Genomic DNA, 57173 nt, shown 5'->3' with positions numbered 1-57173 from the left:
GTTAAAACAACCTGCAGAAATCGGCTTGTTAGAAACGCATCAAGTTGTAACCGAGGCCGAAGCAAAAATGATGATGGAAACAAACACAATCATTCAAGGTGCTGTAGTAGACCAACTACACAAATTACAAATTCCTGTTTCCGCTTTAACTTATATGGGCAGTTTAACAACTGAAAGAGCTGAAACATTATTTGAAGGCGGAACGCTTGTCTTTGATCATAGTTTCTATTACAATCACGATGATTATGAAATTGAATATGAAGTGCAAGACGAAGAAACAGGAAAAGCTGCATTTATTCATTTGTTAACACAGCATAACGTACCAGTTCGCCATACAAATAACAAAGTAAAACGCTTTTTCCTTGCCAAACAAAACAAAGCACGCTAAAGTGAAAATTCCACTAGTGAATCCGTTCTACTAGTGGATACATCTCACTTCTTAAAAAGTAAAAGGTTCATTTACACCTGTAGAAGAAGCAAAGAATGTTAGGAAGGCTGTTTATTTGCCCTCTCGAACATTCCATTGCTACAATAGATATACATTTCATGGAAAAAGGAGTTTATAAAGGATGAGCAAGCAACCGATGACACCATTTGAAGCAATTGGCGGTGAACAATGCATTGCAATATTAGTAGACACATTTTATTCCTATGTCAGTAAACACCCTGACTTATCTCCCATCTTCCCGGATGATTTAACAGAAACAGCTAGGAAGCAAAAACAATTTTTAACACAATATTTAGGTGGTCCTAATTTGTACACTGAAGAACATGGTCATCCTATGTTAAGAGCACGCCATCTTCCGTTTGAGATTACGCCAAAACGAGCAGAGGCTTGGCTATCATGTATGGAGCAAGCAATGGATGACACAGGAGTACACGGTCATATAAGAGAGTTCGTTTTTGAACGTTTAGCATTAACTGCTCAGCATATGGTTAATACTCCAAACGAAACAGGTGAAATATAATGGATAAACAGGAAGCAAAGCATATCAATATGCCATCTCCTTCCGCATGTGAGCATAAGTCTGTAGAAGCATATTTATTTATTGATCCACTTTGTAAAGATTGCTGGGAAATTGAACCCTTTATTATTAAACTATGGCTTGAATACGGGAAATACTTCTCTATTCGTCATATTGTAACTGGAAAAGTGGACGGAACGAACGCTTCCTCACACAAATGGAATAAACCTGCTAATATTCGATTTGTGTGGGAAAAGACGACAAGTTTACAAGGTTTTTCATGTGATGGAAAAGTACATATGCAAGAGGCATCATCAACACCATATTTAGTTTCGATGGCAATTAAAGCAGCGGAGTTACAAGGCCGAAAAGCAGGTTCGAAGTTTTTGCGAAAACTCCAAGAATACATTTTCCTTGAAAATGTATCAAACCCTGACTGCGAATTATTGCTTGCATGTGCAAAAGATAGCAATATTGATGTAGAAGAATTTAAAAAAGATCTACATTCCGCCAGCGCAAAAAAAGCTTTCCAATGTGACTTAAAATTCACAAATGAAATGCATATTACAGAAATACCTTCCCTCGTCTTTTTTCATGCGAACTCAGATGAAGAAGGCATTAAAATCGCTGGAACTTATTCCTATGATGTATACGTACAATTATTAAAAGAGCTCGTAAAATGTGAAATCGAGCCAGAACCATTACCGCCTTTAGAAATGTTACTAGAAGCAACGCAATTTATATCTTCAAAAGAAGTAGCATTTATATATGACTGCTCGCAACAAGAGATCGAGCGCGAACTAAAAAAATTACAACTGAAACGCAAAGTACAAATGATTGACGTAAAATGTGAGCGTTATTGGAAATGGATAGCAATAGAAAAAGACCTGGTGTAAACACCAGGTCTTTTTCTTTACGGCTTATAAAAATATTAAAGGGGATGGGAGAAATTTTCACGTTCAAACAAAGGGGTATATGTTTGTATGTGAATTCGTTCACGCTTATTATATTACAAGATTCGACGTCAGATGACAACCCCTTTTGTCGAATTTCACACTTTTGTCACATTCTAAACGTTTTCATTTTTGAATAAGCTATATAAAAGCCCTTTAGGAGGTGTTTTTCATAAAGAAATCCTATATTTTACTAATTTTTTCATGTGTCCTTGTTTCTTTTTTCTTGTACATTCTCTCTCTATTACAAGCTTTTCCTAAAATTATCGCCTTTCCTCTTTTATTCGGAGTCATCGTCATCGCTCTCTCTTATTTCAACCATAGAAAACGATTTAAAGGATTTTGAATTCAAAAATTAACTATAAAACTGTCTTCAAATTTAGAAATAGTAAGGAAAACCGATTTTCATTTCGACAAATATCGACAAATTGTATTTTTAAACAAAAAAGACGAGGATAAAATCCCTCGTCTTTTCTCATTACTTTTCTTCAAATAATAACGCTTCTAATTCATTTAATTTCTCTTCAAATACTTGTAGTGCCTCTTTCACTGGTTCAGGAGATGCCATATCAACTCCTGCTTTTTTCAGCACTTCAATTGGATAATCAGAGCTTCCTGCTTTTAAGAATTCATTAATGTAACGTTCTACCGCTGGTTGCCCTTCTTCTAAAATCTGTTTAGATAGAGCCGTTGCTGCACTAAATCCTGTTGCGTATTGATATACGTAATAGTTGTAGTAGAAGTGCGGAATGCGAGACCATTCTAACCCAATTTCTTCGTCGATTACTAAAGCGTCACCGAAATATTTCTTATTTAAATCGTAGTAGATCTCCGTTAACATATCCGGCGTAACAGCATGTCCTTCTTGTACTTTCTTATGAATAATATGCTCAAACTCTGCGAACATCGTTTGACGGAATACAGTACCACGGAATCCTTCTAAATAATGATTTAATAAATATAGGCGCTCTTTTTTATCTTCTGTCGTTTTTAATAAATAATCATTTAGAAGCGCTTCATTACAAGTTGACGCTACCTCTGCAACGAAGATTGAATAATCACCGTATACGTGCGGCTGTGTCTTTCTTGTGTAATAACTATGCACAGAATGACCAAACTCATGAGCAAGTGTAAATAAATTATTTACATTATCATGCCAGTTCATTAAAATATAAGGATTTGTTCCGTATGCACCAGATGAATATGCTCCGCTTCGTTTTCCTTTATTCTCATACACATCTACCCAGCGATTTTCATATGCTTCTTTCAAAATTTCAACATACTCATCACCAAGTACGTTTAAAGATTTTAATAACATGTCTTGTGCTTCTTCATATTTCACATTCATTTTCACTTCTTGTACAAGTGGTGTATATAAATCGTACATATGAAGTTCATCAAGTCCTAGCGCACGCTTTCGAATATCGATGTAACGGTGCAATAAATGTAAGTGATCATTTACCGTTTCAACGAGTTGATCGTAAACTGCTTCAGGAATATTATTATTGCTCAATGCAGCTTGGCGAGCAGAGTCATATTTACGAATACGTGCATTGAAATTATTACGTTTCACCGCTCCGCTTAACGTACTTGCAAATGTGTTCTTAAATTTCCCATACGTTTCAAATACAGCTTTGAATGCATCTTCGCGAACACGACGATCATCACTTTCTAAAAACTGAATGTAACGACCATGCGTAATTTCTATTTCTTCTCCGTCCTCGCCTTTAATAGACGGGAATTTCAAATCCGCATTATTCAACATACCAAATGTATTACTTGATGAACTCATTACTTCAGATGCTTCCGCTAATAAAGCTTCCTCAGCCTCAGATAATACGTGTGGACGTTGACGTGTAATTTCTTCTAATGCATGTTCATATACACTTAAGTCTCTATTTTCTTTTAAAAATGCTTGTAGTGTATCTTCTGAAATAGATAAAATTTCAGGTACGATATACGCTGTGCTACTAGATACTTGTGAATATAAATTCGTCGCACGATCATTTAAAGCTTGATACACAGAGTTTGTTGTATCTTGATCGTAACGCATATGAGCATATGTATATAGCTTACCTAGTCGCATTGAAATTTCATCTTCATATTGCAGTGCCTCAAGTAAGTTGTTCGCAGAGTCACCAAGCTTCCCTTTAAATTCAGTTAACTGCGGTAGTAACTCTTTAATCGCTTGAAATTCTTTTTCCCATTCTGCATCTGTTTGGAAAATATCTTCTAATCGCCACGTACTTGCTTCTTCAATCTCATTGCGATCTGGTAATGTTTTTGCTTTATTTTGTTCAGACATTCTGTAAGCCCTCCTTTAAATATCTCTACTTAAGTACAATTCTGTTTTTCTTATGTAATTCCTTCACGTTCATTCTTTATTATATCCCCTTTTTCTTCTCCCATGTTGAACTTTGTCTCAAATAGAGATAGCGCATAAGTTAGGCAAATCTCATCATATTTCCTAACTTCCTCCTCCGTCTGTAACATAACTATATTCCTCATTTTTCGGTACGTATAAGTTCCTACTTTACGCAACACGCCTACAAAACATAAAAAAGTCATATATTCAGTAACCGCTACTTTCCATATATGTTGTGAAAAGTACGGAAGTAAGCGCCTTTTCGTATATTTTTTTACATAACTACACACATATTGAAGGGAAATACAATTCCCTACCGCAAGCTTTTCTATACACTTCATGTATAGAAATGCTTGCCATGTAAATGGATTTGTTTGAAAAGCAAATGAAGACGGGAGTGGCACACCAATTTCAGAAGGAAAGCTCGCTGGAGTACATTTAAATTGATATAAGAGGCGTAATAGTGACTTATGATTATAATTCCAAATAGACAGGGCATTTTGCCGAAAGTAGTCCTTTCGCTTCTTCCATTCCTGTCCTAATATTTCTTTCCGGAAAGGAACAGGGGAAAAGAGTAATTCAAAAGTAGTTGTATCGTTTGGTAAATACATAATATGTGAGAAAGAGACGTTTGTAGAAAACGGAGTGATAAAGGCACATTTCATAAATGATTTTTGTTTCGGACAGAAGAAAATAAGAAATGGCTGAGGATAAGATTGTAAGGAGAAAGCCAGAAGTGAGGAAAATTTCATCCAATATGCAGCTTGCTTTTTTAATTGATTTCCACCAATGATCCAGATGACCTGAATGCCCGCTTGCCAATACGAGTATGTTCGTTTAGAAAGTTGTTCTATGGAGAGATTGGCGCATTGATATTCAATCGCAATTTCCCTACCTGCTCTCTCTACGAAAATATCTGGTCTTTGCTGGATTTTTGGAAGGTAACGCTCTATATCCACATGGAAATTTTGACGTTTCAACCATCTATATAGCAATTCTTTACCGTGCATATGATATATAGATTCTGCTTCATAAAAAGCAAGGCATGACTCCACTTTCTTATGAGCAAAATGCCAACTTTTTTGTTTCCCTAATTTCATTTGCACTTCCTTTCCACAAGCTATACAAAAGAAACGCTCCCTTTTACGCATACGTTGTAAAAGCTCTTCATTTCGATTATAGAGTAGATGAATTTTCTCTCCGTTTTCTCTTTTAGCGATAAACATTATAATCACACCCTTTCAGCTCCTTATATTCTACAATTTATTACAAATCCCTTTTAAAAAAGAGATGTCCCAATTTCGGACATCTCTTTTTATAATAAAGGTGATAATAATCGATATGTCGATTCAACAATTCGTCTATGAAGACGTCTTTTATGAAAACGATCGACATGAATTTCACTTGATTCTTCTAAATCATCTTTAAAGTCTTGAACGAGTTTTCGAATGCTATCTGTATCATATAAAAAGGCATTCACTTCAAAGTTCAAATGAAAACTTCTCATATCCATATTTGCTGTCCCAATTGAAGCTAAATCAGAATCAACGATGACAACTTTACTATGAAGAAAACCTTTTTCGTATTCATATATCTTTACTCCTGCATCTAAAAGCTCAGGGAAATATGATCTTGATGCATAAAAGACAGTGCGCTTATCAGGCTTACTCGGCATTAATAAACGAACATCAATACCAGCAAGTGCCGCTACCTTTAATGCAGATAAAATATCATCATCCGGAATGAAATACGGTGTTGCAATCCAAATAGATTTCCGAGCAGAAGAGATCATTGCAAAATATAAATGTTTAATCGTTTCCCATTTATTATCTGGTCCACCTGCAATTAGCTGAACTCCGCCCCAATGATCACCTTCAACTGCTTTTGCCTGTAAATATTCTGGAGCCAGCACTGCCTCACCAGTCATATAAAACCAATCTTGAAGGAAAATAAGCTGTAAACTTTGAACAGCCTCACCACGCAAATATAAATGTGTGTCTCGCCAAAAACCGAAATATTTATCCTTCCCTAAATATTCATCTCCAATATTTAACCCACCTACAAACCCTTCATTTCCATCAATAACAACGATTTTCCGGTGGTTTCGATAATTAATCTTATCGTTTAAAATTGGAAAGCGCACAGGAAAGAACGGAATCATTTCGACACCTGCGTCATTTAATTCTTCAATATACGAATTCGATAACCTAAAACTTCCAACCGCATCATATAAAAACCGAACGACTACGCCTTCTTTTGATTTTTGTATTAAAATATCTTTAATTTCTGTTCCAAGCTTATCATCACGCACAATGTAATATTCCATATGAATGTGGTGTTTCGCTCGTTTTAATCCATCTAAAATGGCCTGAAACGTTTCATCCCCATTTGTTAATGTTCTCGTTTCCGTTTGAAATGAAATATTTAAAGCACCTAAGCGGTCCGCTAAACGAAATAACAGCTCTTGATGCTTATGATTACGTAACATCCGTTCTTCATAATCTTCATGCCCCTTATATTGTAAAAACGCCTGTTCATCCAGTAACGCCTTCTTTTGGAACATTCTCTTTCTCCGAAAGTTTTGTCCAAATAATAAATAAGCGAAGAATCCAAATACCGGAAAAATACCTAACACAATGAGCCATGTAAGTGTTTTAGACGGGTGACGGTTTTCTAAGAAAATAACGCAGCCAATTAAAAATGCAGATACCGTAAATAAAATACTAATAATACCTAAAATCGAAACATCTTTTATCCCAATTACATCCGAATAAAATGCTACATCAATAAACATACGTAACGAAACAAATAATGCGAACAATAGTAGAACAAAGAAAATCAACTTTAACGTATTTTTCATCTCTTACCTCCTTACTAAGAAAGCTTTCCTATTCTTCATATAAAAAGCCGATTTCATACTACAGAAATCGGCCTACGTTTTAGCAGGAAAATTATTGCGAATTGTTTCAAGCGCACGCTCTTTCACAATTTGTTTCCCATACTCACTCACACGATGAATTGTTAAAGTTGATTCTTCTCCATATTCTAAAATAATACTTAAAATACGATCAATTTCTTCTTCATCATGTAGCACTTCATCGAATTCCACATATACATAATAGCGGTCATCAAATGAATACAGCTCATCTTTTATATCTTCAAAGATAAGACGATGACTTAATGAAATAACATCTTCAAAATCATTAAACTTAATTAAAAAGCCAAACGTACCATCTTCATTAAAGTTTGTTCCTGTTTGTTCTTCTACCTCTTCCACTAATTCTTGCTGGAATAATGACTCGATACCCTCATCTAAAGGAATGTCTATAATTTTGTCTACACCTATCGGTAGCTCTAGCTTTTGTCCATCCTTTGAGAGCTCGGCTTTCGTGACAAGTACTTCAATCCCTTTATCGACTGCTTGCACTTGAATCCATAACGGTCCATCAATAAAGAAGTCATCATGATCACGAGCTTCGTCCATCATCTCCCAAAAGAGCTCTTCACTACGTTCGCGGTCATACCAAATTTCTTCACGATTAAACCCTCTGTCCTCTATATCAATGTACGTAATAAAAAACTTCATCGTATGATCGTTAATTCTTTCAATTTCCAAAATACAACTCTCCCTTCCTGTTTAGAATTGTTATGAAGGGATCCCCCACTCATATGACAAATCAATAGATTCTTGTACTCTCATTTTATGATAAGATTCTCCAGAAGGGAAATAAAATCGATTTATTTTACAAAAATAGTTATATGCCTATCTTTATTCGATTGTCTACATAAATATATCATTATGACAATTCTTTACACACGAAAAATTTGGACATACATTTCTATATTCCCCCGTACACTGTAATAAAGTGAAACTTCTATTAGAGGAGATTATTTAGTTCCCACTTTCTTCATCACATACATATATTTCGCTTATTAAAACATCATAAATGGAGGCAGACGAATGGACTTAGAGTTTTTAACATCTGTACTAATGATTGTCGGTATTGATGTTGTATTAGGTGGTGACAATGCAATTGTCATTGCATTAGCTAGCCGGAATTTACCTGAAGCAAAACGAAATAAAGCCATTTTGATCGGTACTCTTTTAGCAATTGTGCTACGAATTCTTCTTACAATAATAGCTGTCTACTTACTCGACATTCCATTTTTACAGCTTATCGGCGGCGTTTTACTTACATTCATTGCAGTAAATTTATTAACTGATAATAGCAACGATCTTTCTTCTATTCAAGGGAAAACAACTTTATTCCAAGCTGTGCGTACAATTGTATTCGCGGATCTCGTTATGGGGTTTGACAATGTCATCGCTATTGCAGGTGCGGCTCACGGAAGATTATTACTCGTCATAATCGGGTTACTCATTTCTATTCCGATTATTATTTGGGGCAGCAAACTTATTTTAATCCTTATGGAACGCTTTCCACTTCTCATTTATTGCGGAGCAGCGATACTCGCCTATACAGCTGGAAAGATGATTACACACGAAGACAGACTTGCAACCTTTTTTCATAACAACCCAAGTTTCACTACAAGCATTCCTTTCTTGTTCATTTTCACTGTTCTATGCATCGGTATTATCGTTCAACAAGTTCGCATACGAAATGTGAAACAATAAAAAAAACCTTCTACTATATAATAGGTAGAAGGTTTTCATATTATTATAATTAATTTACAAGACGTTGTGCTTCACGTAATTGGAACGTTCTTACTGTACGTGGTAAGAAACGACGGATTTCATCTTCATTGTAACCTACTTGAAGACGCTTCTCGTCAATCATAATTGGACGACGTAAAATCCCTGGATAGTCACGAATCATCTTATATAAATCTTGAAGTGGTAAAGACTCTAAGTTTACATTTAATTCTTGGAAAACTTTCGAACGAGTAGAAATAATCTCATCTGTTCCGCTTTCTGTCATACGTAAAATCTCTTTAATTTCCTCAATCGTTAATGGATCTGAGAAAATATTACGTTCTGTATAAGGAATATGATTTTCCTCTAGCCATAATTTCGCCTTTCTACAAGACGTACAGCTTGGAGAACTATATAATGTTACCATACAAAGCTCACTCTCCTTAAAGAGTACAAATTCTGTACTAATTACAGTTTAAAATTCTAACTTCAGCAATTTTTCGCGATAACTTGTCTTATAACAAAGTACAAAAATCGCATTTCATGTAAGCAACAACTTATAATAAACAACAATTACTTTTAATAAGTAACTTCTATAATCATTATACAATAGATTTTGCAAGAAATATACAGTAAATTTCCTACTAGTTGAGAAAACTCTTCCGCGTATTCCACTGCTATGTAACATTATTATGCTCACTTTAGCTGTACTTTAACAATGACCTTCAAACCTTTTAATACTCACTTCCCATTGATTTTTCATATAATATATAGTTATTTATCTATAATTTTCCCTAAAAAAAGAGAACGTTTTCTTACTTTTTCTTGATAAATCAATTAAGAAATGTAAGACTATATAAATGAGAATCGAAAGGAACGTTTGTTCTTATTTTAACAAACATTCTCCCTCCTGTCTACACGATTTCTAAAGTAAACCAAATATTTTTCTGACATTTCTTTCTTTTTTATCTTTTATCTCATACAATAAAAATACAGACAGGCAAAGGGGGAATTTGCAAATGATTGCTTTTTTTATTGATTTTGTTACTGTTGCTGCCCTCATCATCGGAATCACAGCATTGATTGGTGTCATTTCAAATAGCATCGGTGAAAAACTCTTTGGCGGAAAAGAAAAAATGAAGTTTGTTAACAAAAGTTTGGATGTACAATCCGGATGGAACCAAGTTGGTGGGAAAGGTATTTATAAGAAACGTACGTATTAAAAAAAAGCAGGTAATCACCTGCTTTTTTCTTATTTCTCTACTGACGCCCATTTAAAGCTTAAATCGCCACCATATTTATGGTTGTACATATTTTTAATTGAATCTCTTTGTAAGTATGCTCTACCACGTTGATATACTGGAACAATCGCAGCATCATCAAGTAACATTTTCTCTGCTTCTAGTAAGTTTTTCCAACGAGCATTTACATCGCTTCCATCTTTCTTCGCTTTCATGATAATCTCATCATATTTCGGATTAGAATATTTCATTTTATTTTGTGATCCGTCCGTTACAAACATATCAAGGTATGTAACTGGATCTGGGAAGTCTGCACTCCATCCAGAGAATGACATGACGTAATCGCCCGCATCTTCTAATTTTAGTTTTTGTGCAAATGGTTGTTGTTTAATTTTCACTGTTAAACCTGGTAAATTCTTTTCTAACTCACCTTTTAAATATTCACCAGTTTTCTTCGATAATTCAACGTCTTCATTTAATAGCTCTAATTCGATTTCATTTTTACCAAGCTCTTTTTTACCAGCTTCCCAATACTTCTTCGCTTCTTTCACGTTTGGTTTTACAATATCTCCATTTACAGCACGGAAGTCCTTTTTATCCGGTCCTTTAATGAAGTTATCAGGAATTAATCCTGTCGCTGGCTTAGAACCGTTATTTAATAGCGTGTCAACAAACGGCTTACGTTCAAAAGCAAGAGAAATTGCTTTACGAATATTTTTATTTGCTAACGCTGGATCTTTTTGATTTAAACGAAGGAAGAATACAGATGTATCTTCTACTGTTTGGAAATCTGGTTTTCCTTTATATTTATCGATGAACTCTGCTAATAACGTCGCTCGATCGACTGCGTTTGTTTCATATAAATTGATTGGCGTAGACGTATCTTTTACAATATTAAAGTTTACTTCCTCAATCTTCACTTCTTTATTTTCCCAATAAGATGGGCTCTTTGTCATTTTAAAGCTACGTTCATGTTGCCAATCACTTAGTGTAAACGGTCCATTATATAGTGTTGTATTTGCTTCTAAACCAAACTTCGTCCCCTGCTCTTTTACAAACTTTTCATTCACAGGATAGAAGATTGGATATACCATTAAATCTACAAGATATGGAATTGAATTGTCTAATTCCACTTCTAATGTATAGTCATCAATTGCTTTTACGCCTAATTGGTCTGGACTCATCTCTTTTTTATTAATTTTCTCTGCATTTTTTATATCATACATAATGTACGCTGATTTCGCAGCTGTGTCTGGGTTAATCGCTCTTTGCCATGCGTACACGAAATCTTTCGCCGTCACAGGCTCACCATTTGACCATTTTGCGTCTTCACGTAATTTAAATGTATATTTTTTACCGTCTTCTGACTTTTTGAATTCCTTCGCTACACCTGGAACTAGCTTATCATCTTTTCCTAAACTGTATAAGCCTTCCATCGTATTAGTCATTACTCTTGAAGAAACTGCATCAGCTGATAATGCTGGATCCATCGTTGGAATTTCTTGCGTTTCAATTAAGTTAATAACTTGCTTCGCACCGCTCTTCCCGCTATCCCCTTTTGCGTTCGCTTGCGATTGTTCATCTTTTTGATAACTACATGCCCCTAAAATCATGCTCATTGCTACCGTTGATAATACAAAAACCGGCATCTTTTTTTTCATATTTCCACCCTCCATAAAAATGTTAGCCCTTTCATTTTCAAACAAAAAGAAATATATATATGTTCTAATAATTCATATTATACACACAAATATATTTTTTGTATATTTATATTTCTATCTTATTAAAATTTCCTGTGAAAAAATAAATCTTTGAAAACGTTTCACATTACCAGTTTACCCGACTGAAGTGTCGGAAATAACAAATTTTAAACTTTTCTAAATTATCAGAGAAAAACAAATTTTATATTTTATAATATTTTTTGTATAATTATCCTTCTCTTTTTAGCATAAAATAAAGGTCTCTTCATATTAAAAATATGTAGGTTAAAATGAGTGCAAAGGATAAGAAAGTATGTTACGATACACTTTGCTAAAAATAGATATCGGTAAAGAGGGGACGGACATGACAGCAATTCACTCAAAAAACGGGCCGACAGAAAAATTAAGTTTATTCTTATTAACATGGCCTATTTTTCTAGAAGTTTTTCTTTTTATGTTGATGGGGATCGCTGATACTTTCATGTTAAGTGCATTATCAGACGATGCTGTATCTGGGGTTGGTGCAGCGAATCAATATCTTCATATCGCTATTTTGGTACTAGAAGTAATCGGGAATGGCGCTGCGATCGTCGTATCTCAATACCTCGGTTCCAAACGTTTTATGGAAGCATCTAAAATATCAGCATTAGCCGTCACATTAAATTTAGTGGTCGGACTCGTTATAAGTGCTGGTTTTCTTTTATTTTCAAAACATATGATGATGGCAATGAATTTACAAGGCGATGTACTAACGTATGCACAAAGCTATTTATCCATCGTCGGAGGAGCCATTTTCCTTCAAGCTATTATTAACTCGTTAGCCGCAATTATTCGCGTTCACGGCTTTACAAAGCAAGCAATGTTTGTTTCGCTTGGAATGAATATTATTCATATCGCCGGAAACTACGTACTTATTTTCGGGAAGTTCGGTTTCCCTGAACTTGGTGTACAAGGGGCCGCGATTTCTTCCGCTGTCAGTCGACTACTGGCACTGATTGTGTTCTTCTGGTTACTATACCGCGTTATGGAATACCGTGTAAAATTACAATATTACTTCACCTTATCAAAAGAATACGTGGGGAAAATTTTAAAAATTGGCATTCCATCTGCTTTTGAACAAGTCATGTATCAAGCTTGCCAAATTGTCTTCCTGTACTACGCAACTTACTTAGGAACAGAATCGTTAGCTGCTAGACAATATGCTACTAACATTTCCATGTTTACTTATTTATTCGCAATTGCAATCGGTATGGGAACAGCTATTATCGTGGGACGCCTAGTTGGCGGAAATGAAAAAGATGAAGCATACACACGTGTATGGAAAAGTGTACAATGGGCAATTGGTGTGACTTTATTTATGGTCGCTCTCGTTATTACATTCCGCACACAATTAATGGGGGTATTTACTGATAATCCTCATATTATCGCTCTAGGGGCAAGCGTTCTTTTACTAAGTGTACTACTCGAAACAGGACGTACGATGAACATCGTCATCATTAATTCCCTTCGTGCAGCCGGTGATGCAAAATATCCAGTTTTAATTGGTGCGTTCTCTATGGTGTTAATGAGTTTGCCACTCGGTTACTTTTTCGCCTTCCATTTAGATATGGGACTCGTTGGTATTTGGCTAGCGATTGCTATCGATGAATGGACGCGGGCAATTATTATGTTCTTCCGCTGGAGAAGTAGAGCATGGGAAAGTTACGCACTTGTTAAACCGAATGAGCAAGAAGAGAATGTTTCTGTTCAGGCGCAGTAGCACTTCTTTGATTAAGGTGCATTTATTGATAAATACACTTTATATCGGTGATTCTTTAAATATATCGACTTATCGACAAATATAGTAAAAAAGGTCATTCTTCCGTAACGGAAGAATGACCTTTTTTTATTGATAAATCTCTTTATATTTCTTGTACTCTGCTTCAGAACATAATACGAAATGTCCTGGGCGAATTTCACGCATTGTTGGTGCTTCATTACCATAATCATGCTGCGATGGATCGTATACGATACGTTTACGATTGCGCTCATAATCTGGATCTGGAAGCGGAATCGCTGATAATAGTGATTTTGTATATGGATGAATTGGATTCGCATATAACTCATCACTTGTTGTTAGCTCAACGATTTGACCACGATACATTACGCCGATGCGGTCACTAATGTATTTTACCATTGATAAATCATGGGCAATGAATAAGTATGTTAAACCTTTTTCTTTTTGTAACTGTTTCAGTAAGTTTACAACTTGCGCCTGGATCGATACGTCAAGTGCTGAGATTGGCTCATCGGCAATGATAAATTCAGGTTCTACAGCAAGCGCACGAGCGATACCGATACGTTGACGTTGTCCACCCGAGAATTCGTGCGGGAAACGGTTTGCGTGTTCTTTATTTAAACCAACTGTGTTTAACAGTTCATGAACACGGTCCATACGTTCTTTTTTACTTTTTGCTAATCCGTGAATATCAATACCTTCTGCAATAATATCCCCTACTGTCATACGAGGGTTTAATGATGCATATGGATCTTGGAAAATCATTTGCATTTTACGGTTGAACTTCTTCAGTTCTGCGCGTGATTTCTTACCATGTACGTTTTCACCATCGAACAACACTTCACCAGCAGTTGCATCATATAAACGAATAATCGTTCTTCCAGTTGTTGATTTACCACAACCAGATTCTCCTACAAGCCCGAATGTTTCTCCGCGGAAAATATCAAATGAAATATCATTAACCGCTTTGACAACACCACCACTCACGTCGAAGTGTTGTTTTACATTTTTTACTTCAATTAATTTCTCACGTTGTTTAGTCATGTTGTTCACCTGCTTTCATTTGAAGAATACGTTTTTCAACAACTGCCGGCGGTTTTACTTCTGGTGCTTGCTCGTGAAGTAACCAAGTTGCCGCATAGTGTGTATCACTTACTTTAAATAAAGGCGGTTCCATTTCAAAATCAATTTTCAGCGCCTGTGGGTTACGTGGTGCAAAAGCATCACCCTTTGGCGGTTTTAATAAGTCAGGAGGCGTTCCTGGAATCGCATATAGCTCTTCCTCTGATCCATCTAAACTTGGCATAGATGCGATTAAGCCCCATGTGTACGGATGTTTTGGGTTGTAGAAAATTTCATCTACAGTTCCAATTTCAACAACTTTACCAGCATACATAACCGCAACTCGGTCAGCAACGTTTGCTACTACACCTAAGTCATGCGTAATGAAAATGATTGCTGCTTCTGTCTTTTGCTGAATGTCTTTCATAAGCTCTAAAATTTGCGCCTGAATCGTAACGTCTAGCGCTGTTGTCGGCTCATCGGCAATTAATAATTTCGGGTTACAAGCTAACGCCATCGCAATAACTACACGCTGTCTCATACCACCTGAGAATTGGTGAGGATATTGTTTTAAACGTGCTTCTGGATTTGGAATACCTACAAGGTCGATTAATTCTAACGCAACTTTACGTGCGTCTCCTCTACTCATCCCTTGGTGTTTAATAAGACCTTCCATAATTTGATTCCCAATTGTCATCGTTGGATTTAATGATGTCATTGGATCTTGGAAAATCATTGCGATATCTTTACCACGAACTTGCTGCATTTCTTTTTCCGTTAATTTCGTTAAATCACGACCGTCAAATATAATCTCTCCATTTTTAATACGGCCTGGAGGATTTGGGATTAACCCCATTAGCGCTTTAGAAGTAACTGATTTCCCAGAACCAGACTCTCCTACAATCGCTAATGTTTCCCCTTTTTTCAAATCAAAAGTAACTCCGCGCACTGCTTGTACTTCACCTGCATGTGTATCAAAGGAGACTTGTAAATCTTTTACCTCTAACAATGTTTTCATTTTTACTTCTCCCTCCTCGTTTACTTACGCATTTTTGGATCTAACGCATCGCGTAATCCATCTGCCATTAAGTTGAATGCTAGAATTAACATACTGATGACAACCGCAGGGATGAACATCATGTGTGGATACGTTTGAATAGATTTATAACCATCATTTACAAGAGAACCAAGTGACGCGAATGGTGGCTGAATTCCTAAACCAATGAAACTTAAGAACGCTTCACCAAACACCGCTGATGGAATTGTAAACATTGTCATTACGATAATAGGTCCCATTACGTTTGGAATTAAGTGTTTTACAATTAATTGCGTGTTCGTTGCACCTAATGTACGAGATGCTAATACATATTCTTGGTTTTTTAACTTTAAGATTTGTCCACGAACAATCCGCGACATCCCTATCCAACCTGTAATCGCCATCGCGAGTGTAATCGACCAAATACCAGATCCCATAATGATTACCATTAAAATAACGATGATTAAGTATGGAATACCGTTAATAATCTCCATAATACGTTGCATAATATTATCTACTCTACCACCGTAGAATGCTGAAATACCTCCGTATGCAACCCCAATTACTAAGTCAATTGCTGCTGCTAAAAGAGCGATATATAATGATACGCGTGTACCTTCCCATGTTCTTGTCCATAAGTCACGGCCAAGATCATCTGTACCAAACCAGAAGTACTCTTTAATATCACGTTTTTCATATTGGTCAACACCATATTGATCTGTACCGTCAAATGGTAACCAATGAACATTTTCAATAACTGGAATTTTTGGTGGTAATTTCGCACGACCTAAATCTTGCTCTTTATACGAGTGTTTACTTACCATCGGTCCAAAAATCGCTAATAGCGCAATGATTACTAATAATACAAGGCCAAGCATCGCACCTTTATGTTGGAACAAACGTCTTCTTACATCTTGCCAAAACGTTAAGCTTGGACGGGCAATGACTTCATTATCAACATTATTTTGATTGGCTTGTTGAAATAAATCTGGAGATAATTTTTGTACATCTTTCATCATTTTTTCCCTCCCGCTAAACGAATACGAGGATCAATAATTCCGTATAAAATATCGACAATGAAAATAACTAAAATGAAGATTGCACTATAGAAAATCGTAGTTCCCATAATAACTGTATAGTCATTTAAAGTAATCGATTTAACGAATTGTTCCCCAAGTCCTGGTACAGCATAAATTTGCTCGATAACAAGTGTTCCTGTAATTAATGCCGCAACCATTGGTCCTAAAATTGTTACAACTGGAATTAACGCGTTACGAAGTGCGTGTTTTACAATGATAACGCCTTGACTAATTCCTTTTGCTTTCGCTGTTAAAATATAGTCTGACTGCATAACTTCAATTAATTCTGCACGAGAGAAACGTGCGATTGTTGCGATAACTCCCATCGATAATGCAATTGTAGGCATTACAGTAAACTCTGGTCCTTTCCAGAATGCTACCGGGAACCAACCAAGTTTTACCCCTACGAAATATTGTAGTAATGCGGCGAATACGAATGATGGTACCGACATTCCGAGTACCGAAATAACTGTTGCACTATAATCCACCCACGTATTATTACGAAGTGCGGCAACAATACCTAAAATTAAACCGATAAATGTCCCTAATATAATCGCTTGTAAACCTAATTGGGCTGATGGTCCAATACGATCCACAATCATGTCTGTTACTGGGCGGTTATCATATTGGAACGATACCCCTAAATCACCTTTTGCTAAGTTACCTAAGTAACGTGCGTATTGAACTGGTACCGGATCATTTAATCCGTATTTTTCAAGAATGATTTCTTTTTGTGCCGGTGATAGCTTCTCCTGGTTTTTAAGCGGAGAACCCGGAAGTAATTTCATCAAAAAGAAAGTCAGTGTAGTAATTAAAAATAATGTCAAAGCCATGTACACGAAACGTTTTAATACATAACGTCCCATAGTCAAGCACCTCCCCGTTTTTCTCAAAAGCAATAAGATAGTTTAAAATATTCTTACTTTTATTTTTTTAAAATAAGAGCATATGCCCATCATAGGCATATACCCTTGTAAACGATGGAAAAAAAAGATTATTTTTGTTCAACAGATGCCCATTTGTAAGTTAATTTACCACCATAGTTAATTGGGATAATATCTTTTACGGCACCTTTTACTACATACGCTGAACCTTTTTGGAAGATTGGAGTGATAACTGCATCCTCTTTAATTAACATCTTCTCTACTTCTAGAAGGTTGTTCCAGCGAGCTTGTAAATCTTTTGTATCTGTTTTAGCTTTTAGGATTAACTCATCATACTTCTGATTAGAATACCCTGTTTTATTTTGAGAACCATTCGTAACAAACATATCTAAATATGAGATTGGATCTGGGAAATCTGGTCCCCAAATACCAAACGCAATATCATATTGCTGAGAATCTTCTAATTTATTTTTTTGTGCGAATGGTTGCTGTTTAATTTTAATTGATAAACCTGGTAAGTTCTTTTCTATCTCACCTTTTAAGAATTCACCAACTTTTTTAGCATCTTCATTATCAAAGTTTAAGAATTCTAGTTCGATTTTATCAGTTCCAAGCTCTTTCTTCGCTGTTTCCCAAAGCTTTTTCGCTTCTTTTGGATTTGTTTCAACTAGCTTTCCATTTTCAGCTCGGAAATCTTTTTTATTCGGACCTTCAGCGAAATCTTTTCCAACAAATCCGTAAGCTCCAATTGCACCGTTATTTAAAATAACTTTCGCAATGTTATCACGGTCAAAGGACATTGAAATTGCTTTTCTTAAGTTTTTATTACTTAAGTACTGATTACTTTGATTAAATCTTAAGTAAGCAACCCCTGCTTCTTTTCTTGTTTGGAACTCTGGGCTTTGTCTAAACTTATCAACAAATTCAGACGTTAAAGCCGCACGATCAATCGCGTTTGTCTCATATAAATTTACATCAGTTGCTGTATTTTTTACAATATTAAAGTTGATTTCTTCGATTTTAACCGTTTTATTATCCCAATATGAAGGATTCTTCTTGAATTGGAAACTTTGTTCATGTTTCCAATCACTCATAACGAATGGACCGTTATATAATGTTGTATTTGCCTCTAAACCAAACTTATCACCTTGTGCTTTTACAAAGTTTTCATTTAGCGGGTAAAATACTGGATAAACTGTTAAATCGATAAAGTAAGGAACGGGATTGTCTAATTCCACTTCTAATGTATAATCATCAATCGCTTTTACACCTAATTGGTCAGCAGGTAATTCTTTTTTATGAATTTTCTCTGCATTTTTAATATCGAACATAATGTACGAATACGTTGCTTTTGTATCTGGATTTACGGCTCTTTTCCATGAATACACAAAGTCTTTAGCGGTTACAGGTTCCCCATTTGACCATTTCGCATCTTTTCTTAATTTAAATATGTATTTCTTCCCATCATCTAGCTTTTCGACATCTTCTGCAACGCCAGGCATTCTCTTTTGATCTTTGCCAATACGATATAAACCTTCCATCGTATTATTTAATGCTGTAGAAGATGAAGAGTCAGATGCTAATGATGCATCCATTGACGGAATTTCAGATAACTCTGTTAAATTAAGAATCTGTTTTCCGTTACTACTACTCGTAGCGTTCTCTTTCCCTTTTGCTTTTGCGTCATCTTTTTGGTAGCTACACGCGCCAAGCAACATACTTGCAGTTAAAGTTGATGCAAGTAATAACGGTATCTTTTTCTTCATGTTGTGTTGCCTCCCCTAATTGCACTTCCTGTACCCTCACTTGTTAAAAAGTAGAATTGAAAGAATAATCTCCAAGTTTCTACAATTTTCATTATACATATAATACGACGATTGTGAATATAGTTTTTTGTTTTTTTGTTAAAATTTTTAATAAAATGTTTATATTTTTAATTTTTCGTAAAGGGATACGTTAACATTGCTACCATCATCTTAAAATCAGACCTTTAATTGCGTATAATTTTCAAAAAATTATTTCTAGTACTTATTATAGCTTTTATAGTATAATAATTCTAGTAATATTTTGACGGAGGGGAATATTTTGAATAAAGTTTTTTTTCATACTTGTATACTAATTTTTATAGCGATGATTGCTTCTAGTATTGGTGCATTCCTCATTTCATCTCAATTTTTGTTGAACTTTGTCAACATCTCGTTTTATATCGCGCTATTTTTTATTCTGATAGGTGGTTTTTTATTCATATTTCAAAATGGATTTTTCAATGTAACTCTTTACGCTTTCCAGAGAGTATTTGGCACGAACAAAAAAATAGACTCGTTAATTGAAGAATCCGAGGAACCGGTGAATAAGAAAGAACGTATTTATAAAACATATTCATTCAAATGGACATATCCTATTTGTATTACAGGTATCATACTCGGAGCGTTCTCGACTCTCATTAGCTTTACTATTTTGATGTAGTTTGCAAACACTATCCCATATGATATAATTATCAGCAAAACATTTTGTTATAAAACTTTAGTTCTTTCATATTAAAAGAGCTCAGTTAACAATAAATAAATTTATATGTATGCGATGATAAAGAAGAGTACATATTGAAACAATTTCAGAGAGCTTGTGGCTGGTGTGAACAAGTAATTGTACAATGTGGAATGGGCTTTTGAGCACCAAACCGAACCGAAAGTAGTAGGCCTTGGCGTTATATCCAGACGTTACTATGGATTAGAGAGATTTCACAGTAGTGAAATAATTAGGGTGGTACCGCGGTCCATTCGTCCCTATAGTTTTTTGGGATGAATGGGCTTTTTTGTTTGCCTTCTCTTCCCTATCACGCATTCAAATTTAGGAGGAAATAATTATGTCAGTTATCTTTTCTGGTATTCAGCCAAGCGGAACGATTACACTTGGAAACTATTTAGGGGCTATGAAGCAATTTACAGAGCTTCAAAACGAACACGATTGCTATTTCTGTATTGTAAACCAACATGCCATTACAGTACCTCAAGATCCTATACAACTTCGCAAAAACATTCGTAGTCTTGCTGCACTTTATGTAGCATGCGGCATCGATCCTGAAAAAGCTACTTTATTTGTACAATCAGAAGTACCTGCACACGCTCAACTAGGATGGATCATGCAATCTGTTGCTTACGTTGGAGAATTAGAGCGTATGACGCAATATAAAGATAAAGCTTCAGGTAGAGATTCAGTTCCAGCTGGATTACTTACGTATCCACCATTAATGGCTGCTGATATTTTACTTTATAACACAGAAATCGTACCTGTTGGTGATGACCAAAAACAACATATGGAATTAACACGTGATCTAGCAGAGCGTTTCAACAAACGCTTCCGTGAAGTGTTCATAGTTCCTGAAATTCGTATTCCAAAAGTAGGAGCTCGCGTTATGTCATTAACAGAACCTACGAAAAAAATGAGTAAATCTGATCCGAATCCAAAATCAATGATCAGTATGCTTGATGAACCAAAAACAATTGAAAAGAAAATTAAAAGTGCTGTAACAGATTCAGAAGGTATCGTGAAATTCGATAAAGAAAATAAACCTGGAATCTCTAACCTATTAACAATTTACTCTTCATTCTCAGGAAAAACAGTTGAAGAAATAGAAGCAATGTATGAAGGAAAAGGATACGGCGACTTCAAAGGCGACTTAGCACAAGTAGTCGTAGAAGCAATTCGCCCAATCCAAGACAAATATAACGAACTAATCAGCTCCCCAGAACTAGACGAAATTCTAGACAAAGGTGCCGAAAAAGCAAACCGCGTTGCATTCAAACAACTACGCAAAGTAGAAAACGCAATGGGACTAAGCAGAAAGCGTAGATAATATATAAAGCGGAGGCGACTGTTTATCCCTGACGGCTAAGGTTCTTTCCCACAGAAGGTGCTTTTTACCTTCTAGTGGGGAAGGTTCTTAGACGCGAAGGGCTAGGAGCCGGAGCTGGATTTCTATATAAAGCGGAAGCGGCTCGTTTAGAATGTGAGGGGGATGGAGCTCCTGACGTAGAGGCGCTTTTTGCCTCGCAGGAAGGCGCGAAGCCACCGAACATTCTTGCCGCTGAAGCTAGATTTCACCAAATTAAAAAACCGCCAATTGGCGGTTTTTTAATTTACCTTTTGCTCATTTTCCATTTCCCATAACTTTTCAAAAAACGGCTGTCCTTTTACAAGGCGCTCGCATAATTGTTCGTGCTTCTCAGACCAGCCTGATTTCGCTTCATCATATAGTCTTGCCCAAATATCTTCAAATTCCATATGTTGGACCGTTCCATATGCTGACGGATCCCATTCTGTGTACCAATAGCGAATTTCCGCTGTGTTTTTCGTTGTATGTAATTGATCTAACGCCATAAATAATAATTGTTTTAGCTGTCTCTCTTTACGAGTTAAGCCATTCATAATGAAAGGCGATGGTGATAAAATATGATGTTCCTTTTCTGTTTCCTCTACTTGGAACTCATACTTTTCTGCTTGTACGTTTTCCACCATCTCATATACCATCTGCTCTTGGCGAGGTATAAGTCTACTTTTTCTAATTGGTACATTGTAACCAATTGTATCAATCGCAATAATTCCTTTTCCATCTGTAACAACAAAGCAATACTCTTGCTGCAAACGTTCATGATTTTTACGAATATAAGCCTTATGATGTACGTCTTCCAACAACTTTTGCGGAAGCTCTAACAATTCGTTCTCGATGTAATGATATAATGTGGCATCTACTTTTAATAATGGCACTTGATCTAATAGTTCAATCGTATCATCTTTCCGCCATTCGTAAAAATGACAAACGTTATACCCATTTTCTTCACCTTCAAACCAATTTACCCATACATCATGTAGATATAACATTCTCTATCCCTCACTTCACTACTGTTTGTACCAATCATTATGTTCATTTTCGCTTAACTTTATTCCACTTAAGGAAATATATTCTAATTATTATTTTTCCTTCTATAATATCTAAAAAAACAGGAGATAGACCTCCTGTTTTTCATGGAATACGAAATGTATTTGCTTTACTCAATATTTCTTTCGCATCTATAGGTAATAAAGACAGTGTATCTTCCCCTTCAAACGCTACACAATCTTTTACAATGTGAAATCCAAGCGCATAACCAAGCATTTTCGGATAAGAATGAAGTCCGTTTAATAATACGTCATGCTCCCTCGTTCCTCGTTTTATACTTATTCTTTCTTGAACAACGTTTTGCCAATAATAAATCGCCTCTTCTTTTGAAAGATATTTCGTCCACGGTGCATTATTTTTTTCTGTATATCTTTCCGTTACTGCTTGCTCAGCTAACCCTTCCATAATCATCGTATCAAGTAACGTATACTCTGTTTCTTTCGTCTCAATTTGATGTAACCTGCATATGTGGTGATATTCATGTGCCAATAACACTTTTAATTCTTCCACCGAATTCCGTCCACATACGAATAAGAAAATAACGTGACGCATAGATAATCCAGCTTTTCCGTTATACTCTTCTTGTACAGTTCGATTATACGAATCTGATAATAAAATAAAGATAGGGACATCCGGACCTTTTAACCAATTTTTCAATTTATCATACTCCATACGTAACTCTTTCCAAATTTCTTTTTTCTCTAATTCTTTAATTTCACGTTCTCCTCGCATTACTGGGCGATACATACCTTTAGAAATTAAAAAACGATACAACCTTTCTTTTGGTAGTGGAATATACTTCGTAAATTTCTCACAAAGCTTTTCTGGCCGTCCATAATATAGATGTAACCACTCGGCTGTTTCAACAACCCCCATCTTTATCCCCCCTTTTTCTTATGTATATGCAAAAGAAGAAAAAGGCGTAAAAATAAATAAGGTGTTTTTTCGTAGTTTATTACGAAAAAACACCTTATTTCATCTATTATTTATACGATTTAAATACTAATACTGCGTTATGACCACCGAACCCTAGTGAGTTACTTAATACAGCTTTTACTTCTTGCTGTCTCGCTTTATTCGGTACGTAATCTAAATCACATTCTGGATCTGGTGTTTCATAGTTAATTGTTGGAGGAATTACTCCGTCCGTAATTGATTTAATAGAGAAGATCGCTTCAACAGCACCAGCTGCACCTAGTAAGTGACCTGTCATAGATTTCGTTGAGCTAATGGCTACTTTATATGCATGCTCACCGAAAGTTTCTTTAATTGCCATCGTTTCGTATTTTTCATTTGCATCTGTACTTGTACCATGTGCATTAATGTAATCGATATCTTCTGGCTCTAGACCTGCATCCGCTAAAGCTTGACGCATTGCACGCACTCCGCCTTCACCGCCAGGAGCAGGCATTGTAATATGGAATGCATCTCCAGTTGCGCCATAACCAGCGATTTCCGCATAAATGTGAGCACCACGTGCTAATGCATGCTCTAATTCTTCAAGAATTAGAATCCCTGAACCTTCACCCATTACGAAACCGCTACGGTTTTTATCAAATGGGCGGCAAGCAGTTGCTGGATCTTCATTAAATGTTAATGCTTTCGCTGAACTAAATCCTGCGAATGCCATACTTGTTAACGGTGCTTCTGCTCCACCTGTAATCATTGCATCCGCATCACCGCGCTGAATTGCTTTAAATGCATCACCAATTGAGTTTGCACCAGATGCACAAGCCGTTACAGAACAAGTGTTAATTCCTTTCGCTCCAGTCGCAATAGATACTTGACCTGCTGCCATGTCTGGAATCATCATCGGTACGAAGAATGGACTCACGCGGCGTGGACCTTTCTCAGTAAAAATCTTAAATTGTTCTTCGTATGTTTCCATACCACCAATACCAGAACCAATCCATACACCAATTCGAGGTCCGTTTTCTTCTGTAATTTCAAGCTTTGCATCCGCAACTGCCATTTTCGCTGCTGCTACTGCATATTGTGTAAAGCGATCCATACGGCGCGCTTCTTTTTTATCAATATATTTCTCGACTTCAAAGTCGTTAATTTCTGCTGCTACTTTTGCTGGAAATAGTTCCGGATCAATTCTTGTAAGTCGCCCGATTCCAGATACACCCTTTTTTATGTTTTCCCAAGCTGTTTCAACATCTGTTCCGATCGGTGTAACAGCTCCTAGTCCTGTAATTACGACCCTCTTTTTTTCCATACAAAATACACTCCTTTTTTCTCTCAATCCTTATTTACCCCAACGAAGAGCTACTGCTCCCCATGTTAATCCACCGCCGAAACCAACAAGTATAATTAAATCACCGTCTTGAATACGTCCATTTTGCAATTCCTCTACCATTGCAATTGGAATGGAAGAAGCTGATGTATTACCGAACTTTTCAATTGTCATACTCATTTTTTCTTGTGGTAAATTTAATCTCTCTCTCGCAGATTCCATAATACGAATATTCGCTTGATGTGGTACTAAGAAATCCACATCCTCTTTCGTAAGACCAGCTTTATCTAACACACGAAGACAAGAATCTCCAAGTTGACGAACAGCAAATTTAAAGACTTCTCTGCCATTCATCATAACATACTCGTCTTGATAAAGATGCTTGCCGCCACTTCCGTCTGCTCCTAATTCGAAAGATAAAACGCCTCTTCCTTCTGAAACAGCTCCCATTACGATAGCGCCAGCTCCGTCTCCAAATAGTACTGCTGTGTTTCGATCATTCCAGTCTACAATTTTAGATAGTTTATCACTACCAACTACTAATACATTTTTATAAGTTCCAGTTTGAATAAATTGCTGTGCTGTAATCATTCCGTACATAAAACCAGCACACGCTGCACTTAAATCCATTGCCGCTGCGTGTTTCGCTCCAATTGCCTCTTGAATCACACAAGCTACTGCTGGAAAAGCACGATCTGGCGTTACTGTTGCCACTAAAATAAGATCGATATCCTCTCCGCTAATCCCTGCATCTTCAAGTGCTTTTTTAGAAGCCTCTACGGCCATATATGAAGTATCTATTGTCTCATCGGCAATGCGTCTCTCTGCAATTCCCGTTCTCGTACGAATCCATTCATCGGATGTATCCATTACTTTCTCTAAATCGTGATTTGTGACTACTTTTTCTGGCACATATCTTCCGATCCCTAAAATGCCCACGTTCACATCGCAGCCCTCCGTTTTATATCAATTATTATGACTTGGTACTAATTTTAAAACATAAATTTACTTTTGTCTAGAATATATTTCAGCTAAAACAGAAAGCTAGCGTTTTATTCTCTTTATTTTTCAGTAAAAACAACGAAAACATACCTTCCCCTATTCTTCCCCTTACTTCGCTCGAAATATAAAAAGACCCGAACCGCTTCTACTCACGGTTCGAGCCTCTCTCCCCTCAAAAAGAAGGGTTTTATTCTTTGTCTGCTTTCCCAAGCTCATATGCTTCATTCATAACTTTCATTAATAACTCTAACACTGGTTGTGCCTTCTCCATATCAAGCTCAATTCCATTCGAATCTAAAATTGCCTTTGCTTCTGGTAAATGCTTCATTGCGATTTGTAAAAATTGCATGCTTTTTTCGTTCATATTATACTCTTCCTCTCCATTAAAACTTTCAATTCATAATCCATACAATAGTGTAACACGTGCACTATCCTTCGTATAACTCTTTATATTTTTTCATATGTGCCAATTGTTTATTTAAACCGTATTCTAACGGGGTATTTCTTTTTATCGGAATATCCTCGGCCGCTTCATCTCTTTCTTCCTTATTATTTTTATTCACTTTATCATCTGCACGTAAAAGATTCATCCCTTTTTCCCATAACGACCGTTTACCACTAAGTAAATTGTATATACCGAGATGCTCTCCGTTCGTTCCATTTCCCCATAAGTATTCGCATACATCTTCAATGTAAAGTAAATCGCTTCCTTTTTCCTCACTCGTACAACGGCACTCTTTCTCATCCAGTTCTGATAAAATGAGCTGATGATACATCATAAAGGATGGTTGCCACGGACCATATAATGTAGGAACTCGAAATACACTATATTGTAATTCCCCTTTTTTTAACCCTTCTTCTACTTTCGAAAATAGGCGTTTATTTTCGGAGCCCCCTGTGCATCCTACCTCAATAGAAGAAATCAGATTTAGCTTTACTTTATTTTCTTCACACATTTTTATAATCCGCTTTAAATATTGTAATATGACTCTTTCATTCCGAAAGCCACTTTGCTGGTTTGGTTCACACAAACAAAAGTAAACTGCATCGAAATTCTCTTCCTCCACTGATCTCCATCCATCTTCATCTCTTATTGGATAGTACGTAAATAAAGCGTTTCGCCCAATTAACAATAACTTCTCTTCATTAATTTTTGTCATACTATCATATTCATCAAAATCAAGACCATACACTTCTACTTCTTCTGCAATCATTTTATTCACAAGGTGATAACCTACAAACGTAAGTGCACCTATAATCAGCACGCGTTCCATACCACCAACCCTTTCCCCTTGAAACAAATAGCTCCTCATTTATGTATATGGGAGCCTCACAATTCTTCTTCATATTTTTTAAAGAAATCCGTTGTTTGTCTAACCATTTTATATTTCACATCTTGGAGATGGAATAAGACAGAAGTATCACATTGATTGAATTGCCTCATTTTCTCGTATTTACGTAACAACTGTTTTCTTCCTCTTTTTTCTTGTGTTGATACGAAAATTTTAACAGGTACACAAGACGGAAGAAGCGTAAATGATTTCTTATTTATTTTTGATTCTAATTCTTCTTCTTTGGAATCGTACGCCAAACTTAATTCCTTCACTAATCTTTTGTAAAAAAACTTATGCTCTTTTTCGAACTCCACATATTCTGGCAAATCTAAACACGGATTTAACATAATGACAGAACGTATACTTTCAGGGTATTTGTTCATCATTTCAAGCGCTACAAGCGCACCCATACCATCTGCCATAATGTGCATTTTCGTATTTAATGTCTCTTTTCTCAAAACAACATCATATAAACGTTTCGCTAGACGAACAGATTGGTCATTCCCCCAGTGTCTTCCATATAAATTAGAAGAAAAGACCGTGTAGCCTTCCTCAATAAGGCCATGTAAAAAATAAGATCTTCCCGCATGCTGTGTCCATAAACTTGTACCATTCTCAATAAAGTAGTTGTAATCACCGAGGAGCATAACTGAAAACCCATTTGGCTTCTCCGGTAAATAAATGACACATGGTTCTTTTTCTAAGTAAAAAAAACGTTCCGTAATACTCATTTTTCCCCCGCCTTATTTTCTAAACGTATAAAACCACTCTTTTATAATGTATGAACGGAATGCAAATTTGCGTTGAAAAATCTACAAATATTTTTCTATATTCTTTTTTCAATTGTGTTACAATAAGGACAGATTGAACGAATAGAGGTGTAAAATATGCGTTTCATTTGGGCATTAATTTGGTCGTTCGCGCTTGTACATATGATGAGCTACGTAATCGGCTCTATGACTGGCGGTACATACGATTTTAACCAAGCGTCTATTTTCTCAGTTGTTCTTGCGGTATTAGTATTAGCGATTTCAGCTGCAATTCCAAACGAACCAGTAGAACAACACTAAAAAGAGTCCGGATTTTATCCGAACTCTTTTTTATTTTCATTTCACATGAACAACTAATTCGTTATTTTCTACATCAACAACTACGTGACTATTATCCGTAATTGTGCCTGCAATTAATTCTCTCGCTAATTTCGTTTCCACTTGACGCTGTACGTATCGTTTTAATGGACGAGCTCCGTACATCGGATCAAAGCCAGCTTCTACAACAAATTCTTTTGCAGAATCCGTTAATTCCACTGTAATATGACGGTCAGCTAAACGACCTTGTAATTCTTTTACAATTTTATCAACAATACCTTTAATTTCATTCGTTGTAAGCGGTTTGAATAAAATAATTTCATCGACACGGTTTAAGAACTCTGGTCGGAAATGTCCTCTTAATTGCCCCATTACAAGTTCTCTTGATTCCTCTTTAATGGAGCCATCTGCTTCTAATCCATCTAACAAATGAGCAGATCCAATATTTGAAGTCATAATAATAACCGTGTTTTTAAAGTCTACTGTACGTCCTTGCGAATCTGTAATGCGTCCATCATCTAACATTTGTAATAAAATGTTGAATACTTCTGGATGTGCTTTTTCGATTTCGTCTAACAAAATAACGGAATATGGTTTACGTCTTACCGCCTCTGTTAATTGACCGCCCTCTTCATATCCAACATATCCAGGAGGCGCACCAATTAAGCGTGACACAGCGTGTTTCTCCATATACTCAGACATGTCGATACGAATCATTTGCTCTTCACTATCGAATAAAGACTGCGCTAACGTTTTTGCAAGTTCTGTTTTACCAACACCTGTCGGTCCTAAGAAAATGAAGGAACCAATTGGACGGTTCGGGTCTTTAATACCAGCGCGTGCACGAAGAACTGCGTCTGATACTAAACTTACCGCTTCCTCTTGTCCGATGACACGCTCTGATAAAATTTGCTCTAAGCGTAGTAATTTCTCACGTTCACCCTCAACGAGTTTTGCGACAGGAATACCAGTCCAGCGTGAAACGATATCAGCAATTTCTTCTTCACTGACTTCCTCGCGTAATAAACGATTTTCTTGTTTATTATGTGCGCTCATTTCTTCCGCTTCTTTTAATTCTTTTTCAATTGCAGGAATTTTTCCGTGACGAAGTTCAGCTGCTTTATTTAAATCGTAATTACCTTCTGCTTCTTCTAATTCACGGCGCAGACGCTCTAAATGTTCACGTAAGTCACGAACTTTGTGAATATCTTCTTTTTCTTTCTCCCATTTCGCTCTCATGCTACTTGCAACTTCTTTTAAATCCGATAATTCACGTTGCAATGTTTTTAGACGTTCTTGGCTACCAAAGTCCTTCTCTTTTCCAAGAGCGGCTTCTTCAATTTCCAGCTGCATAATACGGCGCGTTACTTCATCTAATTCTGTTGGCATAGAATCAATTTCTGTACGAATTGTTGCGCATGCTTCGTCAACAAGGTCAATTGCTTTATCCGGTAAGAAGCGATCTGAAATATATCGATCTGATAAAACAGATGCTGCTACAATCGCGCGGTCATGAATATTTACACCGTGATAAATTTCAAAACGCTCTTTTAAACCACGTAAAATGGAGATTGTATCTTCAACAGTCGGTTCCTCTGCTAATACTTGTTGGAAACGTCTTTCTAACGCTGGGTCTTTCTCAATATATTTACGATATTCATCTAATGTCGTTGCCCCGATACAATGCAGTTCACCACGAGCAAGCATCGGTTTTAACATATTCCCTGCGTCCATCGCACCTTCTGTTTTACCAGCGCCGACGATTGTATGAAGTTCATCAATGAATAATAAAATACGGCCTTCACTCTTTTTAATTTCATTTAATACAGCTTGCAGGCGCTCTTCAAATTCACCACGGAATTTTGCTCCGGCTACAAGTGCACTCATATCTAATGCAAAGATTGTTCTATCTTTTAACCCTTCTGGTACATCTTTTTTCACGATACGCTGTGCTAATCCTTCAACAATTGCTGTTTTACCAACACCTGGCTCACCAATTAAAACAGGGTTGTTTTTCGTTTTACGTGAAAGAATGCGAATAACGCGGCGAATTTCACTATCTCGTCCGATAACAGGATCAATTTTCCCTGCTCTCACTTCCGCCACTAAATCACGGCCATATTTTTCTAATGCTTCATAAGTTGCTTCTGGATTTTGACTAGTCACTCTTTGATTCCCCCGAACTGTCATTAAAGACTGTAATAAGTTATCTTTCGTAATATGCAATCTTGTAAATAAATGATTGATATCGCCTTTTTCTTCAGAAAAAGCAAGCAATACATGTTCTACTGAAATGTAATCATCCTGCAGTTTTTCTGCTTCTTTCCCTGCTCTTACAAGCAGTTGCTGCAGATTGCTTGTTATATACAATTTCCCAGCTTCTGCTCCGCTTCCCGTTACAGAAGGTTTCTTTTTAATTACATTTTCTACATCTTGCTTCAATGCTTCTATATCAACATTCATTTTTTGAAATATACGTACTGCTAATCCATCTTGCTCCTCTAATAATGCAAGTAATAGATGAACAGTATCCACCTCTTGGTGATGATGAGATACCGCTAAAGATTGGGCACTCATAATCGCCTCTTGTGTTTTCGTTGTCATTTGATTTAAGTCCATCTTTACAGCCCTCCAAAAGTTTGACTTTCTTTGACCTTTGATTTGATTATACGCCAACTTACTTTTTTATACAATAAATTTGCCTATGTATTTTCAAACTTATTATTGGAAAAAGAAAAAGGGAGCATTCATTATGCTACTTAAAAAAGTACAGTAAATGAAATTATATTATGTAACAAAAAAAAAGCCGCAATAAAGATTGCGGCTTCTGTTACGGTTTTCTTTTATATGTCCACTGACGGTTATGATTCGTGTTATCTGGAAACTTTTCACCGGCAGTTAATTGTACCATTTGCGGATTTTTTACCATACTCCCCGTTTCACCAATTTCTACGTAAACGCCATCATTTGGCGCTTTTTGTCCAGAACGAAACCTGCGATTTTGTCCCATCTTCATTCTCCTTCCATGACGTCTTGCCTCATTAGTATATCCATTTTAAAAGAAAGCTTTTCTGTCATGTTTAGGAAACAAGTACTACAGTTCACCGATTTACAATATATATAATTACACAAGCTTAAGCAGGGATTACTTCCTTACTTGTAGAAAAAAAAGAAACCAACCTACCTGTAGGCTAGCTTCAAAGGAGAGTCAAACATATACGAGAAGATTACATGTTTATTATAAGCCTCCTCATACGGGCAATGTAACCCTTTTCACAATTTGTACATAATGAAAGAAACATTGTTTGAACTTTCTAAAAAGTTATTGACTTTTCTTGATTTCCAACGAGAAATAGTAGACACCACAGTACTTTGCGACGTAAGATGGATATATAGTGAACTTTCCATCTATGGTGGTCTCACCCAGTCTAACCTCTTATTTCTGCATATTAAAAACGGAAATACAGATAGATACAAAAAAATTATTATAAGAGGTGAAATTATGAGTAAACAACATTTAATCGCATTAGACTTAGACGGCACTTTATTAACAGACAACAAAATAATTTCCACTCGAACGAAACAGACAATTACAAAAGCAAAGGAACAAGGGCATATCGTCGTCATTTCAACAGGACGTCCATTCCGTGCTAGTTTTGATTATTATAAAGAACTTAATCTTAATACACCGATTGTAAACTTTAATGGTGCTTACGTGCATCACCCTCTTGATTCAAATTGGGGCACACATCACTCTCCACTTGAGCTAGCAACAGCCCAAGAAATTGTCCGAGCTTGCTTTGATTTCGGCGTAAAAAATATATACGCTGAAGTAATGGATGATGTGTACGTTCGTGAAATTGATGAAGATAAAAAACACATTTTCGAATTTGGTTCTCCAAAGATTTTCACAGGAGATTTATTAAATATTTTAAACGACCATCCGACTTGTTTATTAATTGACGCACACGATGATCATTCCGTTGCAATTCGTCAACATTTAACTGATATGCACGCTGAAGTGATCGATCATAGAAAATGGGGCGCACCTTGGCCAATTATTGAAATTGTAAAAAGTGGATTAAATAAAGCGGTCGGATTGCAAAAAATTTCTAGTCATTACAACATTCCAAAAGAGCGCATTATCGCTTTCGGTGATGAAGATAATGATTTTGAAATGATTGAATTTGCTGGTCACGGTATCGCAATGGGTAATGCAATACCTGAATTAAAATCACTCGCCAATCATACGACATTAACAAATGAAGAAGATGGCATCGCTCTATATTTAGAAGAGGTTCTTGGATTGTAATCTAAAAATTCCCTGCTTATAGTTTCTCGCCAAACGCTCATACTATAATTAGACGCCGAGTTAACGCGTCAATTGTTTTCAGCTAAATAAAGGGGGTTTTTCGAATGGGTAAAAAGAACAAATCAAAACGTTTTATCCAACAAGGAGCCGATGCTGTTATGAAGCATGATGCAAGATTCCCGTACAGAGGTACATTAGCTGAGGCAGAAAAAGCGAGAAGTAACTCTTCTTTTGGAGGGGTTTAAATGGGGAACTTACTATTCCAACAAGCTAGAGATGCTGTTGCAAATGCCGTATCTTGTTCAAGCGGCGCTGAACAACAAGATCTCGTATATACAGCAAAAAACGCTTTGCAATCCGCTTACGCAAACTCTTCAACTGCTGAGAAAGTTCAGCTACGCGAGATGCAGGAGCAGTTGCAAAACATTACGAATTTGCATTAAAAAAGAGGACCAACTTTGGTCCTCTTTAATCTTTTCGAAACAATCCGAATACCCCGACCGTTTGCAGTATATTTGTGAACGCACCTGGGTCTACTTGTTTAATAACCCTTTCTAATTCGTACAACTCGTAACGAGTAATAACCATCATTAACATTTCCTTATTTTCATTTGTGTAAGCACCTGTTGCAGGTATAGTTGTAATCCCTCTCACTAATCGTGAGTGAATCGCCTTTCGTACGTCTGCACCATTTTTCGTAACGATTAACGCTGTTATTTTCACATGGCGAGTATGGATGGCATCAATAATTCTCGTTGATACATATAAAGTTACTAACGTATATAACGCTTTCTCCCACCCATATACATAACCCGCAGCGATAATAATAATTGCATTAAAAAAGAAAAAGTATGTACCGACAGGTTTATCTTTTATCTTAGATAAAATCATCGCAATGATATCTAAACCACCTGTAGAAGCACCCCATTTTAACGCAACCCCTACCCCAATCGCTGAAATAATGCCGCCAAAAATTGCATTTAGTATAATATCGTTCGAAACCGCTCGAACTGGGATAATTTCTAAAAACAAGGTCATAAATATAACGCATAGAAAACTAAAAAAAGTAAAAGCCTTCCCAACCTTTTTCCACGCTAAAATAACGACAGGAATATTAAATAAACTAAACAACACCCCTGTAGATATATGAATAGATAAAAAATCACCTAATATTTGTGATAGTAATTGAGACAATCCAGCAAAGCCACTCGCGTACACTTTCGCTGGTGTTAAAAACAAATTCATTCCAATCGCATTTAATAAACCTGCGATAATTACAACGATTAATTTCTTAATAAGTTCGGTATAATTCAACTTCAAATCCATCTCTAATCCACCTTTACCCTTCATAAATGCACCGCTATACATAGTCTTTACGAAAAAGGAAATGATAAACGTACAACGTTTAGAAATGGAGTTGATACATATGCCACATACGAGTGATAACGACAAAAAAGCTCGCGATAATAATGCAAAACGCACGCAAAAAAATGAGCAAGAGCAAAAAAATATTCAGCAGGGCAAGCGCGCATATTCCAAGAAGACTGATCACCTTTGATCCCATCGTACATCAACATAATTGTTGATGTACTTTTTTTACATTTCACAGGAAAAAACATTAAAAATTCACTTCATGTTCACTTCTATATTCTACAATAGCGATAACATATTCGGATGAGGTGTTAGCATGAGAGGGAAACATATTTTCATTATTACTGCACTAATAAGTATATTAATGCTTTCTGCTTGCGGACAAAAGAATGGATCAGCTACAGTCGCTACAGCAACAGACTCAACCATTACGAAGAGCGACTTCGAAAAACAATTGAAAGATCGTTACGGAAAAGACATGCTATACGAAATGATGGCATACGACGTTATTACGAAAAAATATAAAGTATCTGACGATGATGTAGATAACGAGGTCCAAAAAGTAAAAAATCAATTTGGAGACCAATTCAAAGGATTTTTAGAAAACAATCGTTTAAAAGATGAGGCTGATTTCAAAAATCAAATGAAGTTCAAACTCGCTCTGCATGAAGCGGTTAAGAAAAGCGTTACAGAAAAAGACGTGAAAGACCACTATAAACCAGAAATTAAAGCGAGTCACATTTTAGTAAGCGATGAAAATGCAGCGAAAGAAATAAAGAAAAAACTAGACGCTGGTGCTTCATTTGAAGAATTAGCAAAACAAGAATCACAAGATCTACTATCAAAAGAAAAAGGCGGAGACCTCGGATACTTTAATTCAGGTACAATGGCGCCTGAATTTGAAACAGCTGCCTACAAACTAAAAGTTGGCGAAATTAGCAATCCCGTCAAATCAACGAACGGCTATCACATTATTAAATTAACTGATAAAAAGGATTTAAAGCCTTACGATGAAGTGAAAGACTCCATTCGTAAAAACTTAGAAGAAGAACGTATCGCTGACCCTACATTCAGTCAAAAACTATTACAAGACGAATTAAAAAAGGCAAATATTAAAATAAATGATAGTGAATTAAACGATACATTTTCTCTTATATTTGAGCGGGGAAACTAAAAAAAGCACGGTCTTATTTAAAAAGATAAGACTGTGCTTTTTAATCTTTCATCAATATTTTTAACTTTTTCTTCAAGCTTTTATAATGCCAATTGATGTGATCTAATTCTATCTCTACTTCAATTAGCGTATCTATTAAGTCTTCTTTAGATTGCTGAGAGTTTATAATATTTTCAAGTATTTTTTCAAACCTTTCAGTGCTCTCATATATATCATGTAAATCAACTGCTGCTATTTCGCGTTCTTTTTCAGGAGATAGTACTGTGAGACTCTTTATTAATTGTTCCCGTACATTATCTTGCACTTTCGGACTCCCACTTTATACGCACTTCACAATTAACCACGGATACCACAATACCTCTTCCGCTTCAATTTCTCCATCATCAATTGAATGGATAATCTGTTTTGCATCTTCATACTTATCAACAAGTGATAAGTCATTTAACCTCTTATCAAACATTTTAAAGTCCACTTGTAAATTATTGAAAATGAATGAGTAAAATCCATTAGACTCGTAGCCGCATATGTCAAACCCTAATATTTCATTATTTTTAACATCAGTAGGTAATGAACTTTCGAGAAAATCATATATGGAAACTTTAAAGTCATTTTCTTCCCGCTCATTCATTAAAAAGTCCGTCCGATACTCTTCTGAAAGATTTAAGCTGATAATTTCTAAGTTTTCTATCCCCTTTAAATAATTTTGCTTAAAGAATCTCGCATCTTCTAAATCTTTAAAAACATTCGGCCAGGCAAACTTTGCTTCCTCCATTAGTGTATCTAAAAAGGTTTGACCACTTTCATGCTCTTCTTTACTAATCTTTAACTTTCCATTTATCACCTTAGCAATAGGATCATTTTTATTTGAATTACACCAAGGAAAAAAACAATAATCCGGAAATGTAGGCCGAACCCCATTACATATCGTTAAAATGGTTTGTGATAAATCCGTAATCATACAACCTTTATTGATAAGTTCTCTATCATAGGAAATTATAAGATATCCGGCGTTATAAAATTTCATATGCACACCTCTTTTCAAAGGGTATTCCTCACTCTTTCCGTTTGATAATTCAGATAGTTAACCCCGTATAGTTTCTACATATTAGGGACGTAATTCAGTCATTTATTTTTATAACCTACAAATTCTTTAAAGATATTCAAATTATTACCAGCAATTATTAACAGCGCACCATCATATCTAATGAATGCACACCCCGATGACGGCACTAATTTGATTTGCGGAACAAAACAATCCCCCATTAAACACTCTATAAATTTACTTTGAGTTATTTTTTCAAATTTAATGTTAACGCAGTTTCCAAAACAGATCATTGCCATAGTGTTTCCTATGCTGACACTGTAAAATAAATTGATTATATATGACACTTCTTCCTTTCGTATAGAATCGAAAACAAAGTATATATTATTTCGTCCCAAATCAAAAATTGTATAGGAAATGTTTTTAGAATCTATTTCTCCTTTTAAACTTTGTTTCTCACTTTTATCTACCTGTACGATAAACTGATTCGTTCTTTCATGAAAAAGTATATTTAAATTCTCAATATTACGAGCATCATCATCAAATAAATCTGTTTCATATACATTAGTTACATCGCTGACACGATATATATTTTCATCTCCAATATGTTGCATTTCTTCGAATATAAAATCCATAATACTCCTTCTTTTCTCTTAAGATTGTAATTCACTATCGTTTATAAACCTCTTCTACACTGTCATGGTATACATAATATGAACATAACAGCTAAGACCATACATCATAAGTGCAATCATTGTAATATACCACTTTCCTTCGTACTTCTTTACATACTGCATAAGCCCCCAAAGGCAAAGCAATATAATTGATTGAACTACTAAGATTTTTAATGTCCCCACTAGTGTAGCTATCATAGAATAGGTAATCCATATACTCAAAAATGAACGTATAACTATAACCGCAGCAGCGATTTTTTGATAATAAAATAGTTTTATACTCCCCACATAGTAATCTTGTAAAAGAATAACAGACGCTATTAAAATATTTAAAACAAGAATTACAATAAATTCTAAAACCACTACCAATCCTTCCATTCTCCTTCTTTAAATTTATTTACGCTTTCCTATCGCATTAGAAATACGCATTAACTTTTCTTTTTCAAAAAAGCCAGCTACGATAAAAAGCACACATAAAGAAAATACAACTAAACATTTAACCTTCCAACTAAAAAAATCAAAATAAGAAGTAAAAGCTATTAAAATCATATAAACTAATAATATTAACACTACACTCAATCTCTTATATTCTTTTGCCCTCCAAGTAATAATTACAGCATATATAATCCAGCCAAAAGCAAAAACACCATAAATAATTTCACTACTAGACATATACCCTCCTATCTCTTACTTTTCTTAGAGTTTCTTTTAGGATTATAATTTTTATATGCTGTTTTATACCCTTTATAATATCCATCTAAAAATACTCCTGCATCTGGAAGAAATCCACATCCCCCAAAGCCTTACTTCCCCTCATAATTAGTGCTTTAGTCGCTGTTTTTTTCGCATTATTCACAACTACATGTTTTCCGACTCGATTGCCAACTTTTACGCTACCTGCTTTTTGTTTGGATTGTTTTATAGATCCAGACCAACCTGCATATCCAGCTATTCCAAAAGGCATAACCTTCCCCGCTATGTTACCAGCTCCAGAAAAATTGAAACCATAGCTCTCAACCCAACTTTTTATTCCCGCTCTTACTCCCCTATCATTGGCATAAGCCGTTCTCTTATCATAAACCCACAATTGTGTCGTTCCCCAAGGACGGATATACCCAATGCCCATCTGGATCCACCGATAAGAACACTCCATGGTCTGGGTTGTAGTAACGAGCGATCAGATAATACATACCAATCTCTTTATCATACATGTATCCTGCATATCCGAATGGATTGTCCGCCGCGATTCCTTTTGCTTCGCTCTTTAAGACGTTACCCCATGCAGCATATTCATACGTTGCGACAACTTCCTTATTGTAGTTTGTCATCGTCGTAACATATATAAAGAAAAAAGAGCCTATATTCGCTCTTCCTTCATACACACCTTTAACAAATGAATCTTTCTGACCACTAACTTTTCTGGTGGTATATTAATAGCCTCTAAAAGCAAATTGAATATACATGTAAGTACCAACACCATAAATAACAAAAGCAACTATAGTAATTATCCATTTTTCAGCACTTTTTTGTACATACTTCGAGCATGCCCAAATAAGAAGTAAAATAATTAATTGAATTGCAGTCACTTTTGAGACAGCAATTATAGTAGTTTCCGTAACAAATACTATCCATATTCCTATTAAAATACGTGTGACTTGAATAATAAACAAGATCCTACTATTAGTAATACTTTCTTTAATACTAATTACATTACTTTCTTGAAATAAAACAATCAATATTAAAACACATTCTAAAACCAAGATAGCAGCAAATTCTAAAATTTCTATAAGCACATTTAACCCCTCTTTATTAACGTCTTCCTACTGCATTCGAAATCCTCATAAGTTTCGCTTTCGTTGAATTTTTAAATGCTTTTTCCCTTTGTTTTTTCGCTCTTTTCATTCCATCTAGCCGAACCCCTGGATTCCTTTGGATATGTTTTCTAGGATTCTGCATGAATCGTTTTGCATTGCTTACACCTTGTTTCATTGCAGGTGTGAGACTTCTTTTTTGAAAAACTGCTCTTCCCAAACCTTTAAGAGGACTCATAAAGCCCAAAATCCTTCCTGCTCCACCAGAAATCACCCCTTTAACCGCTCCATATCCCGCTGCTTTAAGTCTTCCTTTCCATGTGTATCCCTTATTTCTATTTTTATATAGGTACATTCCAACTTCCCAACCAGCACCTATAGCAGCACTACCAACCCACCAAGCAACATGTCCATCAGGATCGACCATCATTACCGGATTATTGTCTGCATACGTATATCCATTCATTGTAACCGGATCATCCTCATCACCCGGATCCGGATCCACCGATAAGAGCACACCATGATCTGGATTGTAGTAACGAGCGATTAAGTAATACATACCAATCTCTTTATCATACATGTATCCTGCATATCCAAATGGGTTGTCTGCTGCGATTCCTTTTGCTTCACTCTTTAAGACGTTACCCATGCATCGTATTCATAGCTTGCGACTATTTGTCCATCTTTGTCGGTCATTGCTATTACGTCACCGCGCGGGTTGTAGTGGTAGTATACCGATTGATCTTGGATTTTCATTGCTAGGCGGACGCCGTCTTTGTTGTAAACGTATTGACGGAGGACTTTTCCGTTCCCGTCTGTTTCGTATAGCGGGTTAATGCTGTCACCATCGTAGAAGTAACGGGTTACTTGTCCGTTTACGTTCTTTTCAATACGACGGTTTTCGTTGTCGTATTTATATGTTGCGAACGGTTTGCCTTCCCCTTTTTTCGTTACAGCAACAAGTTGGTCTGCTTCGTTCCATGTGTATGTGTATTTCCCATCAGATGTACGGTTACCATTTGCGTCATACGTTAACGATTCGTTTCCGAATTTTAGAAGTTGATTTCCTTCGTTAAATGTTGCGATTACTGATTTTGTTTCTTTTCCATTTTCTGTTACTTTCACACTCGTACGATTGCCAAATCCATCATACGTGTAGTCTCTAACTGTTCCATTTGGTGTAGATTCTTTTAATAATTGATTAATTGGATCATATACATAATTTGTTTCCGTTATTTTCCCATCAGGACTTTCATGTTTAATCTTCGTACGGTTTCCTGTTTTGTCATACTCATATTTCTCTAATAGTAGCATTTGCTTTGGTGTTGCAATAGCTAAATCCGATAGTTTCCCTGTTTGATCATAATTATACGTTGCACCAGCATCATTCGGTGCGATATACGTACGTACGTGGCCATTCTCATCTGTTTTCATTCTTACAATTAACAATTTAAAGAATTTTCTGATGGTCTTCAATATAAAAACAACAATATTGTGTCTTTTTTTCTAAAAATGTATATTTTCTGACAATTTATCATTTTATATTCTTTTTTTCTTATAAATACAGTAAAATATTTGTAGATTAAACGTTTTATTACACCTTATTTACTTTTTATCTACTTTATAATAAAAAAAGAACTATTTTTTCTCTTAAAAATTTAGAGAAAAAATAGTTCTTTTTCATTCACTTTATTTCTTAAAGTAAGTCCAACCTTCTTCTTGGTAAATCTTTTCTTCTTTCATCATTTTACCAAGCGCACGCTTAAACGCAGCTTTACTCATATTGAAACGTTCTTTAATGTCTTCTGGGTGGCTCTTATCCCCAAACGGCATTGCTCCGCCTCTTTCTTCCATATATTCATAAATTACTGCAGCATCATCTTCCATTCCTTCTTCTTTACGAGGAAGAAGTGAAATGTTGATTGTACCGTCATCTTTCACGTCAATAATACGACCTGTTACACGCTCACCGATGCGGACTTGTTCTTTTCTTTCTGTATGGTGTAAGAAAGCACGGAAATGCTCATCAGTTAGTATGAATGAACCAACTTGAAGTGAACGATACACACGTCCATTGACGTTTTTATTACGCATAGATGGCGTCGCATCTACGATAATTTCTTGCATATCACTGTCTCTTGCTGGAAGAGCGATTAAACGATCACGATTCGTTAATTTTAACGTACAATATAATTCGTCGCCTACTTCTGGCCAAACTGGCATATAAATCGGGAACTCATCAAGTGGAATTAGTATATCTTTTGATACACCAATATCAACAAACACACCTAAACTAGGAATAACTTCTACAACCTTTACCCAATTCCAATCATGTGTTGTAATAATTGGCTCCTTCATTGTTGCTGAAATACGATTTTGGTGATCAAGGTATAAGAATACATCAATTGTATCGCCTTCTTCAATTTCTCCAGCTACTTCGTTTTTATGTAGGAAAATTTCTTCCTCTTCATTCCCAACCATATATCCGATTTCCGTTTCGCGTAAAACAGTTACCTGTTCAATCGATCCTAATTGCAAATACATATTTTTTAATTCCCTTCTATATATATAAAGTTATCTTTTTTATCATTCCAAACAAAAGTTAATTATAACACGATTTTTCCTTTATTTGTCCAACTGCCCAAAATTCACTATAATAAAGTGAGGTTACATGAATATCAGTATGAAAACACTTAAGTCTAAGCTCGTTTTCAGCTATACTTTAGTATGTACAGTACATAAAAAGATTAGAAATTTATTTGGAGGTGCTAACTATGGCAAAAGATAGTTCTTTTGACATCGTTTCGAAAGTAGAATTACCTGAAGTAACAAACGCAATTAACATCGCATTAAAGGAAATCCAAAACCGATATGACTTTAAAGGAAGTAAAAGTGATATTAAACTAGAAAAAGAAGTACTTGTTTTAACTTCTGACGACGAGTTCAAATTAGACCAAGTAAAAGACGTTTTAATTTCTAAACTTGTAAAACGTAACGTTCCAATTAAAAACTTGGACTATGGAAAAGTGGAAGCTGCGACTGGTAACACTGTTCGCCAACGCGCAACGTTACAACAAGGTATCGATAAAGATAACGCGAGAAAAATTAACAACATCATTAAAGAAATGAAATTAAAAGTGAAAACACAAGTACAAGATGATCAAGTACGTGTTACAGCGAAAAGCCGTGATGACTTACAAGCAGTAATCGCAGCCGTTCGCAGTGCTGACTTACCGATTGACGTACAATTCATTAACTATCGCTAAAAAGAAAACTCCTCTTAATTAGAGGAGTTTTTGTATTTATTAAGAGCAGCACCATATCGCTTTATCAAATGATTTTTTCGGAATATATACTTTATCATTTTCGATTTTGTATTGAATATTATTTTTCTTAAGAGCTGCTGTGTCAACAGAATGAATACTATCACCCCACCGAACAAATTCCCTATCGTCACCGATGTCCCCAAAATACAAACTTACAAATACGATAAGAAGACATGAACATAGAGCGAGCAACTTCTTTTTCTGCAAATATCTCACCTCATCTGTGTTTCCTTTTAACCGCAATTAAAAACGCAATAAATAATACGTTCACACCGACGATTAAGGAAATAAATAACCAATTCACACCTGTTTCTTTACTAACAGTATACACATTCGATTCTTCGCGCTTTAAAACGAGATAGAACTTCCCGTTTTCTTCTCTTATAATTTCGTCTTCTAACAATCCTCTTAACTGTTGTTTTTCACCAATTGCACTTGCAGGTAAGGCAACTTTTTGTGTTTCTTTCGTATTATTAATTGCTACTAATGTTACTTCATCTTTGTACTTTCGTTTTAATATACTCATTCCATCTTTATCATATAAAAGTTCAAACGTACCACGTCGTAAAGATGGTCTCATTTGTCTAAGTTCGCCAAGCTTTGTTATGTGCTGCATAAACTTTTCATCTGATTTAAAATCCATTAATCGGCGATTATCCGGTACGCTTCCTCCATCTAATGCGATTTCAGTTCCGTAATAAAAATTCGGAATCCCTGGTGATGTTAATAAATAGGTAAGAGCTAGTTTCAAACGTGATGGCGGATAATACATATTTTCTTTTGCGATACGTGCAAACCTTTTTGTTTCTTGATTATCTAAAAACGTAACAAACTCCTCTTCTTTTTTACTCACATCATATAACGATTTCACCGATACATCCGCTTCGGAAAACGATTCTACTATTTTTTCATTGTATTCACTATCTTCTTTTGTCATAATACGAAAATCTTTCTTTATCACTTGCATATCCTTTTGAACGTCACCCCAGAAAGAACGCGGCTTTTTTTCACTATGTATTACATAACTTCCATCTAAATCGACTTCTTTTACCCACCATTTCATCGAGTCGATTACTTGTTGTTCGTTTTCTCCAAATGGAAATTGAAATACAACTTTCATTCCTTTTTCGTGAGCTTCTTTTACAAGCTCTTTCACATCATTTTCTGTTCCGAAATGTTCATTTACTTTTTGAAAATTTCGCACGTCTAATCCATCATACTGTCCACTTTCAAAAAGCGGCGAAAGCATAACAGTCGTAAAACCCATTTCTTTTATATAATCCAGCCTTTTTATAATCCCTCTTATATCTCCGCCCTGATAACCTTCTAAATTACCAATGTCTAACTGCTTGTCATTTTTCGGTTCTCCATTATTGAAGCGATCAATCATAATCGAATATATGACTTCATCTCGCCACTCTCTTTTTTCATCTGCAAAAGTATGTATTGGTACAAACAAAACGACAGCTAAACAAAAACAAATGAATAGGTTCCTAGTCCATATTTTTTCCACACGCATCCCCCAAGTTTTTTAATTGTAAGAATATTATACCAATTATCCAAGCAAATCGCATACGCTGATTTCATTCCTTCAAAAATACATAATGTTAGATTTTCTTACATGATTAATGAAATTTTCTAAAAATTCAGTTGATTTTCACCTCAATTTCGAATATGATATGAAACATAACAAACAATGTAATATTTTCTAACATTACAGGAGGGGATTGAATGAATACGGGAGATACAGTTTTTATGTTTGTAACGACAGTAATGGTCATGTTAATGACACCAGGATTAGCACTTTTTTACGGAGGCATGGTTCGTAGTAAAAATGTATTGAGCACAACGATGCACAGCTACAGCGCAATGGCTATCGTCTCAATTCAGTGGATTGTAATCGGTTATTCTTTATCTTTCGGACCAGATTGGCACGGACTTATAGGCAATCTCGATTGGTTCGGCTTAAACGGAGTTACCTACGTACCAAATCCAGACTACTCATCTACTATTCCTCACAATTTATTTATGATGTTCCAACTCATGTTCGCTATTTTAACTCCAGCTTTAATTTCAGGTGCATTCGCTGAAAGAATGCGTTTTTCTGCCTTTCTTATTTTTATTCTTCTATGGACAACACTCGTTTACAATCCCGTCGCTCATTGGGTATGGGGCGTTGGCGGATGGCTAAGAGAACTTGGCGCGTTAGACTTCGCTGGTGGTAATGTCGTTCATATCACTTCTGGTGTTGCCGGTCTTGTATTAGCGATCTTCCTCGGAAAACGAAAAAACATAAACGGTGCCTCTCCTCACCATTTACCATTTACGATGTTAGGTGCAGGTTTACTATGGTTCGGGTGGTTCGGTTTTAACGTCGGGAGTGCATTATCATTAAACGACGTCGCTTTAACTGCATTTATTAATACAAATATAGCCGCCGCTGCCTCTGCTCTAACTTGGATGCTATCTGAATGGTTCTTCCAATCGAAACCGACTGCGATGGGAGCTGCTTGCGGGGTTGTTTCCGGTTTAGTCGCAATTACGCCAGCTTGCGGATTTGTTACACCTTTCTCCGCCCTTCTTATCGGAGCAATCGGGGGCGTATTATGTTTCGGTGCTGTCTTCTTCTTGAAAACGAAATTTGGGTACGACGATACACTTGATGCATTCGGATGTCACGGCATCGGAGGAACTTGGGGCGGTATTGCAACTGGACTTTTCGCAACTACTACTGTAAACGGTGATGGCGCTAACGGTCTGTTTTACGGAAACGCAGCTTTACTATTTAAACAACTTGTCGCAATCGGAGCAACATATGCATTCACAATTATAATGACATACGCCATTATTAAAGCGATCAACTACTTCCTCCCTGTTCGGGTAGATGAGCACGAAGAACATATGGGACTTGATATTTCGATGCACGGTGAGAAGGCTTATGAGTATACTGAGCGAGTGAATTAAAAAAGAGATGCAATCTACTACTAGTAGATTGCATCTCTTTTTATTATACTGTCGGTGGTATACCCTAGTTGGTATATTCATGAATATATCAGCGATTATTCGAATATATCGACGATTTTTTAAATATATCAGCGATTTTTTAAATATATCAGCGATTCTTTCATTATATTGACGTTTCGACACAAAATATCGATTTACCAACAAATTCCGACATGATGAAAACGAAAAATACCCCGTGTAAAGCTTATTTTACACATAAAAAGACGACCGAAAACCGGTCGTCTTTTTCTATTTATTTCGGAGCATTCCCTACATATTGCGTAATATCAACATTTAACGCTTGAGCTAAACGCATACCGTACTCTTGATCTGCACGGAAGAAGTTACAAACAGCTAATAATTTCGTGCGCTCATTTACGTCTTTTAAGTCGTTTGTTAAGTTTGCAATTAAGTTATCTTGCTCTTCTTTAGAAAATGAACGGTAACGCTTACCTGCTTGTTTGAAGTCATTTGGTTTCTCAATTTTTTCACGAGATACGTAGCCTTCTACTTTCATAGTTGAATCGCGGTAAGTTGGATCTTCAACCGGATTTTCCGTATGACGGCTCGGTTCGTAGTTTACCGTAGATGGGTTTTGATTTACTTGCATTGCACCATCACGTTGTTGGTTATGAACAGCTGCATATGGGCAGTTTACAGGAATTTGTAAGTAGTTTGCACCAAGGCGATAACGCTGTGTATCTGGGTAAGAGAATAAACGTCCTTGTAATAATTTATCTTCAGATGGTTCAATACCATTTACAGTTGCACTCGGAGAGAACGCCACTTGTTCTACTTCCGCGAAGAAGTTTTTCGGATTACGATTTAACGTCATTGTTCCTACTTCCATTAATGGGAAACGATCTTCGGGCCATACTTTCGTTGGATCTAGTGGATCAAAGTCTAAAGAATCCGTTTCATCTAGTTGCATCACTTGTACGTGTAAATCCCACTTCGGATAATTTCCTTTTTCGATTGCATCGAACAAGTCACGAGTTGCATGGTTGAAGTCTTTCCCTTGCACTTCTTGCACTTCTTTTGCATTTAAGTTACGTACACCTTGCTGTGGTTTCCAGTGATATTTAATATAGACGATTTTACCTTCTGCATTAATCCATTTAAATGAATGGACACCGAAACCTTCCATTTCACGATAACTCGCTGGTGTACCGTAATCAGAAAATACCCACGTCATCATATGTGTAGATTCCGGACTTAACGTCATGAAATCCCAGTAACGATCTGGCGTTTGAATGTTTGTATCAGGTGCTGGTTTTAAAGAATGCACCATATCAGGGAATTTAATTGCATCACGAATGAAGAAGACTGGTAAGTGGTTACCTACGATATCGTAATTTCCTTCTTCTGTATAAAATTTAACAGCGAACCCACGTGGATCACGAGCTGTTTCCGGAGAACCTTGACCATGAATAACCGTTGAGAAACGAACAAATACAGGCGTTTCAGTTCCTTCATTTTGTAAAAATGCGGCTTTCGTATATTGCTTCATGCTGTTTTTCGTTACGAATACACCGTGAGCACCTGCACCACGCGCATGCACAACACGCTCTGGAATACGTTCACGATCAAAATGTGCAAGTTTTTCTACTAAATGATAGTCTTCTAACAATACCGGCCCACGGCGACCAGCTGTACGAGAGTTTTGGTTATCTCCAACTGGAGCACCTTGGTTTGTTGTTAAGCGATTATTTGGATTCATCTGGGGGATCCTCCTCTTTCTTTCATAGTAATTATTATTTATTTAAAATTATTATAAATTAATTATTATTCAAAACTAAATCTTTGTCAACCATTTCCTTCATTTTTTTGGAAACAATTTCAGCTAAACAATCAATAAATACAGGTTGTGCATTCGGCATATTCGGTCTAAAATATTGGACTTTTAATTTATCCGTTACAACCTTACATTCATAGTCGTTGTCATATAAAACTTCCAAATGCTCTGCCACAAATCCAACTGGGCAATATATGAAAGATTCATATCCATACTCTTCAAACAAATCTCTCGTTAAATCTTGCACATCCGGTCCAATCCATGGATCTGGAGTATTTCCTGCACTTTGCCAACCAATTGTATAGTGCTTTATGCGTGCTTCTGTAGCAATTAAATCTGCTGTTTGCCGTAATTGCTCTACATATGGATCACCTGCTGCAATAATTTTTTCTGGTAAACTATGCGCCGAAAAAATTACGACTGCTTTTTCTTTATCTTTAACTTTTGTAAACGTTTCTTTTATTTGATCTGCCCAATAGGAAATAAACTTCGGTTCATCGTACCATTGTTCAATTGGTTCAATAACAGGGCCACCAATGTCTTCTGAAAGACGAATCGCGCGTTCATTATATGCTTTAATGCTGAATGTAGAGTAATGCGGTGCTAATACGATACTAATCGCATGCTCAATCCCATCTTTCTTCATCTCTTCTACTGCGTCTTCTATAAATGGTGCAATATGTTTTAATCCTAAGTAACAAGTAAATTCATACTCTGTAAATATATTATTCATTGAATCCGTTAATTTATGCGCTTGCTCTTTCGTAATTTTCGCAAGCGGTGATATTCCACCAATTGCTTTATAACGCCCGATTAAATCTTGGAGCGCTTCTTCTGTTGGCTTACGCCCATGACGGATATGTGTATAATACGCTTCTACATCATCCAATGACTCCGGCGTTCCATACGCCATTACGAGTAAACCTATTTTTTTCTTTGCCATCTATTTCACACCTCAATTTTTGAAAATGAGAATCTTTTTCAAGAACGTTTGTTTCCAATTATAACAAGCAATAATAAGTACGTCAAAATAATAATTCTAAATAAATATTATTTATAAGGTGATTTTAAATTTTATATGACAATTTATTTAATAAAAAAAGCGGCTCACGTACATGTAAGCCGCTTTTCTGCTATTCTTTAATATTTACCCCATACTCTTTAAACCAAACGTGAATTTGTGCTAAATGAGCTAGAAGTTGCGGCCCAGTCATTAATTGACCGAACCAAGGTGTTTGGAATGCACTTCCGCCTGAGTGGATTAATCCATTCAATTGCTCTTTGTCAAACAATTCATGCAAAATTGAGCCTTTATCCGTTAATAAATCTTGTAGCCATACTGTTACCGCTTTTGTATAATGCGGGTTATGCGTTTTCGGATAAGGACTCTTCTTTCTATATAAAATGTCATGTGGAAGTATCCCTTCTAAAGTTTTACGCAATAGACCTTTTTCGCGGTTTTCATACATTTTCATTTCCCAAGGAATATTCCACGCATATTCGACAAGTCGGTGGTCCGCAAATGGAACGCGCACTTCTAAGCTCGCTCCCATACTCATGCGGTCTTTTCTGTCTAATAATGTTGTCATAAACCATACCATGTTTAAATAAAATAATTGTCGTCTCTTCGCTTCTAGTGGGCTTTCTCCCTCTAAAATAGGAACTTCTTGAATGGATTCTTCATAGCGCCTTTGTACATATTGTTGTAAATTTAATTTACTTCTCCATTCTTTCTTCAGAAGTTGTTCACGTGCTTCTGTAGAGCGCATCCATGGGAATGCACTTGATTGTAAATCATCTTCTCTATAAAACCATGGATACCCACCGAAGATTTCATCTGCACATTCTCCAGATAAACCGACGACAAAGTCTTGTTTAATTTCGCGGCAAAACCATAATAATGAGGAATCGATATCTGCCATACCAGGCAAATCACGAACGAGCACCGCTTCTGTTAAACACTCTGCTAGCAGTTCATTTGAAATGACGCAACGATGGTGAGTCGTTTGAAACGTTTCAGTCATTAAATTAATAAACGGCGCATCTGAATTGGGTTGGAATGCATTTGCTTTAAAATATTTTTCATTATCTTCATAGTCAATAGAATACGTGTGTAATGGCCCTTTCCCTGATCTTTCATATTCTTTTGCGGCAATTGCTGTTATAGCACTTGAATCTACACCACCTGATAAAAAAGTGCATAACGGTACATCAGAAACGAGTTGCCTTGTAATAGCATCTTGTAATAAAAAGCGTGTTTTCTCTACTGTTTCTTCAAAGGAATCTTCATGTTTTTTGCTTTCTACATTCCAATATCTCCATATACATAAACCATTTTTTGAAAATGTCATTGCGTGGCCCGGTCGTAATTCTTTTATACCAGCATAAATACCGTGACCAGGCGTTCTAGATGGTCCGAGGCCGAATATTTCTGATAACCCTTCTAACGTTACTTCAGCCTTCACATCAGGATGCGCTAGTATCGCTTTTAACTCTGAGCCAAATAGTAATCGTCCACTATCATATTTATAAAATAGCGGTTTTACACCTAATCGATCTCTTGCAATAAATACTTGTTCTTTCCGTTCGTCCCATACAGCAAACGCATATATACCGTTTAAATGATCGACACATTCTTCTTTCCATTCAATATACGATGCTAATAATACTTCCGTATCAGAATGACCTTTGAACGTATATCCTCTTCTTAAAAGTTCCTTTCGAATGTCTTCCGTGTTATAAAGTTCGCCGTTATAGCAAATTGCATAATTCACTTCATCCTTTAAACAAGTCATCGGCTGTTTACCACCCTCAGGGTCAACAACGATTAACCGTTTATGCCCAAACGCGACATTACCCTTAATCCAAACTTTATTATCATCTGGGCCACGCTTCGCTAACGTCTCAGCCATCTTCATAACGACGGCCCTTTCTCCTTCTAATGAGCGTTTATAATCCACCCATCCTGTAATCCCGCACATATAAATCATCCTTCCATCTTATTACTTTTCCTGAACGTGCAGTAATCCCCACTCTAAAAGTGCGGATACAAAAAAATGACAAACTTGACGATAACCTACCATCCGTATACGGAATAGTAATTTCACTCAGTAAAACGTGTTTTATTGTATGCCCACCTATGTCCGGATGTGTCTAGTTATAAAGAACGCGCGAACTGTCTATAACAAGAATAACTACTTTTCATAAAGGAGAAATCGTGTATGATACAACGTAAACATATTTTATATAACCAGCCTCGTGCTCATTCAGTCGGTAATGTAGAATATATAAACAATGAATGGGTATTCTTTGATGATGAAAATGACGAAGCATTTTTATTAGAAGATATTGCCGAAGATGGCTTTGAGGTTTTATATAACAACAACTGGCTACCAGCTCGTTTTTATGAACAAAACATATTGCAAATCGCAAATGAACAACATCCCCTCCAAAACGGGGAAATGATACGCATTCGTAAAAAATTACTCCTTAGCTATCATGAATGGCTTGAGGAATTACCCGATTCTGTTTTTGCGTTATTAACAGAATCATTGCAATCACTTCATTACTCTCTATATGATTGCATGTATTGCCATAATTATTTATCCTTCTTACCGAAAGAGGAAGCATGCGAGGGAGTAAATATTCTTTTATTTGATAATGAAGAGATGATCTGTACACTGCAGCACCATTTCGTTCGTCACTCTTCTTCAAATAAAAATATTTTCCGTTTTACGAAAGTAAATGGAGAAGAGTTGCATATCGATGCGACATAAAAATAAAAACCACCGTATCCCCCAAACATTTGAGAGATACGGTGGTTTTATTTTTTATTAGAATACTTGCCAACCAATCGGTAATTTCAGTCCAAGGTAAAATACCGCTACTAGTGCGACAATAAATAATCCCCAAACTGCCCCTGTTGCCTTATTCTTGCTCATTTTCACAAGAACCATTTCCATTCCACCGATAACTAAAATACCAGCTATCATTTTTAAACCGTACCACATGTGCATGTTACTTGTTGCAGTCTTCATAATACCCATGTACAACATGAAACCTGTCACAATAATGATAATGTACATAAGACGAAGCCCCATATGTACACCTTTCCCTTTTCTTCCTGCTGAATAAAGTGAATACGCAACGAAGAATAAAATTAAACCTAACGCCCATGCTGTAATATGCATATGTACCATCGTATCCCCTACCTCCTCTTTTCACACTTTTTCACTCTATATGATAACATGTTCATTTATTTTCAGGAAATGTTTCGCTTTTTTACATTTAAATGATATAATATTTAGAGTATTTACAAACTTCTTGTAATAACAAAAGGGGGAACAATCATGATTCAAACTAAGGATATTATCGAACTTACAGACACATACGGAGCAAATAACTATCACCCACTTCCAATCGTTATTTCTAAGGCAGAAGGCGTTTGGGTAGAAGATCCTGAAGGAAATCGCTATATGGACTTATTAAGTGCATATTCTGCAGTTAACCAAGGTCATCGTCACCCAAAAATTATTAACGCTTTAATTGACCAAGCTAATCGTGTTACGTTAACTTCTCGTGCTTTCCATAGTGATCAATTAGGCCCTTGGTACGAAAAAGTTGCGAAACTAACTAATAAAGAAATGGTACTTCCAATGAATACAGGTGCAGAAGCTGTTGAAACTGCAATTAAAACAGCTCGCCGCTGGGCTTATGATGTGAAAAAAGTAGAAGCAAACCGCGCTGAAATCATCGTTTGTGAAGATAACTTCCACGGACGTACGATGGGTGCTGTTTCTATGTCATCAAACGAAGAGTACAAGCGTGGCTTCGGTCCAATGCTTCCTGGCATTATTGTAATTCCTTACGGTGATTTAGAAGCGTTAAAAGCTGCAATTACACCAAATACAGCAGCATTCATTTTAGAGCCAATTCAAGGTGAAGCAGGAATTAACATTCCACCAGCTGGTTTCTTAAAAGAAGCTCTTGAAGTATGTAAAAAAGAAAACGTTTTATTTGTAGCAGATGAAATCCAAACAGGCTTAGGCCGTACTGGTAAAGTATTTGCTTGCGACTGGGACGATGTAACTCCTGACATGTACATACTTGGTAAAGCACTTGGTGGCGGCGTATTCCCAATCTCTTGCGTTGCAGCAAACCGCGACATTTTAGGTGTATTCGAGCCAGGTTCTCACGGTTCTACATTCGGTGGTAACCCACTTGCATGTGCTGTTTCTATCGCAGCTCTTGAAGTGTTAGAAGAAGAAAAATTAACAGAGCGTTCTCTTCAATTAGGAGAAAAATTAGTTGGGCAATTAAAAGAAATTGACAACCCAATGATTACTGACGTTCGCGGTAAAGGTTTATTCATCGGTATCGAATTAAACGAGCCAGCTCGTCCTTACTGTGAACAACTAAAAGCAGCTGGTCTATTATGTAAAGAAACACACGAAAATGTAATTCGTATCGCACCACCTCTAGTAATCTCTGAAGAAGATTTAGAGTGGGCATTCCAAAAAATTAAAGCTGTATTATCGTAATGATAGAGAGGTTGTCCTACACGTTAGGACAACCTCTTTCCTTTTATAGTGATTTATATTAAAGTTTAATTGTAATTTTCTGTTTTTTCATTCATAGAAGGAGGTGCGACATGCTATTAAGATATGGTAAACATATTAACTATTTAGCTACAGCTTTTATTTTAGTTACATTCTTTGGTTTCATCCTTTCCACAACATGGCTTCATTACTCAACTCCTACTACACTCACACTACTGAAAGCATCATTTTGGACTGCTGTTATTCTTACTATTATTGGATTTGGACGAGAAAAAAGCGCACTTGCGGTTATATTATTTGGCATTTGTACACTTGCATTAATTGGTCTTTACACTTTTGCCGTTATCGATTACCTCTATAACCCGAGACCATAGAAAAAAGCTATCTTTATACAAGATAGCTTTTTTCTTCATTTCACTACATTTCGCAAAGTACCAATTCCCTCTACTGTAATGACCACTTCATCACCAGCGTGTAAAAACTTCGGTGGTGTAAAGCCCTTTCCGACACCAGACGGCGTTCCTGTTGCGATAATATCGCCTGGTTCTAATGTCATCCCTTTACTTATCGTTGAAATAATTTCTTCAATTGAAAAAATCATTTTATTTGTGTTTGAAGTTTGTCTTACTTCTCCATTTACTACTGTTTCGATGTGTAATGCGTTCGGCGTTTCAACCATTGATTTATGCATTAAATACGGTCCCATCGGACAAAACGTATCGAAGCTTTTCCCAAGGAAAAACTGTTTATGTTTCCTTTGAATGTCACGAGCGGTTACATCATTTATAACTGTATATCCGAAAACATGGTCAAGCGCTTTTTCTTTTTTTATTTGCTTCCCTCGCTTACCAATAACAATAGCTAGTTCCCCTTCATAATCTAGTTCATTCGTTGCGTGGGAATGCCCATTGATTTTCTCATCAATTCCAATAACTGTTGTTGGTGCTTTCGTAAAAATCATTATATTTTCCGGAATAGACTCTACTCCGCCCATCTCGATTGCATGTTCACGATAGTTTTTCCCAACACAAAGTATATTCTTTCTTGGCCTTGGAATTGGTGCTAATATTTTCACCTCTGTTAACGGATAATACGCTACCCCTTCATTTTCCTTTGCCCAATTTACAATTTCACATATTTTCTCAAGACATTCAGTCCCTCTTTCAATACACTCTAACATTGTAATCGGAATCGTAACCTTTTCCCCTTTTTGTCTTTGCGCTTCTCTTAAGTGCAGTACTTTTTCTTCCTCTTCGTCTACAATACCTACAAATACCTTTTCCTCTTTCTTCGCCGTTACAAAACGCAATATTTCCACTCTCCATCCTAAAACTCATACCATTTAATTGTATTCGCATCTATAAGAAAAAAACCTTCTCATGCACGCTAATTTTTACAATATTCTTCTCGCACCTTATTCGTTACCATTCGTTATTTGACATAAAATGTAGAAATTTTACTTTTTTTAGCGAAGTTGTTTCTTTTTTATGGGATTTTTGTATAATATGTACTACATATATACTAAAAATTTCATTTAGAGATGGAGCCGATTTCAATGTTTGAGCAAGCTATTGAAAAAAAACGTGAAAAAATGATCTATTTTGCTGAACGCTACGGAATGACTTCTCAAAAAACAGTGGATTGTAGCCAAGAACTGGACAGGCTCTTAAATGTAATTTGGCATGTACATACGGATTTTCAACCTAATCAAACATTCGAAACACACACGTAATAACGTGTGTGTTTCTTTTATTTCAAAAAAACACACATTTTATTGAAAACGCCCATACAATAGTAGAAAAGAAAATTTTAAAAACGAAAGGTGTTTTATATGCCAGCTATGGTCGGACATATTCGTATCGTCAATATTGGGTCAAGTGGTATTTTTCACATTGGAGATGTATTTGCGATTAGGCCTATTAGTTATTCACGTGCTTTCGCTGGGGCCGGCTCTTTTAACGTTGGAGATAATGTTTCTGTCTACAATTATCAAAGCGCAACGACTGTCAATGATTCAGATGTAATCGATCAAGCGATAATTGGTTCAACTTAAAGGAGGCAATTGCATTGAATTTTTACGTGAACCAAAGTATTATCATTAACAGTATTAGAATCGATAGCATTACGACTTCTTCTGTATTCCAAATTGGTACGGCCGGAAGTATTAAAGCTCTATCTAAATTTTCAAATACGGGTGGATTTACAGAGCCTCTTCGCCCATTACAGGCGAAAGGACAAATTATTTCTATCAAACCATCAAACAGTTCTTCTTAAGGCATCCTTGTCATAAATATATAGTAGGAATATATTTACCCTCCCTATTGAAAAGGAGGTTTCACAAAATGAATCAAGATATATATACTTACTTACACCAACTTCAGCAAGCTCTCCAAATACAACAAGCAACCATCCTTAGCCTAGAAGATCAAGTCCGCCAATTACAAGAAGAGCTTAATGAATTAAAAAGTCGCCCCTCCTCTTCTATAGGAAAAGTGGAATACAAATTCGATCAATTAAAAGTAGAAAATTTAAATGGTACTTTAAATATTGGTTTAAATCCATTTTCAACAAAAGGACAACAAATTGAAGATTTTCAAGTTGATACAGAAACATTGAAGGTCAATCCTGAAACTGACACCAACCCTGACTTTTATCAAGGTATCCTTCAAGAAATGCATCGCTACTTAGATGAAGAAGCATATAATCGAATTCTCCATTTTGAACAAGAAGAGAGAACACCGCTTGATGAAATGTATCGACAAATGATGGTTGATGACATAAAAAAACAGATGGAGCATAGACTTCCTTATTATTTATCACAAGCTCAATCATATGAAGGTATTTCAACAGATCCAGATTATTTACGAGACCTCATTATTCAAGCAATGAAACAAGATATCGACAAAGCCTTTCTATCCTTTATTCAGCACATACCGGGAAATTTCCGAAAGGAGTAAGTATGTATGAATCTTAACGTTGTAAATCGCGAGTTAAAAGTCGGACAGATTAAAATGAACGGTGTATCTTCGTCCGCTCTCTTTTTAATTGGGGATGCAAATTTCCTCATTTTATCTTCTATTCTTGATACACCGTTTGAAACTGTTACAGAGGGTCCATTTGTACCATTAGTAACAGATGTCCCTCCTACTCCAGGTTAAGGAGACTGAGAAATTATGTTACATCATGTGTCTATTGTCCAAAATGTTTCTATTATTTCTTTAGGGATTACTGCTGTATTTCAAGTTGGAGATGCAAATCAAATGGAATTAAAAAGTAGAGCTCTTGCCGTCCACAGGGAAATCCCTTGTTATATAAAAGGTGAAGGGCGCTTAGATGCATTTGAAATCTTTACAGATGAACACATTACAATCCCAAAGCGAACGACAGATGTCAAATTAAATATTATAAATGAATGCCCTTTTATTGAAGTAAATAACGTTGAATTGCGAACACTTTTAAATTCTGGTTGCTTTCAAATTGGAAATGTTGATTATGTTTTTAATAACTCTCGTATTATGCAAATCCGCCAATATATTACGGATGAACCTTCCGCTCAATAATTCATATAGTAATTAAAAAGCTTAGTAAAGTAGGTGGATGGTATGCCTTCTGTTGTTGGAAATCTCGTCGTTCAAAACAGTAACGGTTCTTTCAATTTAGGAGATTTTTATAACGTGTCTCCGAAAGAAAACACGAAAGCCTATAACGGATCTGGAGCTTCCAATGTTGGGTTTGTCGTGAATACGTTTAACGGTGTTAGTGCAACAAATACGTTTGATTCTGATGTGGCAGATCAAGATCAGATTGGAACAGCGTAAAAAAGAGGTGTCTCCTATAGGTGACACCTCTTTTTTATATGAAATAGTAACGGATCTTTTCTTTGAAAATTATTCATCACATCACCATTTATTTAAATGATAATCCGCCCTCCTCCAAAGCCTTTCTAAGCTTTGGTAAAGATGCGGGGCCCATACCATGCAGTTTTAAAATTTCTTTTTCACTATATTTTGAGAGCTCTTCTACAGTGTGAATACCATGGTGCTCTAATGCCCTTCTTGCTGGTGCTGAAAGAAGAGAGAGAAAACCTTCTTTTGGCTTTCTCTCTTTCTCACAGGTTGGGCAAGTTGGACAATCGCTACTTTTATAGTACTCGTGTCCCTGTTCACAAGTTCTTAACGTTGCCATTTTTTATAGCCCCTTTCTGTTGTCTATTCCTCAATATTCACAACATGATTCCCATCAAAGAAGTATAAACATTTCTCTTTCACAGGATGTTGTAAGCTTTTCTCGAGTGCTTTTGCATATAACGAAAGCTGCACTTTATAGCGATCTTCTAAAATTGGTTTTGCTTGTTCAAATCCGCCTGGGAATTTACCTTCAATCGTATCTGTTTTGAAATCGATTAGCGTAATACCATCTTCTTCTTCAATCATGCAGTCGATAACCCCTTGGACAAGAATCGATTCCCCGCTATTCCCTTGCCAATCTTGATATGCTTCTTCTACTGATAGCATCATCGTAAATGGAACTTCACGCTCAACACTTTTCGCCGCTAATACCCTTTTACCTAGGTCACTGTCAAAGAATGAAATTACTTTTTCAATCGCTATTTCTTCCGCCTGCTCGAATGTTAACAATTCCTTATTTACCATTCCAGCAATTTGTTCTTGAAGAACTTCAACCGTAATCGGCTTCTTCAAATCTACATGTTGCATAACGGTATGGACTGCCGTCCCACGCTCTGCGTACGTTAATCCTTTTTTCTCCATAAAGCGCGGACGTGTTTTAATTG

General features: G+C 36.2%; 66 protein-coding genes, 1 pseudogene and 1 other annotated feature (2 of these 68 only partly in view). Of the genes and pseudogenes, 27 read left to right on the top strand and 40 right to left on the bottom strand.

Annotated elements, in window-relative coordinates; genetic code table 11:
- The 3 genes from MHH42_RS05925 to MHH42_RS05915 all read left to right on the top strand — a co-directional run.
- Positions 1 to 388, top strand: the 3' portion of a protein-coding gene (locus tag MHH42_RS05925) for a CYTH domain-containing protein (protein ID WP_000191111.1). Its footprint begins 191 nt before the window's first position; 388 of the gene's 579 nt are visible here — the last part of the coding sequence; its start codon lies off the left edge, out of view; its stop codon occupies positions 386 to 388.
- 181 nt (positions 389 to 569) lie between these two features.
- Positions 570 to 968, top strand: coding sequence for a globin domain-containing protein (locus MHH42_RS05920; protein WP_000043381.1), 399 nt, complete (start codon positions 570 to 572; stop codon positions 966 to 968).
- Complete coding sequence (locus MHH42_RS05915; RefSeq protein WP_000360648.1) at positions 968 to 1861, top strand: ClpXP adapter SpxH family protein; 894 nt, start codon at positions 968 to 970, stop codon at positions 1859 to 1861. The genes MHH42_RS05920 and MHH42_RS05915 overlap by 1 nt, the downstream gene beginning before the upstream one ends.
- A gap of 535 nt (positions 1862 to 2396) precedes the next feature.
- Here MHH42_RS05915 and pepF read toward each other — a convergent pair.
- The 4 genes from pepF to mecA all read right to left on the bottom strand — a co-directional run bounded on the left by pepF (position 2397) and on the right by mecA (position 7899).
- Positions 2397 to 4223 (bottom strand): oligoendopeptidase F, encoded by a 1827-nt coding sequence (gene pepF, locus MHH42_RS05910; protein ID WP_000003362.1) that lies wholly within the window; start codon positions 4221 to 4223, stop codon positions 2397 to 2399.
- A gap of 50 nt (positions 4224 to 4273) precedes the next feature.
- Positions 4274 to 5518 carry a competence protein CoiA gene (locus MHH42_RS05905; RefSeq protein WP_002093814.1) on the bottom strand — a complete coding sequence of 415 codons (1245 nt, stop codon included), beginning with the start codon at positions 5516 to 5518 and terminating at the stop codon, positions 4274 to 4276.
- Between the two features lie 80 nt (positions 5519 to 5598).
- Positions 5599 to 7143 carry a cardiolipin synthase gene (locus MHH42_RS05900; RefSeq protein WP_000799211.1) on the bottom strand — a complete coding sequence of 515 codons (1545 nt, stop codon included), beginning with the start codon at positions 7141 to 7143 and terminating at the stop codon, positions 5599 to 5601.
- Positions 7144 to 7215: 72 nt separating this feature from the next.
- Positions 7216 to 7899: an adaptor protein MecA gene (gene mecA / locus MHH42_RS05895; protein WP_000402125.1), complete on the bottom strand. Its 684-nt coding sequence runs from the start codon at positions 7897 to 7899 to the stop codon at positions 7216 to 7218.
- Positions 7900 to 8244: 345 nt separating this feature from the next.
- On the opposite strand from mecA, the gene MHH42_RS05890 reads away from it, so the two are divergent.
- Entirely contained in the window at positions 8245 to 8919 is a 675-nt protein-coding gene (locus MHH42_RS05890) for a TerC family protein (protein ID WP_000362596.1), read from the top strand.
- Positions 8920 to 8968: 49 nt separating this feature from the next.
- Here the strand turns inward: MHH42_RS05890 and spx are convergent, their stop codons facing one another.
- Positions 8969 to 9364, bottom strand: coding sequence for a transcriptional regulator Spx (gene spx / locus MHH42_RS05885; protein ID WP_000258267.1), 396 nt, complete (start codon positions 9362 to 9364; stop codon positions 8969 to 8971).
- A gap of 592 nt (positions 9365 to 9956) precedes the next feature.
- Between spx and MHH42_RS05880 the strand changes: the two genes are divergently transcribed.
- On the top strand, positions 9957 to 10160 hold the full coding sequence (locus MHH42_RS05880) for a hypothetical protein (protein ID WP_000559975.1): 204 nt from the start codon (positions 9957 to 9959) through the stop codon (positions 10158 to 10160).
- A 29-nt stretch (positions 10161 to 10189) separates the two neighbouring features.
- On the opposite strand, the gene MHH42_RS05875 is transcribed toward MHH42_RS05880, so the two are convergent.
- A complete protein-coding gene (locus MHH42_RS05875) occupies positions 10190 to 11839 on the bottom strand; it encodes a peptide ABC transporter substrate-binding protein (protein ID WP_000728607.1) in 1650 nt (549 codons plus the stop codon).
- A gap of 352 nt (positions 11840 to 12191) precedes the next feature.
- Here MHH42_RS05875 and MHH42_RS05870 point away from each other — a divergent pair, with 352 nt between their 5' ends.
- On the top strand, positions 12192 to 13637 hold the full coding sequence (locus MHH42_RS05870) for an MATE family efflux transporter (RefSeq protein ID WP_002156289.1): 1446 nt from the start codon (positions 12192 to 12194) through the stop codon (positions 13635 to 13637).
- A gap of 126 nt (positions 13638 to 13763) precedes the next feature.
- On the opposite strand, the gene MHH42_RS05865 is transcribed toward MHH42_RS05870, so the two are convergent.
- The 5 genes from MHH42_RS05865 to MHH42_RS05845 all read right to left on the bottom strand — a co-directional run bounded on the left by MHH42_RS05865 (position 13764) and on the right by MHH42_RS05845 (position 19482).
- Positions 13764 to 14699 (bottom strand): ABC transporter ATP-binding protein, encoded by a 936-nt coding sequence (locus MHH42_RS05865; protein WP_000166337.1) that lies wholly within the window; start codon positions 14697 to 14699, stop codon positions 13764 to 13766.
- Positions 14692 to 15735 (bottom strand): ABC transporter ATP-binding protein, encoded by a 1044-nt coding sequence (locus tag MHH42_RS05860; RefSeq protein WP_000854338.1) that lies wholly within the window; start codon positions 15733 to 15735, stop codon positions 14692 to 14694. Before MHH42_RS05860 ends, MHH42_RS05865 begins: the two co-directional genes overlap by 8 nt.
- A 20-nt stretch (positions 15736 to 15755) precedes the next feature.
- Entirely contained in the window at positions 15756 to 16772 is a 1017-nt protein-coding gene (opp3C, locus tag MHH42_RS05855) for an oligopeptide ABC transporter permease (RefSeq protein WP_000974107.1), read from the bottom strand.
- Positions 16769 to 17698, bottom strand: coding sequence for an oligopeptide ABC transporter permease (gene opp3b / locus MHH42_RS05850; RefSeq protein ID WP_000534168.1), 930 nt, complete (start codon positions 17696 to 17698; stop codon positions 16769 to 16771). Before opp3b ends, opp3C begins: the two co-directional genes overlap by 4 nt.
- 128 nt (positions 17699 to 17826) lie before the next feature.
- Positions 17827 to 19482: a peptide ABC transporter substrate-binding protein gene (locus MHH42_RS05845; RefSeq protein WP_000727209.1), complete on the bottom strand. Its 1656-nt coding sequence runs from the start codon at positions 19480 to 19482 to the stop codon at positions 17827 to 17829.
- Positions 19483 to 19801: 319 nt separating this feature from the next.
- Here MHH42_RS05845 and MHH42_RS05840 point away from each other — a divergent pair, with 319 nt between their 5' ends.
- From MHH42_RS05840 to MHH42_RS05830, 3 genes are all read left to right on the top strand, one after another.
- The gene (locus MHH42_RS05840; protein WP_001045000.1) at positions 19802 to 20182 is read left to right on the top strand and encodes a DUF3899 domain-containing protein; all 381 of its coding nucleotides are present in this window, start codon (positions 19802 to 19804) and stop codon (positions 20180 to 20182) included.
- A gap of 105 nt (positions 20183 to 20287) precedes the next feature.
- Positions 20288 to 20504: a binding site (T-box leader), on the top strand.
- Between the two features lie 75 nt (positions 20505 to 20579).
- Positions 20580 to 21569 carry a tryptophan--tRNA ligase gene (gene trpS, locus MHH42_RS05835; protein ID WP_000110979.1) on the top strand — a complete coding sequence of 330 codons (990 nt, stop codon included), beginning with the start codon at positions 20580 to 20582 and terminating at the stop codon, positions 21567 to 21569.
- Between the two features lie 74 nt (positions 21570 to 21643).
- Positions 21644 to 21883, top strand: coding sequence for a hypothetical protein (locus tag MHH42_RS05830; protein ID WP_097838061.1), 240 nt, complete (start codon positions 21644 to 21646; stop codon positions 21881 to 21883).
- On the opposite strand, the gene MHH42_RS05825 is transcribed toward MHH42_RS05830, so the two are convergent.
- The 7 genes from MHH42_RS05825 to MHH42_RS05795 all read right to left on the bottom strand — a co-directional run bounded on the left by MHH42_RS05825 (position 21848) and on the right by MHH42_RS05795 (position 27958).
- Positions 21848 to 22594, bottom strand: coding sequence for a YjbA family protein (locus tag MHH42_RS05825; RefSeq protein ID WP_000966122.1), 747 nt, complete (start codon positions 22592 to 22594; stop codon positions 21848 to 21850). The two genes, MHH42_RS05830 and MHH42_RS05825, sit on opposite strands and share 36 nt — an antisense overlap.
- Positions 22595 to 22736: 142 nt before the next feature.
- A complete protein-coding gene (locus tag MHH42_RS05820) occupies positions 22737 to 23528 on the bottom strand; it encodes a DUF2268 domain-containing protein (RefSeq protein ID WP_000539318.1) in 792 nt (263 codons plus the stop codon).
- A gap of 106 nt (positions 23529 to 23634) precedes the next feature.
- Entirely contained in the window at positions 23635 to 24873 is a 1239-nt protein-coding gene (fabF, locus tag MHH42_RS05815; protein ID WP_000412641.1) for a beta-ketoacyl-ACP synthase II, read from the bottom strand.
- A gap of 30 nt (positions 24874 to 24903) precedes the next feature.
- Complete coding sequence (gene fabH, locus MHH42_RS05810; protein WP_001100553.1) at positions 24904 to 25836, bottom strand: beta-ketoacyl-ACP synthase III; 933 nt, start codon at positions 25834 to 25836, stop codon at positions 24904 to 24906.
- Between the two features lie 244 nt (positions 25837 to 26080).
- Positions 26081 to 26257 (bottom strand): ComZ family protein, encoded by a 177-nt coding sequence (locus tag MHH42_RS05805; protein ID WP_001003338.1) that lies wholly within the window; start codon positions 26255 to 26257, stop codon positions 26081 to 26083.
- A 64-nt stretch (positions 26258 to 26321) separates the two neighbouring features.
- Positions 26322 to 27194 carry an NAD-dependent epimerase/dehydratase family protein gene (locus MHH42_RS05800; protein WP_000486175.1) on the bottom strand — a complete coding sequence of 291 codons (873 nt, stop codon included), beginning with the start codon at positions 27192 to 27194 and terminating at the stop codon, positions 26322 to 26324.
- Positions 27195 to 27223: 29 nt separating this feature from the next.
- On the bottom strand, positions 27224 to 27958 hold the full coding sequence (locus MHH42_RS05795) for a hypothetical protein (RefSeq protein ID WP_000028709.1): 735 nt from the start codon (positions 27956 to 27958) through the stop codon (positions 27224 to 27226).
- A 156-nt stretch (positions 27959 to 28114) separates the two neighbouring features.
- Between MHH42_RS05795 and MHH42_RS05790 the strand changes: the two genes are divergently transcribed.
- A complete protein-coding gene (locus MHH42_RS05790; protein WP_001211112.1) occupies positions 28115 to 28297 on the top strand; it encodes a YjzD family protein in 183 nt (60 codons plus the stop codon).
- 36 nt (positions 28298 to 28333) lie between these two features.
- On the opposite strand, the gene clpB is transcribed toward MHH42_RS05790, so the two are convergent.
- Positions 28334 to 30934 (bottom strand): ATP-dependent chaperone ClpB, encoded by a 2601-nt coding sequence (gene clpB, locus MHH42_RS05785; RefSeq protein WP_016108002.1) that lies wholly within the window; start codon positions 30932 to 30934, stop codon positions 28334 to 28336.
- 211 nt (positions 30935 to 31145) lie between these two features.
- Positions 31146 to 31325 carry a YjzC family protein gene (locus MHH42_RS05780; RefSeq protein WP_016082481.1) on the bottom strand — a complete coding sequence of 60 codons (180 nt, stop codon included), beginning with the start codon at positions 31323 to 31325 and terminating at the stop codon, positions 31146 to 31148.
- A gap of 492 nt (positions 31326 to 31817) precedes the next feature.
- Here MHH42_RS05780 and MHH42_RS05775 point away from each other — a divergent pair, with 492 nt between their 5' ends.
- The 3 genes from MHH42_RS05775 to MHH42_RS05765 all read left to right on the top strand — a co-directional run bounded on the left by MHH42_RS05775 (position 31818) and on the right by MHH42_RS05765 (position 33070).
- Entirely contained in the window at positions 31818 to 32627 is an 810-nt protein-coding gene (locus tag MHH42_RS05775; RefSeq protein WP_000043171.1) for a Cof-type HAD-IIB family hydrolase, read from the top strand.
- A 104-nt stretch (positions 32628 to 32731) separates the two neighbouring features.
- Entirely contained in the window at positions 32732 to 32872 is a 141-nt protein-coding gene (locus MHH42_RS05770) for a hypothetical protein (RefSeq protein ID WP_000516816.1), read from the top strand.
- Complete coding sequence (locus MHH42_RS05765) at positions 32873 to 33070, top strand: DUF3813 domain-containing protein (RefSeq protein WP_000527396.1); 198 nt, start codon at positions 32873 to 32875, stop codon at positions 33068 to 33070.
- A gap of 25 nt (positions 33071 to 33095) precedes the next feature.
- On the opposite strand, the gene MHH42_RS05760 is transcribed toward MHH42_RS05765, so the two are convergent.
- Positions 33096 to 33953: a YitT family protein gene (locus MHH42_RS05760; RefSeq protein ID WP_000364440.1), complete on the bottom strand. Its 858-nt coding sequence runs from the start codon at positions 33951 to 33953 to the stop codon at positions 33096 to 33098.
- Positions 33954 to 34053: 100 nt separating this feature from the next.
- Here MHH42_RS05760 and MHH42_RS05755 point away from each other — a divergent pair, with 100 nt between their 5' ends.
- Together MHH42_RS05755 and prsA are read left to right on the top strand one after the other, a co-directional pair.
- The gene (locus tag MHH42_RS05755) at positions 34054 to 34185 is read left to right on the top strand and encodes a DUF3941 domain-containing protein (protein ID WP_001120851.1); all 132 of its coding nucleotides are present in this window, start codon (positions 34054 to 34056) and stop codon (positions 34183 to 34185) included.
- Positions 34186 to 34314: 129 nt separating this feature from the next.
- Positions 34315 to 35172: a peptidylprolyl isomerase PrsA gene (gene prsA / locus MHH42_RS05750; protein ID WP_001214219.1), complete on the top strand. Its 858-nt coding sequence runs from the start codon at positions 34315 to 34317 to the stop codon at positions 35170 to 35172.
- Positions 35173 to 35212: 40 nt separating this feature from the next.
- On the opposite strand, the gene MHH42_RS05745 is transcribed toward prsA, so the two are convergent.
- The 10 genes and pseudogenes from MHH42_RS05745 to MHH42_RS05700 form a co-directional block, all read right to left on the bottom strand.
- Entirely contained in the window at positions 35213 to 35476 is a 264-nt protein-coding gene (locus tag MHH42_RS05745; protein ID WP_001153801.1) for a hypothetical protein, read from the bottom strand.
- 15 nt (positions 35477 to 35491) lie between these two features.
- Positions 35492 to 36196 (bottom strand): hypothetical protein, encoded by a 705-nt coding sequence (locus tag MHH42_RS05740; RefSeq protein WP_070172863.1) that lies wholly within the window; start codon positions 36194 to 36196, stop codon positions 35492 to 35494.
- Between the two features lie 98 nt (positions 36197 to 36294).
- The gene (locus MHH42_RS05735) at positions 36295 to 36849 is read right to left on the bottom strand and encodes a hypothetical protein (protein ID WP_340892992.1); all 555 of its coding nucleotides are present in this window, start codon (positions 36847 to 36849) and stop codon (positions 36295 to 36297) included.
- A 54-nt stretch (positions 36850 to 36903) separates the two neighbouring features.
- Positions 36904 to 37266 carry a hypothetical protein gene (locus MHH42_RS05730; RefSeq protein WP_371399199.1) on the bottom strand — a complete coding sequence of 121 codons (363 nt, stop codon included), beginning with the start codon at positions 37264 to 37266 and terminating at the stop codon, positions 36904 to 36906.
- Between the two features lie 15 nt (positions 37267 to 37281).
- Positions 37282 to 37560, bottom strand: coding sequence for a hypothetical protein (locus MHH42_RS05725; RefSeq protein ID WP_070172861.1), 279 nt, complete (start codon positions 37558 to 37560; stop codon positions 37282 to 37284).
- Between the two features lie 85 nt (positions 37561 to 37645).
- Positions 37646 to 38014, bottom strand: a complete 369-nt coding sequence (locus MHH42_RS05720; RefSeq protein ID WP_240518129.1) for a hypothetical protein — start codon at positions 38012 to 38014, stop codon at positions 37646 to 37648.
- Positions 37962 to 38216, bottom strand: coding sequence for an RHS repeat-associated core domain-containing protein (locus MHH42_RS05715; protein ID WP_240518130.1), 255 nt, complete (start codon positions 38214 to 38216; stop codon positions 37962 to 37964). The genes MHH42_RS05720 and MHH42_RS05715 overlap by 53 nt, the downstream gene beginning before the upstream one ends.
- Positions 38217 to 38318: 102 nt before the next feature.
- Positions 38319 to 38681: a hypothetical protein gene (locus MHH42_RS05710; RefSeq protein WP_070172860.1), complete on the bottom strand. Its 363-nt coding sequence runs from the start codon at positions 38679 to 38681 to the stop codon at positions 38319 to 38321.
- Positions 38682 to 38697: 16 nt separating this feature from the next.
- Positions 38698 to 40136: pseudogene (locus MHH42_RS05705) on the bottom strand (RHS repeat domain-containing protein); the annotation flags it as partial.
- Between the two features lie 252 nt (positions 40137 to 40388).
- The gene (locus MHH42_RS05700; protein ID WP_070172859.1) at positions 40389 to 41243 is read right to left on the bottom strand and encodes a CvfB family protein; all 855 of its coding nucleotides are present in this window, start codon (positions 41241 to 41243) and stop codon (positions 40389 to 40391) included.
- Between the two features lie 230 nt (positions 41244 to 41473).
- On the opposite strand from MHH42_RS05700, the gene MHH42_RS05695 reads away from it, so the two are divergent.
- Positions 41474 to 41965 (top strand): YajQ family cyclic di-GMP-binding protein, encoded by a 492-nt coding sequence (locus MHH42_RS05695; RefSeq protein ID WP_340892988.1) that lies wholly within the window; start codon positions 41474 to 41476, stop codon positions 41963 to 41965.
- A 39-nt stretch (positions 41966 to 42004) separates the two neighbouring features.
- On the opposite strand, the gene MHH42_RS05690 is transcribed toward MHH42_RS05695, so the two are convergent.
- Entirely contained in the window at positions 42005 to 42232 is a 228-nt protein-coding gene (locus tag MHH42_RS05690) for a hypothetical protein (protein ID WP_001169968.1), read from the bottom strand.
- Between the two features lie 10 nt (positions 42233 to 42242).
- Entirely contained in the window at positions 42243 to 43538 is a 1296-nt protein-coding gene (locus tag MHH42_RS05685; RefSeq protein WP_240515268.1) for an alpha-amylase family glycosyl hydrolase, read from the bottom strand.
- A 218-nt stretch (positions 43539 to 43756) separates the two neighbouring features.
- Between MHH42_RS05685 and MHH42_RS05680 the strand changes: the two genes are divergently transcribed.
- The gene (locus MHH42_RS05680) at positions 43757 to 44989 is read left to right on the top strand and encodes an ammonium transporter (protein ID WP_070172857.1); all 1233 of its coding nucleotides are present in this window, start codon (positions 43757 to 43759) and stop codon (positions 44987 to 44989) included.
- Positions 44990 to 45281: 292 nt separating this feature from the next.
- Here MHH42_RS05680 and katB read toward each other — a convergent pair whose 3' ends face one another.
- From katB to asnB, 3 genes are all read right to left on the bottom strand, one after another.
- Positions 45282 to 46748: a catalase KatB gene (gene katB, locus MHH42_RS05675; RefSeq protein WP_340892987.1), complete on the bottom strand. Its 1467-nt coding sequence runs from the start codon at positions 46746 to 46748 to the stop codon at positions 45282 to 45284.
- Between the two features lie 58 nt (positions 46749 to 46806).
- A complete protein-coding gene (gene hemH / locus MHH42_RS05670; protein ID WP_097854897.1) occupies positions 46807 to 47766 on the bottom strand; it encodes a ferrochelatase in 960 nt (319 codons plus the stop codon).
- 190 nt (positions 47767 to 47956) lie between these two features.
- Positions 47957 to 49804 (bottom strand): asparagine synthase (glutamine-hydrolyzing), encoded by a 1848-nt coding sequence (gene asnB, locus MHH42_RS05665; RefSeq protein ID WP_097854896.1) that lies wholly within the window; start codon positions 49802 to 49804, stop codon positions 47957 to 47959.
- Positions 49805 to 50044: 240 nt separating this feature from the next.
- Between asnB and MHH42_RS05660 the strand changes: the two genes are divergently transcribed.
- Entirely contained in the window at positions 50045 to 50599 is a 555-nt protein-coding gene (locus MHH42_RS05660; RefSeq protein WP_000616037.1) for a DUF2777 domain-containing protein, read from the top strand.
- A gap of 57 nt (positions 50600 to 50656) precedes the next feature.
- Here MHH42_RS05660 and MHH42_RS05655 read toward each other — a convergent pair whose 3' ends face one another.
- Positions 50657 to 51022, bottom strand: coding sequence for a YisL family protein (locus MHH42_RS05655; RefSeq protein WP_000233490.1), 366 nt, complete (start codon positions 51020 to 51022; stop codon positions 50657 to 50659).
- Positions 51023 to 51172: 150 nt separating this feature from the next.
- Here MHH42_RS05655 and rocD point away from each other — a divergent pair, with 150 nt between their 5' ends.
- On the top strand, positions 51173 to 52363 hold the full coding sequence (rocD, locus tag MHH42_RS05650; protein ID WP_000616647.1) for an ornithine aminotransferase: 1191 nt from the start codon (positions 51173 to 51175) through the stop codon (positions 52361 to 52363).
- Between the two features lie 110 nt (positions 52364 to 52473).
- Positions 52474 to 52755 carry a hypothetical protein gene (locus MHH42_RS05645; RefSeq protein ID WP_000926856.1) on the top strand — a complete coding sequence of 94 codons (282 nt, stop codon included), beginning with the start codon at positions 52474 to 52476 and terminating at the stop codon, positions 52753 to 52755.
- 35 nt (positions 52756 to 52790) lie between these two features.
- Here MHH42_RS05645 and MHH42_RS05640 read toward each other — a convergent pair whose 3' ends face one another.
- The gene (locus MHH42_RS05640; RefSeq protein WP_001213082.1) at positions 52791 to 53690 is read right to left on the bottom strand and encodes a fumarylacetoacetate hydrolase family protein; all 900 of its coding nucleotides are present in this window, start codon (positions 53688 to 53690) and stop codon (positions 52791 to 52793) included.
- 246 nt (positions 53691 to 53936) lie between these two features.
- Between MHH42_RS05640 and MHH42_RS05635 the strand changes: the two genes are divergently transcribed.
- The 7 genes from MHH42_RS05635 (at position 53937) to gerPF (ending at position 56199) form a co-directional block, all read left to right on the top strand.
- The gene (locus MHH42_RS05635; protein ID WP_000462849.1) at positions 53937 to 54113 is read left to right on the top strand and encodes an aspartyl-phosphate phosphatase Spo0E family protein; all 177 of its coding nucleotides are present in this window, start codon (positions 53937 to 53939) and stop codon (positions 54111 to 54113) included.
- A 99-nt stretch (positions 54114 to 54212) separates the two neighbouring features.
- Entirely contained in the window at positions 54213 to 54434 is a 222-nt protein-coding gene (gerPA, locus tag MHH42_RS05630; RefSeq protein ID WP_001111187.1) for a spore germination protein GerPA, read from the top strand.
- Positions 54435 to 54448: 14 nt separating this feature from the next.
- Positions 54449 to 54655, top strand: coding sequence for a spore germination protein GerPB (gene gerPB, locus MHH42_RS05625; protein WP_001012514.1), 207 nt, complete (start codon positions 54449 to 54451; stop codon positions 54653 to 54655).
- A gap of 68 nt (positions 54656 to 54723) precedes the next feature.
- Entirely contained in the window at positions 54724 to 55338 is a 615-nt protein-coding gene (gene gerPC, locus MHH42_RS05620) for a spore germination protein GerPC (RefSeq protein ID WP_001070753.1), read from the top strand.
- A gap of 6 nt (positions 55339 to 55344) precedes the next feature.
- Entirely contained in the window at positions 55345 to 55539 is a 195-nt protein-coding gene (gene gerPD, locus MHH42_RS05615; RefSeq protein WP_001052804.1) for a spore germination protein GerPD, read from the top strand.
- A gap of 15 nt (positions 55540 to 55554) precedes the next feature.
- On the top strand, positions 55555 to 55941 hold the full coding sequence (locus MHH42_RS05610; RefSeq protein WP_000902326.1) for a spore germination protein GerPE: 387 nt from the start codon (positions 55555 to 55557) through the stop codon (positions 55939 to 55941).
- A 42-nt stretch (positions 55942 to 55983) separates the two neighbouring features.
- Positions 55984 to 56199 (top strand): spore germination protein GerPF, encoded by a 216-nt coding sequence (gene gerPF, locus MHH42_RS05605; protein ID WP_001141566.1) that lies wholly within the window; start codon positions 55984 to 55986, stop codon positions 56197 to 56199.
- An 88-nt stretch (positions 56200 to 56287) separates the two neighbouring features.
- Here the strand turns inward: gerPF and MHH42_RS05600 are convergent, their stop codons facing one another.
- Positions 56288 to 56566, bottom strand: coding sequence for an RNA polymerase alpha subunit C-terminal domain-containing protein (locus MHH42_RS05600; RefSeq protein ID WP_000224035.1), 279 nt, complete (start codon positions 56564 to 56566; stop codon positions 56288 to 56290).
- A 23-nt stretch (positions 56567 to 56589) separates the two neighbouring features.
- Positions 56590 to 57173: the end of a helicase-exonuclease AddAB subunit AddA gene (gene addA / locus MHH42_RS05595; protein ID WP_097895930.1), read on the bottom strand. Its footprint extends 3142 nt past the window's final position; 584 of the gene's 3726 nt are visible here — the last part of the coding sequence; its start codon lies off the right edge, out of view — the gene reads right to left on this strand; the stop codon is at positions 56590 to 56592.

Origin of the sequence: Bacillus sp. FSL L8-0099 (genome assembly GCF_038006385.1) — a bacterium.
GTDB lineage: Bacteria > Bacillota > Bacilli > Bacillales > Bacillaceae_G > Bacillus_A > Bacillus_A toyonensis.
The sequence above is the reverse complement of the archived record's forward strand: the minus strand, read 5'-3'. Positions and strand labels throughout refer to the sequence as shown.

What these genes read in the sequence shown, in the direction of transcription:
- MHH42_RS05920 (WP_000043381.1), top strand. Translation starts at nt 570, where the DNA reads ATGAGCAAGCAACCGATGACACCATTTGAAGCAATTGGCGGTGAACAA.
- MHH42_RS05915 (WP_000360648.1), top strand. Translation starts at nt 968, where the DNA reads ATGGATAAACAGGAAGCAAAGCATATCAATATGCCATCTCCTTCCGCA.
- pepF (WP_000003362.1), bottom strand. Translation starts at nt 4,223, where the DNA reads ATGTCTGAACAAAATAAAGCAAAAACATTACCAGATCGCAATGAGATT.
- MHH42_RS05900 (WP_000799211.1), bottom strand. Translation starts at nt 7,143, where the DNA reads ATGAAAAATACGTTAAAGTTGATTTTCTTTGTTCTACTATTGTTCGCA.
- MHH42_RS05890 (WP_000362596.1), top strand. Translation starts at nt 8,245, where the DNA reads ATGGACTTAGAGTTTTTAACATCTGTACTAATGATTGTCGGTATTGAT.
- spx (WP_000258267.1), bottom strand. Translation starts at nt 9,364, where the DNA reads ATGGTAACATTATATAGTTCTCCAAGCTGTACGTCTTGTAGAAAGGCG.
- MHH42_RS05880 (WP_000559975.1), top strand. Translation starts at nt 9,957, where the DNA reads ATGATTGCTTTTTTTATTGATTTTGTTACTGTTGCTGCCCTCATCATC.
- MHH42_RS05875 (WP_000728607.1), bottom strand. Translation starts at nt 11,839, where the DNA reads ATGAAAAAAAAGATGCCGGTTTTTGTATTATCAACGGTAGCAATGAGC.
- MHH42_RS05870 (WP_002156289.1), top strand. Translation starts at nt 12,192, where the DNA reads ATGTTACGATACACTTTGCTAAAAATAGATATCGGTAAAGAGGGGACG.
- MHH42_RS05865 (WP_000166337.1), bottom strand. Translation starts at nt 14,699, where the DNA reads ATGACTAAACAACGTGAGAAATTAATTGAAGTAAAAAATGTAAAACAA.
- MHH42_RS05860 (WP_000854338.1), bottom strand. Translation starts at nt 15,735, where the DNA reads ATGAAAACATTGTTAGAGGTAAAAGATTTACAAGTCTCCTTTGATACA.
- opp3C (WP_000974107.1), bottom strand. Translation starts at nt 16,772, where the DNA reads ATGATGAAAGATGTACAAAAATTATCTCCAGATTTATTTCAACAAGCC.
- opp3b (WP_000534168.1), bottom strand. Translation starts at nt 17,698, where the DNA reads ATGGGACGTTATGTATTAAAACGTTTCGTGTACATGGCTTTGACATTA.
- MHH42_RS05845 (WP_000727209.1), bottom strand. Translation starts at nt 19,482, where the DNA reads ATGAAGAAAAAGATACCGTTATTACTTGCATCAACTTTAACTGCAAGT.
- trpS (WP_000110979.1), top strand. Translation starts at nt 20,580, where the DNA reads ATGTCAGTTATCTTTTCTGGTATTCAGCCAAGCGGAACGATTACACTT.
- MHH42_RS05825 (WP_000966122.1), bottom strand. Translation starts at nt 22,594, where the DNA reads ATGTTATATCTACATGATGTATGGGTAAATTGGTTTGAAGGTGAAGAA.
- MHH42_RS05820 (WP_000539318.1), bottom strand. Translation starts at nt 23,528, where the DNA reads ATGGGGGTTGTTGAAACAGCCGAGTGGTTACATCTATATTATGGACGG.
- fabF (WP_000412641.1), bottom strand. Translation starts at nt 24,873, where the DNA reads ATGGAAAAAAAGAGGGTCGTAATTACAGGACTAGGAGCTGTTACACCG.
- MHH42_RS05805 (WP_001003338.1), bottom strand. Translation starts at nt 26,257, where the DNA reads ATGAACGAAAAAAGCATGCAATTTTTACAAATCGCAATGAAGCATTTA.
- MHH42_RS05795 (WP_000028709.1), bottom strand. Translation starts at nt 27,958, where the DNA reads ATGAGTATTACGGAACGTTTTTTTTACTTAGAAAAAGAACCATGTGTC.
- MHH42_RS05790 (WP_001211112.1), top strand. Translation starts at nt 28,115, where the DNA reads ATGCGTTTCATTTGGGCATTAATTTGGTCGTTCGCGCTTGTACATATG.
- clpB (WP_016108002.1), bottom strand. Translation starts at nt 30,934, where the DNA reads ATGGACTTAAATCAAATGACAACGAAAACACAAGAGGCGATTATGAGT.
- MHH42_RS05780 (WP_016082481.1), bottom strand. Translation starts at nt 31,325, where the DNA reads ATGGGACAAAATCGCAGGTTTCGTTCTGGACAAAAAGCGCCAAATGAT.
- MHH42_RS05775 (WP_000043171.1), top strand. Translation starts at nt 31,818, where the DNA reads ATGAGTAAACAACATTTAATCGCATTAGACTTAGACGGCACTTTATTA.
- MHH42_RS05770 (WP_000516816.1), top strand. Translation starts at nt 32,732, where the DNA reads ATGGGTAAAAAGAACAAATCAAAACGTTTTATCCAACAAGGAGCCGAT.
- MHH42_RS05765 (WP_000527396.1), top strand. Translation starts at nt 32,873, where the DNA reads ATGGGGAACTTACTATTCCAACAAGCTAGAGATGCTGTTGCAAATGCC.
- MHH42_RS05760 (WP_000364440.1), bottom strand. Translation starts at nt 33,953, where the DNA reads ATGGATTTGAAGTTGAATTATACCGAACTTATTAAGAAATTAATCGTT.
- MHH42_RS05755 (WP_001120851.1), top strand. Translation starts at nt 34,054, where the DNA reads ATGCCACATACGAGTGATAACGACAAAAAAGCTCGCGATAATAATGCA.
- prsA (WP_001214219.1), top strand. Translation starts at nt 34,315, where the DNA reads ATGAGAGGGAAACATATTTTCATTATTACTGCACTAATAAGTATATTA.
- MHH42_RS05740 (WP_070172863.1), bottom strand. Translation starts at nt 36,196, where the DNA reads ATGAAATTTTATAACGCCGGATATCTTATAATTTCCTATGATAGAGAA.
- MHH42_RS05735 (WP_340892992.1), bottom strand. Translation starts at nt 36,849, where the DNA reads ATGGATTTTATATTCGAAGAAATGCAACATATTGGAGATGAAAATATA.
- MHH42_RS05730 (WP_371399199.1), bottom strand. Translation starts at nt 37,266, where the DNA reads ATGGAAGGATTGGTAGTGGTTTTAGAATTTATTGTAATTCTTGTTTTA.
- MHH42_RS05725 (WP_070172861.1), bottom strand. Translation starts at nt 37,560, where the DNA reads ATGTCTAGTAGTGAAATTATTTATGGTGTTTTTGCTTTTGGCTGGATT.
- MHH42_RS05720 (WP_240518129.1), bottom strand. Translation starts at nt 38,014, where the DNA reads ATGGGCATTGGGTATATCCGTCCTTGGGGAACGACACAATTGTGGGTT.
- MHH42_RS05715 (WP_240518130.1), bottom strand. Translation starts at nt 38,216, where the DNA reads ATGACAAACTACAATAAGGAAGTTGTCGCAACGTATGAATATGCTGCA.
- MHH42_RS05700 (WP_070172859.1), bottom strand. Translation starts at nt 41,243, where the DNA reads ATGTATTTGCAATTAGGATCGATTGAACAGGTAACTGTTTTACGCGAA.
- MHH42_RS05695 (WP_340892988.1), top strand. Translation starts at nt 41,474, where the DNA reads ATGGCAAAAGATAGTTCTTTTGACATCGTTTCGAAAGTAGAATTACCT.
- MHH42_RS05680 (WP_070172857.1), top strand. Translation starts at nt 43,757, where the DNA reads ATGAATACGGGAGATACAGTTTTTATGTTTGTAACGACAGTAATGGTC.
- katB (WP_340892987.1), bottom strand. Translation starts at nt 46,748, where the DNA reads ATGAATCCAAATAATCGCTTAACAACAAACCAAGGTGCTCCAGTTGGA.
- hemH (WP_097854897.1), bottom strand. Translation starts at nt 47,766, where the DNA reads ATGGCAAAGAAAAAAATAGGTTTACTCGTAATGGCGTATGGAACGCCG.
- asnB (WP_097854896.1), bottom strand. Translation starts at nt 49,804, where the DNA reads ATGTGCGGGATTACAGGATGGGTGGATTATAAACGCTCATTAGAAGGA.
- MHH42_RS05660 (WP_000616037.1), top strand. Translation starts at nt 50,045, where the DNA reads ATGATACAACGTAAACATATTTTATATAACCAGCCTCGTGCTCATTCA.
- MHH42_RS05655 (WP_000233490.1), bottom strand. Translation starts at nt 51,022, where the DNA reads ATGGTACATATGCATATTACAGCATGGGCGTTAGGTTTAATTTTATTC.
- rocD (WP_000616647.1), top strand. Translation starts at nt 51,173, where the DNA reads ATGATTCAAACTAAGGATATTATCGAACTTACAGACACATACGGAGCA.
- MHH42_RS05645 (WP_000926856.1), top strand. Translation starts at nt 52,474, where the DNA reads ATGCTATTAAGATATGGTAAACATATTAACTATTTAGCTACAGCTTTT.
- MHH42_RS05635 (WP_000462849.1), top strand. Translation starts at nt 53,937, where the DNA reads ATGTTTGAGCAAGCTATTGAAAAAAAACGTGAAAAAATGATCTATTTT.
- gerPA (WP_001111187.1), top strand. Translation starts at nt 54,213, where the DNA reads ATGCCAGCTATGGTCGGACATATTCGTATCGTCAATATTGGGTCAAGT.
- gerPC (WP_001070753.1), top strand. Translation starts at nt 54,724, where the DNA reads ATGAATCAAGATATATATACTTACTTACACCAACTTCAGCAAGCTCTC.
- gerPD (WP_001052804.1), top strand. Translation starts at nt 55,345, where the DNA reads ATGAATCTTAACGTTGTAAATCGCGAGTTAAAAGTCGGACAGATTAAA.
- MHH42_RS05610 (WP_000902326.1), top strand. Translation starts at nt 55,555, where the DNA reads ATGTTACATCATGTGTCTATTGTCCAAAATGTTTCTATTATTTCTTTA.
- gerPF (WP_001141566.1), top strand. Translation starts at nt 55,984, where the DNA reads ATGCCTTCTGTTGTTGGAAATCTCGTCGTTCAAAACAGTAACGGTTCT.
- MHH42_RS05600 (WP_000224035.1), bottom strand. Translation starts at nt 56,566, where the DNA reads ATGGCAACGTTAAGAACTTGTGAACAGGGACACGAGTACTATAAAAGT.